The following is a 55709-nucleotide window of genomic DNA, read 5'->3' as shown; positions in this document are numbered from 1 at the left end:
TAACCATTTTTTTACACTTGAATAACGATTACTCAAGCGCCTTGTCGCATAATTGTGCGCCAAATCACTGAACGCCGAATCGTCAAAGGTCAAAAATGCCGATTACCCGACTGGAAAACCCAAGAATTTACAGACAGATAGCTGACCAGCTCAAACGTCTTATCGAAAATAACGAATTTCCGCCGGGCAGCCGCCTGCCCTCGGAGCGGGATCTCGCCCAGCAGTTGCAGGTCAGCCGCGCGTCGGTGCGCGAGGCGCTTATCGCGCTGGAAGTGATCGGCCTGGTGGACGTCAAGGTCGGTAACGGGGTGATCGTGCGCTCGCCAACGCCGCTGGCGCCGTCGCAGGAGCCGGTGATGACCCAGGCCGGCCGCAACCAGTGGGCGGAGATCGACGACGAACTGAACATCGAGCTGGATTTCAACGCCGAGCTGCCGCCGTTTTCTCTGCTGCAAACCCGTCTGCTGATCGAACCGGAGACCGCCGCGCTGGCCGCGCGCCACGCCACCGACGAAGAGCTGGCGGGCATCCGCGCCGCCTACGAGCAGAACTGCCGCGATAACCGCGCCGGTTCCGCCACCCACCCCGGCGATCGGCTGTTCCACATCCGCATCGCCCAGGCCAGCGGCAACCCGGCCTATGCGTTCATCATCGGCCACCTGCTCGGCCACCGTTACGGCAGCATGTTCCGCGTGCTGCAACGCCACTATACGCCGGACGACATGCCGCACCGTTCCGAACTGGAACACCGGGCGATCCTGGCGGCGATCGAAGCGCGCGACGTGCGCGGCGCCCGCAAGGCGATGAAGGCGCACCTCGATGAAGTGATCGCCATTTTCGCCCGCGCGCAGTAGCTCGCCGGCGGTGAAAAAATTTTATCGCCACCGCTCTTTTTTCTACATGCAGCCGGGGTCCGGGCGCATTACACTGGGCGACGGATAAGCCCTTTCCCCGCTGCATTGTTAAATGGATAACGACCGTTGAAGAACTCTGTCTCCGCTTTATTGCTGGCGCTGGGCCTGTGCGCCGCGCCGCTGGCCGTGCAGGCCGCGCCTCCGCAGCTGGCTTCGCAAATCGTCGACCAGTATGCCGAACATATTTTCTACAACAGCGGCGCCACCGGCATGGCGCTGGTGGTGATCGACGGCAATCAGGTGGTTAACCGCAGCTTTGGCGATACCAAACCCGGCAACAACCTGCGCCCGCGCCCGGATTCGCTGATCCGCATCGCTTCGATCACCAAGCTGATGACCAGCGAAGTGATGGTGAAAATGGCGGCGGCAGGCCAGGTCAAACTGACCGACCCGCTGCGCAAGTACGCCCCCAAAGGCGCCTATGTGCCGGCTTACAACGCCGGGCAGCCGATCACCCTGCTGAACCTGGCGACGCACACCAGCTCGCTGCCGCGCGAGCAGCCGGGCAAGAAGCCGCCGAAAACGCCGGTGTTCACCTGGCCGACCAAGGCTCAGCGCTGGCAGTGGCTGGCCCATGCCAACGTCACGGTACCGCCGGGCGTACGCGCCGCCTACTCCAACCTGGCGTATGACCTGCTGGCCGATGCGCTGTCGCGCGCCGCGGGCAAGCCTTACAACGCGCTGCTGAAAGAGAAAATCACCGCGCCGCTCGGCATGGTCGACACCACGCTGACGCCGAGCCCCGAGCAGTGCTCGCGCCTGATGGTGGCGGCGGCCGGCCCGAGCGCCTGCCGCGACACCACCGCCGCGGCCGGCAGCGGCGGCGTCTACTCCACCCCGCGCGACATGCAGCGCTGGATGCAACAATTCCTCTCCTCCAGCGCCAGCGGTCCGCGCAAAGCCACCGCCGCCAGCGAGCAAACCATGTACTTCCAGCGTCACGATCTGGTGTCGCTGAAGGGCATGGACGTGCCGGGGCAAGCGGATGCGCTGGGGTTGGGTTGGGTGTATATGGCGCCGAAGGACGGGCTGCCGGGCATCATTCAGAAGACCGGCGGCGGCGGCGGGTTCATTACCTACATGGCGATGATCCCGGCGAAAAACGTCGGGGTGTTCGTGGTGGTGACCCGCTCGGAGCTGAGCAAATTCACCAACATGAGCGATCCGGTCAACCGCCTGGTGAGCGATCTGGCGGCTAACAAGAGTTGAAACGCGGGGCGCAGCAGGCTGCGCCCCAACGCCTCAGGCCGGCACCGCCATCGGGTGGATCACCGAATGGAAATTGCGCTTGAAGTAGATCAGCCCGTTGCCGGCTTCACTCAGCGCGATCTGCTTGATCTGCACCAGGTACATCTGGTGGGTGCCGATGCTCTGGATCTGCTCGATCTCCCCTTCCAGGCTGGCCAGGGTATTGCGCAGCACCGGCTGCCCCAGCGCACCGAGCTGCCACTCTTCCAGCCGGAAACGATCTTCCATGCTGACGCCGGTCATGCCGGCGAAGTGGCGCGCCATCAGCTCCTGCTCGTGGTTGAGCACGTTGACGCACAGCCTGCGGTTTTCCTGAAACACCGGGTTCATCGCGCTGTTACGGTTGATGCACACCAGCAGCGTCGGCGGCGTATCGGTTACCGAGCACACCGCCGTGGCGGTGATGCCGCAGCGCCCCGCCGGGCCGTCGGTGGTGACGATATTCACCGCCGCCGACAGGCTGGCCATGGCGTCGCGAAAGCGCAGGCGCTGTTCATTTTCCTGAGACATACCACCTCCTCCTGAATTACTTCAGCAGATTATCCAACTGATTAATATCGTCATTGTTCCGCAGGTGCGGCACCTTCCAGCCGTGCTGATCGTAATCGGCCAGGCACTTGTCGACCATCTGCATCATGCGATCCATGTTGCCGGATCCCTGCGCGTGGCGCAGGCACTGCAGGCGGATCTCATCCTGGCTGCCGGCGTAGTTGATCTCATACAGCTCGTGGCGCCCGCCGAACTCGCTGCCGATCGCGTCCCACATCAGCTTGAGGATCTTGATGCGCTCGACGTGATCCATGCCGTCCGATCCGCGCACGTAGCGCGCCAGGTACTTGTCGATCTCCGGGTTGTTCATGTCGCGCACGCTGGACGGCAGGTAGATCAGGCCGCTGGTGACGTTCTTCTCGATAATGTGTTTCACCTTGGTGTAGGCCATCGGCGCCATCACGCGGTAGGTTTGCAGCGCGGCGGAATCCGGCAGGTAAGCGCCGTTTTCCCATTTTGTGGCTTCGGCGCACATCGCGTCGCTCAGCGACCAGAACAGGTTGCGCCAGGCCACCACTTCACCCAGATCGGCCTGCACACCGCGGAACTCCAGCACGCCGGTGCACGAGAGGCTCTTTTGCAGCAGCGCGGTGATAAAGTCCATCTTCACCGCAAGGCGCACGCAGGCCTGCAGCGGGAACAGCCGGGCGAAACCGCCCTGGGTGCTCCAGCGGCGGCAGCGGTCGAAATCGCGGTAGATCAGCACGTTTTCCCACGGGATCAGCACATGATCCATGATCAAGATCGCGTCGTTCTCGTCGAAGCGGCTCGTGAGCGGGTAGTCGAACGGCGATCCGGTGGCGCCGGCCACCAGCTCGTAGGAGGCGCGCGAAATCAGCTTCACCCCTTCCGCGTCCATCGGCGCCACGAACATCAGCGCGAAGTCCGGGTTATCGCCCATCACCTGCGCCGAACCGAAGCCGATGAAGTTGTAGTGGGTCAACGCCGAGTTGGTAGCCACCACTTTGGCGCCGCTGACGATGATGCCAGCGTCGGTCTCTTTCTCCACCTGAATGTAGACGTCCTTCACCTCGTTGACCGGCTTGTGGCGGTCGATCGGTGGGTTGACGATGGCGTGGTTGAAATAGAGCCCGGTTTCCTGAATGCGTTTGTACCAGTGGCGCGCGTTATCGGCGAATTGACCGTAGAACTCCGGATAAGCGCCCAGCGCGCAGCCGAAGGCCGCTTTATAATCCGGCGTGCGCCCCATCCAGCCGTAGCTTTGACGCGACCAGTCGGCGATGGCGTCACGCTGCTGACGCATCTCTTCCGGGCTGCGGGCGTAGCGGAAGAATTTGTGGGTATAGCCGCCGTTGCCGGTGTCGGTATTCCAGCACAGGCGATCCTGGCTGGCCGGATCGTGCAGCGCGTCGTACAGCTGGCCGACAGACGCCGCCGCGTTGCGGAACGCCGGGTGGGTGGTGACGTCTTTCACGCGCTCGCCGTAAATGTAGATTTCGCGGCTATCCTGCAAACTTTTCAGGTATTCGGCGCCGGTGAACGGGCGTTTGCTGTCGGCACGAAAGTCTTCTGGTTTCATCGGGTCTTCCTCGTCATCGGCATTTTTCAGGCCGTGGAGTCGGCCATTTGTTAAAATAATGTTTTCTTTTGGTTGCTTAATTGAAGCTGCCAAAGCCGGTTTCGAGAAGAGACTTTTGCGGCAATCGCCGGTACTTTTCAGGTCAGTTTGCCGCTTTCGCGGCAAACTGTGATCGCGGTTACGAAAGGGCGTGTTGCGCCGCGCGGTAGGTCGAGGGGGAACAGCCTTCCAGCCGATTGAAAAAACGGGCGAAATAGGCCGGATCCTTGAAGCCGAGGCTGTAGGCGGTTTCATGCACCGTACAGGCGCTGAACAGCAGCATGCGTTTGGCCTCGCGCAGCAGCCGATCGAAGATCAGCCGCTTGGGTGGCCGGTTGGCGAAGCGCCGGCACAGGTCGTTGAGCCGCGATTCGGTCACCCCCAGCGCCTGCGCATACTCCGGCACCGGCAGGTGCTCGCGAAAACGCTCGTCTACCATCTTGTTGAACCGCTGAAACAGCTGCAGTTCGCCACGCACGCCGCTGTTGGCGCTGTCTTCCAGCGCGGTGTTGCGCAGCAGCAGCGTGAACACCGCCTGCGCCAGCAGCGCCAGCGTCTGTTCGCGCCCGGCCAGGTTCTGCCCGAACTCGCGGCGGATCAGCGCCCAGTAGTGGCTGAGCGCCGTCAGCTCCTGCGGCGCGTCGGCCAGCGACAGGCAGATGCCCGGCATGTCCAGCGCCAGGTTGCTGCCGGGATACAGATGCTCCAACAGCGGCCAAATCAGCTCCTGGCGCACCGTCAGCACATGGCCGTCGCTGTCCGGTTCGGTGAAGAACGCATGCGGCACCGACGGCGGCGTGAGGATGAACAGCGGCGCCTGCACCGAATAGTGCTGATCGTCAAGCTGCAGCTCTATCTTGCCGGTCTCCAGGAAATGCACCTGGAAGAAGCAGTCATGCCAATGCACCTGCATGTCGCGGCCGAAGAATGCCGCCAGCCCGGCGAAGGTTTCGTAGTGCACCTCGTCGGCGGCGTAGCGCGCGTCATACTCTTTGCAAATATCGATGTTGGCGATAAAGCCGGTACTTTTCCGCACCTCATGACCTCCTGCAATCATGCCCACTTGTGCATCAAGGCGTCGCTCTCGGGCGCGAATCCTTCATCGGAATGCGCCACACCAGCACGGCGCCGACGATCAACAGCGCCGAGACGAAATACAGCCCGGAGTTAAAGCTGCCGGTCAGATCCTTGAACCAGCCGATCAACAGCGGGCTGAGCGCCGATCCGATGTTGCCGGTGGCGTTGATCACCGCGATCCCCACCGCGCGCGCTTCCAGACTGATCGACTGATCCGGCGTGGTCCAGAAGATCGCCATGGCGGTAAAGGAGCCGACCGAGGCCATCACGATCCCGAGCAACTGGATCAGGCTGTGATCGGTGGCAGACGCCAGCAGCCAGCCGGCGGCGGCGAACAGGTACGGCAGCGCGGTGTGGTGCTTGCGCTCCTGCAGCCTGTCGGATCGTTTACTCCACCACACCATGCCGGCGATGGTGCAGATCTGCGGGATCGCCGCCAAAATGCCGATCGTCACGTTGCTGCTGCCCTGGTTGAAGCTTTGCAGGATCTGCGGCGTCCAGATGTTGATCGCGCTCAGGGTGTTGGTCAGGCAGAAATAGGCCAGCGTATACATCAGCACGATCGGCGTGCAGATCTCGCGCCACAGGCTGCGCTGTTGCAGCGCGCGGTGGCTGCTCGGCCCGTTGGGCTGCACCAGCTGCAGCTTGTCGGCCTCCATCATCGCTTGCAGGCTGGCTTTCTCCTCGTCGGTCAGCCACTTGGCCTTGGCCGGCGTATCGTCGAGGTAGAACCACACCACCACGCCCAGCAGCACCGACGGAATGCCTTCCAGCAGGAACAGCCACTGCCAACCCTTCAGGTTCATCACCCCGTCCAGCGCCAGGATATAGCCGGAGACCAGCGAACCGATCGCCATGGTCACCGGCATGGCGATCATGAACAGCGCGTTGGCGCGGGCGCGGTAGAACGCCGGGAACCAGTAGGTGAGGTACACCAGAATGCCCGGCAGGAAACCGGCCTCGGTGATGCCGACGATCATGCGCAGCACGTACAGGCTGGTCGGCCCGGTGGCGAACATGGTGCAGGTGGAGGCGATGCCCCACAGCACCATGATGGTGGCGATCCAGCGCCGCGCACCGACCCGGCTCAGCATCATGTTGCTCGGAATGCCGAAGATCACGTAGGTGACATAGAACAACGTCGCCGCCAGCCCGAACATGGTCGAGCTGAGGCCGAGATCTTTGCCCATCGTCAGCCCGGCGAAGCCGATGTTGATACGATCGAGGAAAGAGAAAACAAACAACACGAACAGGAAAATGATCAGGCGCCGAAACAACTTTTTAATCACCGATTGCTCGGCGGCGGTTAACGCTTTATGTTGCTGCGCCGGGTTGGCCGGCTGCAGCGAATCGACGTGGTTCATGGTTCAGTAGACTCCCGATGAAGGTGCTTGCGCCCCGCCCCGTTTGAATTCGTCCGCCAGGGCTTCCGCCGCCCGCGCCAGCAGGGTGGTGTCCACCCCCACCGCAACGAACAGCGCGCCGGCCTCCAGATAGCGCTGCGCCAGTGCCTTGTTGGCCATCAAAATGCCCGGCGCCTTGCCGGCGGCGCGGATGCGCGCGATGGCGTCGTCGATGGTGCGCTGCACCTCCGGGTGCTGCGGATTACCGGCAAAGCCCATGTCGGCGCTGAGATCCGCCGGGCCGATAAACACGCCGTCCACCCCTTCCACCTGCAAAATGGCGTCGAGGTTTTTCACCGCTTCGCGGGTTTCAATCTGCACCAGCACGCACATCTGCTCATCGGCCTGCTGCAGGTAATCGGGCACCCGGTTCCAGCGCGAAGCGCGCGCCAGGGCGCTGCCGACGCCGCGCACGCCGTGCGGCGGATAGCGCGTGGCGCGCACCGCGTCGCGCGCCTGTTCGGCGTTTTGAATCATCGGGATAAGCAAGGTTTGCGCGCCGACGTCCAGCAGCTGCTTGATGATCACCGCGTCGTTCCACGGTGGCCGCACCACCGGCTGGCTCGGGTAAGGCGCGACCGCCTGCAACTGCCCCAGCACCGTTTGCACGTTGTTGGGCGCATGTTCGCCGTCGATCAGCAGCCAGTCGAAACCGGCGCCGGCCAGCAGCTCGGCGCTGTAGCTGCTGCACAGCCCGAGCCACAGCCCGATCTGCGGGCGTTTTTCCTGCAGCGCACGCTTGAAGTGGTTGGTTAACATCGCATTCTCCCTGACAAGCGGGCGTAGCGCATGGCCCCCGCCCGGTTTAGTCGGCCCGGTTCGCCGAGCCTGCTTTTTAGACGAAGCGGCAGCTGATGCAGCCCATCGGGCCGTAGTCGACGTGGAAGGTATCACCGCGCCGCGCCGGCACCGGCCGGGTGAAGGAGCCGCCGAGGATCACCTGCCCCGCTTCCAGCTCCACCTCATACGGCGCCAGCTTGTTGGCCAGCCAGGCCACGCCGTTGGCCGGGTGGTTGAGCACCGCCGCCGCCACGCCGGATTCTTCAATCACGCCGTTGCGGTACAGCAGCGCGGAAATCCAGCGCAGATCCAGCGCATCCGGCTTGATCGGCCGCCCACCCATCACCACCCCGGCGTTGGCGGCGTTGTCGGAGATGGTGTCGAACACCTTGCGCGGCCGCTGAGTCTCGGGATCGACGTTGTGGCTGCGCGCGTCGATGATCTCCAGCGCCGGAATGACGTAGTCGGTGGCGTTGTAGACGTCGAACAGCGTGCAGTTCGGCCCGCGCAGCGGCTTGGCCAGCACGAACGCCAGCTCCACCTCCACCCGCGGCACGATAAAGCGATCGATCGGAATGTCGCTGCCGTCGTTGAAGAACATGTCGTCCAGCAGCGCGCCGTAGTCCGGCTCGGTGATCTGCGAGCTCACCTGCATGGCGCGCGAGGTCAAGCCGATCTTGTGGCCTTTGAGCGTGCGCCCCTCGGCGATCTTCAGCTCCACCCACTGCCGCTGAATGGCATAGGCGTCTTCGATGGTGATCTCGGGATGATCGAGCGACAGCGCGCGGATCTGTTCACGACTCTTTTCCGCCTGATGCAGGCGCTGTACGGCGCGGTTAACCTGCTCTTTATCCAGCATTTACGACCCCTTATTCACGCCTTGTTGAACAGCGCGTGGACATTGTTCTGTTTGTAATTCAGCACCGGATCCAGCTCTTCCATGGTGAAAGAGAGCGCCAGGTAACGCTGCGCCATCAGCGCGGCGAAGTGTTCCTTGATCAGCGCAAACAGCATCTCGCCCACCTGCTGCCGGCTTTCCAGACTGCGGCCGTGGCCGATCTTCAGCGTCATGTGCACGAAGGCGTAGTCCTGCTTGCCGTCGGCCATCTGCCAGGTGTCGAGCCAGATGGCGCGGCTGCGCACGCCGGCCAGCGGGAAGATGCCGGTCGCCGCCAGCGCCTCGTTGACCTTGGCGAACAGGGTGGGCAAATCCGCCTCGCGGCGGATGTTGTCGGTACATTCAGCGTAAAAATGGGGCATAGCGTTCTCCAGACGGCAAATATGCGCGGGCTCGGCCCGCGCAGCGGCATTTACAGCGTATTGCCAAGCTTGAAACCTTTTTCCGTATCGCCCTCACGGGTATAGGAAAAACCGTCTGCGCCGATGGTGACGGCCATTTCGCTGGGCGCACTGCGCTCGATGACCGGCTGTGGCTGCCCATCGAGATCCAGCACCAGCGATCCTTCGGTATACCAGCTCGGCACCACCGGATTGCCCCACCAGTCGCGGCGCTGGTTGTCATGCACGTCCCAGGTCACGGTCGGGTTGTCCGGATCGCCGGTGTAGTAATCCTGCGTGTAGATTTCCACGCGGTGGCCATCGGGATCGCGCAGGTAGAGGTAGAACGCGTTAGAGACGCCGTGACGGCCGGGGCCGCGTTCGATCAAATCGGATTTGCGCAGCGCGCCGAGCTTGTCGCAGATGGCCAAAATATTGTGCTTTTCATGGGTGGCGAAGGCGATGTGGTGCATGCGCGGCCCGGCGCCGCCGGTCATCGCGGTATCGTGCACCGTCGCCTTGCGGCGCATCCAGGCAGCGTAAACCACGCCGTCTTCATCGCGGATGTCTTCCGTTACGCGGAAGCCCAGCCCCTGGATGTATTCCACGGCGCGCGGCACGTCAGGAGTGATTTGGTTAAAGTGGTCGAGGCGCACCAGCGCGCCCGGCGTATACAGATCGTAGCGCCAGGCCAGGCGCTCGACGTGCTGCACGTCGTAGAAAAACTCATACGGGAAACCGAGCGGATCCTCTACCCGCACCGCATCGCCGATGCCTTTGGCGAACCCGTTCACCCGCCGCTCGGTACGGCAGCCAAGCGCCTTGAAATACGCCTCGGCGCGATCGACGTCTTCCGGCGTGCGCACGCGGAAAGCAAACGCCGCCACGGCGGCGACCGGGCCTTCGCGCAGCACCAGGTTATGGTGAATGAACTCTTCCATCGAACGCAGGTAGAGGGTTTTATCCTCTTCGGCGGTCACGACCAGGCCGAGGATATCGACGTAAAATTCGCGTGCGGCTTTAAGGTTCGTGACCTGAATTTCCATGTAGGCACAGCGCACGACGTCGGGAGCAGGGACAGCATCAGTGGTCAGTTTTGTCGTCATTGTTCTCATCTCTTTCGTTATTATTGTGGCCTGAGGCTCAAACGCCCCATTTCGGGATCGGGTGGTCGCCCATGGAAATGCACACGTTCTTCATTTCGGCGAACACTTCGAAGCTGTATTCGCCGCCTTCGCGGCCGGTGCCGGAGGCTTTCACGCCGCCGAACGGTTGGCGCAGATCGCGTACGTTTTGGGTGTTGACGAAAACCATGCCCGCTTCAATGCCGCGGGCCAGGCGCAGAACCTTGCTCACATCCTGCGTCCAGATGTACGACGCCAGGCCGTACTCCACGTCGTTGGCCATGCGCAGGCCGTCTTCTTCTGATTTGAACGGCAACAGGCAGGCCACCGGCCCGAAGATCTCCTCCTGCGCCACGCGCATCCGGTTGTCGACATCCGCCAGCACCGTCGGGCGCAGGAAGTTGCCGTGGCTCAGGCCGGCCGGTTTGTCCGGGCCACCGGCCAGCAGGGTCGCCCCTTCTTCCACCCCGAGGCGGATATAGCCGGAGACTTTTTCCCAGTGCTGCGGGCTGATCAGCGCCCCCACCTGGGTGTTGGGATCTTGCGGATCGCCCACGCGCAGGCGGTTGGCGCGCTCGGCGAAACGTTTGACGAATTCCGGGTAGATGCTCTCCTGAATGAAGATGCGCGAACCGGCGGTGCAGCGTTCGCCGTTGATCGAGAAGATGGTGAACAGCGCGGCGTCGAGCGCCCGCTCGATGTCGGCGTCTTCAAAGATCAGCACCGGCGACTTGCCGCCCAGTTCCATGGAGAATTTTTTCAGCCCGGCGCTTTCGATGATGCGGCGGCCGGTGGCGGTGCCGCCGGTGAAGGAGACCGCGCGCACGTCTTTATGGCGCACCAGCGCGTCGCCGGCGGTGGCGCCGTAGCCCTGCACCACGTTCAGCACCCCGGCCGGAATGCCGGCCTCCAGCGCCAGCTCGCCCAGGCGATCGGCGGTCAGCGGCGACAGTTCGGACATCTTCAGCACCGCGGTGTTGCCCAGCGCCAGGCAAGGCGCGGTCTTCCAGGTGGCGGTCATGAACGGCACGTTCCACGGCGACACCAGCGCACACACCCCCACCGGCTGCACCAGCGTGTAGTTGAGCATCTTGTCGTCCACCGGGTAAGTCTTGCCGTTCATCTGCTGGCACACCTCGGCGAAGAACTCGAAGTTGTGCGAAGCGCGCGGGATCAGCACGTTTTTGGTCTGGTGGATCGGCAGGCCGGTGTCGGCGGTTTCCAGTTCGGCGATCTGCGGCACGTTCTGGTCGATCAGCTCGCCCAGGCGGCGCATCAGGCGCGCGCGCTCTTTCATCGGCGTGTTGGCCCACTTGGGGAACGCCTCTTTCGCCGCCGCCACCGCCTGGTCTATCTCCAACTGGCCGCCGGAGGCCACCTCCGCCAGCACCTCGCCGTTCGCCGGGTTGGTGGTGGTGAAGTACTCTTTGCTGGCGACGTTCTTGCCGTTGATCCAGTGGTTGATGGTCTTCATCGCAGGCTCTCCTCGTAATCTTTTTCACTGATAATGTGGTTAACCAGACGGCCGATGCCCTCGATTTCCACCACCACTTCGTCGCCCGGCTGCACGTCGGCCAGCCCTTTCGGCGTGCCGGTGGCGATCATGTCGCCCGGCTGCAGCGTCATGAATTCGCTCAGGTAGGCGACCAGGAACGGAATGTCGAAAATCATGTCGGCGGTGCTGCCGCGCTGGCGCAGCTCGCCGTTGACGTAAGTGCTGAGCGCCAGCCGGTGCGGATCGGCGACGTCGTCGCGATCGACGATGTAAGGCCCGATCGGCGTCAGGGTGTCGCGGCTCTTCACCCGCAGATTCGGCCGGTAGTAGTTTTCCAGGTAATCGCGAATGGCGTAGTCGTTGCACAGGGTGTAGCCCGCCACATACTCCATGGCGTGCTCGCGGCTGACGTTGCGCGCGGTCTTGCCGATCACCGCCACCAGCTCGGCTTCGTAATGCATGTACTCCACGCCGGCCGGGCGTACCGACACCTGGCGGTGACCGGTCAGGGTGTTCGGCGCTTTGAGGAACACCAGCGGCTCTTCCGGCGCCTTGAATTCCAGCTCGCTGGCGTGGTCGGCATAATTCAGCCCCAGGGCGAACACCGTGCCCTGCGCCGGCGGCAGCCATTCCACTTCGCGCTCCTGCAGCACCTCGCCGTTCGGCAGCGTGACGCGCAGCTGCTCGTCCACCTGCACGTTGAAGATCTGGCCATGATGGCGAATACGGGCATGTTTCATGATGCGGCTCCTGCCTGGGTGACGCGGTTGGTCAGCGTGGGCAGGCCGGCGGCGCGCACCGTCACCTCATCCCCCGGTTTGATCTCCACCCGCTGGAGCGGGGTGCCGATCAGCACCGCATCGCCCGGCTGCAGGGTGATAAAGTCGCTGATGGCGGCGATCAGCTCCGGCACCGAGCGCACCAGATCGGCGGTGGACCAACGATCCTGCTCCACACCGTTGATCTCGGTGACGATCTCCAGCCGATCGGCATTCGCCAGCTGGCCGATCTCCCCCAACGGGCAGAACCCGTCGCGGCATTTAGCCTTGATCGCCGGGCGGTAGAAGCTGCTCTCCGGCAGGCTGACGTCGTTGGCCAACGCGTAGCCGGCCAGATAACGGCCCACCTGCGCCACCGGCACCTTGCGCGCGGTATCGCCGATGATCACCGCCAGCGTGCCGCCGCTGTGCACGGTTTCACCGGCCGGAAACGGGATCGCCCCGCCGTTGGCGAGGTGGGTGTTGCGCGGTTTGATAAACCAGACCGGGGTTTTGGGCGGGGTCTGATACGGCGGCTGGTGAAACGCCTGATCCCAGGCGTCCAGTTGGCTGCGGTGATTCAGCGCAACGGAAAATACGGTGCCTTTCATGCGAACTCCTCCAATGGCAAAACATGACAACCGGCATTCATTAATATATTAATGATTACTTTTATACGCTGTGCAGCTTTTACGCAACGCGCTTGGAGTGATTTGTGATCGTGATAACAAAATATTCACAAATAACGAACATTAGCGTGATTATTCAATGCATTAATCATTTTTCGCGCCATTTTTCGCTGCGCCCTGCATTTTTGCTTTATCCCTACGGGTAACTTTGGCTACTATTAAGTTATTAACAAAATCGGGCTTTGCGGGGCAGGCGCCCCCATAACGAGCGCCGTAACAACGAACACCTTGATAGCTAAGGCCAAACTTATGCATGAATCGTTAACCATCGCCCTGCTGCAGGCGCGTGAAACCGCCATGGGGTTCTTCCGCCCGATCCTGAAAAGCCACAATCTGACCGAACAGCAGTGGCGCATCATCCGCGTGCTGGCCAACAGCCGCTCGATCGAATTCCACGAGCTGGCGGCGGAAACCTGCATTCTGCGCCCCAGCCTGACCGGCATTCTGTCGCGCATGGAGCGTGACAAGCTGATCTTCCGCCTGAAGCCGGTCAACGATCAGCGCAAGCTGTACGTGTCGCTGACCCAGCAGGGCCAGGATCTGTATGAAGTGGCGCGCCACCAGGTGGAACAGGGCTACGCCGAGATTGAAGCCGCTTTCTCGCGACAGAAAATGGACCAGTTGATGACGCTGCTGGACGAGCTGATCACCCTGGGCGACAGCCTGCCCGCCAACGTCACCGCGCATCCTGCCAAGCAGTGATTTAACCAACCGGAATTCTCAAATTAATTGACGTTGCAGCCAACAACGCTGCAGCGTCAGGTAAGCAGAGAATTCGTTTCCGGCAGCAGCGCGCCGCCGTCCACCACCAGCGTCTGGCCGGTGATGTAGGCCGCCGCCGGCGAGGCGAGAAACACCATCGCCGCGGCGATGTCTTCCGGTTCCCCCAGCCGCCCGAGCGGCACCGAGGCGGCGATCGCCTGATTCACCTGCGCGTCGCCCAGGTTGGCCATCGCCGGCGTGCGGATCATCCCCGGCTCCACGCCGTTGACGCGAATTTTCTCCGCCGCCAGCTCCAGCGCCGCCGCGCGAATAAACCCGTTCACCCCAGCCTTGGAGGCGGCGTAGTGCGCCAGCCCCGGGTAGGCCACCCGCGGGCCGGTCACCGACGAGGTCACCAGAAGGCAGCCGCCGCCCCGGCGGCGCATCCACGGCAGCGCCGCCTGCGCCAGAAAGAACGGCGCCATCAGATTGACGCTCAGCGTGCGTTGCAGCAGAGCCGCGTCGATGGCGGCGAACGGCGTCAGCGGAAAGTAAGCGGCATTGTGGATCACCACGTCCAGCCGTTGATGCCGCTCACCTACCGCCGTCACCAGCTCAGCGATCTGCCCCGGTTCGGCCAGATCGCAAGCCAGCGCCTGCACGCTCAGCCCTTCGTCCCGCAGCGCCTGTGCCGCCGCCTGCGCCTGCGGCAGCTGCACGTCCGCGATCGTCACCTCGGCGCCCAGGCGGGCAAAGGCGCTGACGATCGCCAGACCAATGCCCTGAGCGCCGCCGGTCACCAGCACCGCCTGCCCCGCGAAGGCGTCGGCCGCATAGGTTGCGCTCATCGCCCTATCCTCGTGGGTGACGCGTGGTGTTCAGCACCTGCGCATGGGCGCCGACCGCAAAGTTGCTCAGCGCGCTGAAATCGCTGCCCTGATAACCGAGGATCTTGCCGTCGGTGCGCATGCCCTGCAGATCGATCATCACCACGCCCAACGTCGGGATGATCTTCTCGCGCCAGACGAACAGATAAAGCTGCTCCGCCACCTTCACGTAGTGGCAGCGATCGACGTCCGCCAGCCCTTTTTCCACCCCGTCCAGACACTGCCAGGCGTAGAAGTTATCGTTCAGGTAGATGTGCTCGTACCGTTCGGTCGGGCTGTAGGTGTACATGTTGCGCATGCCGATCAGCTCATCGGTAAAGCCCGGTGGCGCCACGTCGGCGTCATCCAGCGTGCCGAAGCGGAATTCGGCCTCGACCGCGGTCAGCGGCAGCCCCTGCTCCACCCGGCTGAAGGCATCGAGCCGCGCCTGCGCTTCGTCCGGCAGCTGGCCGTATACCGCAGTGAAGTTGCCCTGATTGCGGTCGCATACCAGCGTAATGCTGGCGTTGGCGCGGGCAGGATCGAGAAAATCGATGAACAGCACGCCGGGGCGAATGCTGGTGGCGCGATAGGCGACGCCGCGCCGTTCGCCCCACTCCAGCGTCTGCCCGTCGGTAAACCGGCAGCGCTGCGTCGCGCCGTCGCTAAAGCGCAGCGTCAGCGTAGTGCCCGCCAGCCCGTGCTGCCGTTCCAGCGTATTGCTGTGCGGCGCAAAGCCTTCCGCCAGCGCGCCAACCTGAATGAATACCGCTTCTGAACTCATGGAAATGCTCCTTACAGGGAAGTGAAAGCCAGGGTCGGCACATCGACGATGGTGGAGCCACCGTCGGCCACCAGCGCCGCGCCGGTAATGATTGAAGCTTCGCTGGAACAGAGGAAACGGCAGACACGGGCGATCTCCTCAGCGCTGGCCGGCCGGCGCAGCGGTACGTCGCGACAGACCATCTGGTAAGCCTGCTCCAGCGAAATCTGATGGGCGTCCATCAGCAGTTGCATCTCTTCGTCCGCCATCGGCGTGGTCACCCAGCCCGGACACACCGCGTTGGCGCGCACGCCCAGCGGGCCATAATCGCGGGCGATGGAACGCATCAGCCCGATCAGCGCGTGCTTGGCGGTGACGTAGCCGCAGACCTCCGGCCCGGCGGCCAGCGAGGCGATCGAGGCCACGAACAGCAGGTTGCCGCCGCTTTTAATCAGCTCCGGCAGGCAGGCGCGCGCGCTGGCGAAAGCGCTGTTGAGGTTGCTGTCCATCGCCCCTTGCCATTGCGCGTCGGTCATCTCGGTGATGCGCTTGAAGCCCATGCCGCCGGCGCTGCCGATCAGGCAGTCGATGCGCCCGGCTTCGCGCAGAATGGCCGGCAGCAGCGTGTGGTTCCAGCTCTCGCCGCTGGCGGCATCGCCCACCAGCGCCTGCGCGCCGATCTCTTGCGCCAGCGCCGCCAGCGGTTCCGGGCGGCGGCCGATGATGAACACCCGATCGCCCTGCGCCGCCAGCAGACGGGCGCAGGCGGCGCCGACGCCGGTGCCGCCGCCGGTAATCACAACCACTCTATTCATGATTCAGCTTCTCCATCAGTTGGCCGATCATCAGCAGGCTGCTCAACAGCAGCCGCCGCTGTTCGGCATCCAGCCGCAGATAGCGGCGGCCGGCCGGCAAACGGCTGACCACCTCCGACGCGGCGAAATGCTCAATCTCCACCTGCCAACGCTCGTCGTTAACCGTCAGCCGCACGCGGCGAAAATCCAGCTGCGCCAGCGTCTCGCCGATCTGCGGGTAGCGCTGCAGGCCGTCCAGCACCCGCTGCGCGGCCGCATGGCGCTGGCGCAGCAGATAACGCACCCCGCGCCGCCGCAGCCAGCCGCCGGTCACCACGTCCAGCGTCAGCGGAGGTTGCATCGCGCACGCGCCCTGCAACCGAAAGCGGTGGCTGACGATATGCGCCATAAACAGCCCCTGCACCTGTTCGCCGATCTCGATCTGCGGCCCCTGCGGCAGCGTCAGCCGCAGCAGGCCCGGCGCCAGGCGTTCGCACGCGTAGGGTTCCAGGTTGCGCGCCAGACGATCCAGCGCGGCGCCCGGCCGATAGCCCGACGGCGCTCGCCGCCAGGCGCGATTAAGTGAGGGAAGTAAGCCGATCAAACTGCGCCTCCTCGTTTTCACCCTTGGCGAACGCGTTCTCCAGCACCTGCTCGACCGGCACCGGCTTGAACGGATTCACTTTTTGCACGCACAGCGTCCAGAACAGCGCATAGGCGGCGGTCAGACCGATCATCCAGCCGAAGGGAATGTAGATATCGCTCGGGTTCATTCCCGGCGGCGTGATGTAAACGATGGCCAGCACGATGCCAACGCTGGAAACGATCTGCGGCAGCGGGAACCACGGCGATTTATAGGCGCGCGGCAGATCGGGGCGGCGTACGCGCAGGATCACCACCGAGCAGGTCACCAGCAGGTAGGCCACGCCCCAGGCGCACACCGCCGCCAGCACCAGCGGAATGATCCTGTCGAGGTTGCCCTGAATGGCGAAGGCGTGTACGCAGGGGATTAACACCGCCACCAGAATGCCGACCACCGGCGTTTTAAAGCGCGGGTGCAGATAAGCGAACATGCGCGGCAGCGCGCCGTCCAGCGCCATACCGTACAGAATGCGCGGCACCGCCGCCATCAGCGTGTTGATGGTCGCGGCACCCGCCAGGAGCAGGCCGACGCCGAGCCAGTATTTGCCGAACTGGCCCATTACCTGGCCGGCGAACGCCGGGATGGCCATCGGCGTTTCCAGCAGGCGCGTGCCGCTGGCGGCGTCGATCACCACGTTTTCCACCTGGTGGCTGAGCGCCGCGCCATACAGCGCCATGCACACCGCCACGCCGCACAGCCCCAGCGCCATCGCGCGCGGGATCACCCGATCGCAGCGTTTGATCTCCGGCGCCATCGGCGTCACCAGCTCACAGCCGACGAACATGAACATCGCCATGCCGATCAGGCTGAACACCGCGAAGGGATCGTTCAGGCTCAGCGTGCTGCCGAACCAGCCCTCGAGCGGCACCGCATGCGGCGACAGCAGCCCGACGATGCCGAAAATCACCAGCGTGCTCCACATGGCGAAGGTCAGCACGATCTCCGCCTTGCCGAAGGCCTCGATGCCGAACGCGTTGAGCAGGCCGAACACGATTACCAGCCCGACGCCGACCATCCAGGAGGCGTTGTGGCTTTCCATCAGGGTGTTGAGGTGCTCGAAGTTCACCAGCGCCATGATGCCGGAGAGAATGGTCTCGGCGGTGCCGGCGAAGATGTGCACGATCAGGTAGGCCGACAGCGCGCCGGTGATGGCGAAAAAGCGCCCCATGCCGCAGGAGATGTAGTCGTAAACCGAACCGGAGGTTGGCAGCAGCGCCGCCGCTTCGGAGAAGGTGGTGAGCTGCGCCTGCATCATGATGAAGGCGATCAGCATCGCCAGCGCGAAGGTGTCGCCGCCGATGCCGAAGCCGCTGGTGACCGTCAGGATCACCGGGCTGGCCATGATCACCCCGACCGAACTGGCCAGGGTGGTGGGAAAGCCGACCTTGCCTCGAGCCAGGTGGGCGTGCAACCGCGACGACAGGTTCATGGTTATTTCCTCTTATAGTTTTGGCCTGATGCATGCAGGTGCTTGCAGGTTTTTCACCGCCAGCGGCGGTAATCTCACTATAGAGAGGAAAGGAAAATGCTGACTATCGTCCTTAAGGACGAGACGCTTTCAACCTGCGGCCGCGCTCACGGCGGCGCGCCACTGCATCGCCCCCTGCGGGCTGCGCGGGTAGGCGCGCAGCGGCGCCAGCAGCGCGGAAAAGAAGGCGTAATAGCCGGCGCACAGCCGGTTGTAGCGATCTTCGCCCACATGCGCCGGGCAGCCGCCCTGGCAGACGCTTTTCACGCTGCAGCGTTGGCACTCGCGGCGCAGGCTCTTGTTTTTACCGAACGGCATCTCCGCCGCCCTTGCCGCCAGGGTGGCGAGCGGCGTGTGGCGATCGGCATGGCCGAGCAGGTGCTGCGCGTTGATCAGATGATCGCAGGCGTAAAGCCGCCCGTCCGGCTCCATCACCAGATTGCCGCCGCAGCGTTCGGCATGTACGCAGCTGGGGCTAACGTGGGTGAAATACTGCGCGTAGACCTGCTCGATGTTCATCACGAAGACCTGGCCGACGTGCCCGCGGCTGCGCCAGCGGCGGTATACCGCCAGCATGAAGCGCCCCCAGTTGGCGGCGCTCAGCCCATAGCCGGCGGTGGGCGCGTCCCCTTCCAGCATCAGCGGCTGGAACTGCAGATAGCGCGCCCCGATCGCCACCGCATGATCGTAGATCGCCTCGGCGCGATCCGCGACGCCGTCGTGCACCACCATCAGCAGGTTGAAGTCGATCTGATGGCGCTGCAACAGCGCAATGCCGCGCAGCGCCGCGTCATAGCTGGCGCCGCCGCGCTTGTCCGGCCGGTGGGCGTCCTGCACCTCGCGGTCGCCGTCCAGGCTGACGCCGAGGATAAAGTGATGCTGCCGGAACAGCCGGCACCAGGCGTCGTTCAGCAGGGTACCGTTGGTCTGCAGGCTGTTGCTGATCCGCACGCCCGGCGGCGCATAGCGGCGCTGCAACGCCAGCGCCCGCTTGTAAAAACCGATCCCCGCCAGCAGCGGCTCACCGCCCTGCCAGACGAAGTTGATCTCGCGGCTGTAACGCGGCTGGGCGGCGATGTAGCCGCGGATAAATTCCGCCAGCAGGTCGTCGTCCATCTTGCGCGTCCGCTCCTGCTGGCGCTGCGGGTAGTAGCAGTAGCGGCAACCCAGGTTGCAGCCGGCGCCGATCGGCTTCACCAGCAAATGAAAAGGCGCCGCCGCGCGCGGTTCGCTCTCTACCGGGATCTGCTGCGCGCGCAGCTGGGCCAGGTTCATGGCGCCGCCTGCGGCAACGGTTTGTGGGTCAGCGGATCCAGGCCGATGTAGTCGCCGGTGCTGGCGTCTACACCGAGGTAGTCGATCGCTGCACCTTTGGCTTCAATAACCATGCTCTGCTGCGCAAAACGGCGATACGCCTCGCTCAGCCGTTTGACCCGCTCCGGGTCGGCGGCGGCCAGATCGCGCGTTTCCAGCGGATCGTCATGCAGATTGAACAGCCCCCACGGCGCCATCTGCGCCGTCGGCCCGGCCTTCACCAACCGCCGCAGCTTCCAGACGCCATCCACATAGGCGGCCTGGTTATGCAGCTCCACGCCGTAGGTCGCGCGCGGCACGCCGTCGGCCTCGCCGCTGAAATAGCGCTTGAAGCTGACGCCGACCATCGGCAGCGTCGGTTTGGCCTTCAGCGGTTTGTTGGCGTCGATGCCGGCATAGTCATACAGCGTCGGGGCGATGTCATACACCGCCATCGGCGTGCTGTCGATGCCGCCGCGCCCCTTCAGCCGCGGCGCGGAGATGATGAAATCGGTATTGATGCCGCCCTGCGCGCTGGTGGTTTTGTGGTAGTTGGCGTACGGCGCGTTGCTGACATTGGCCCAGTGCGGCCCGTAGGAAATGAACGATCCCTTGCGGCCGAGGTTGGCGTAGCTGTTGTCGAACTGCCGCCAATACTCCGGCTTCGAGCCGTAGTAGAAGCCGCTGGCGGGGTTGGCGCCGTTGTCGGTGGCGAACACGATCACCGTATTTTGGTCACGGCCGGTCTGCTTCAGGGTATTCAGCACCGCGCCGACCTGATCGTCCATGTAAGCAATCATCGCCGCGTACACCTGCATGGTCTTGGCTTCATATTTTTGCTGCTCGGGCGTCAGCGCGTTCCAGGCCTTATCCAGCGCCAGCGCCGGCATCGGCGTGCGATCGGAAATCAGCCCCAGCGCCTTCAGGCGCTGAATGCGCTGCTGATAGGCCTGCTGGTAACCGGCGTCGTATTTGCCGTCGAATTTGGCGATCCAGTCATCCGGCGCCTGCAGCGGATCGTGCGGCGCGGTAAACGCCAGATAGGCGAAGACGGGTTTGCTCTGCGGCGTATCGCGGATCCACTGTTCCAGCTGATCGGCATAGGCCTTGCTGGAATAGAAATCTTTGGGCAACGACACGCGTTTGCCGTTCAGGGTGTAGAAGGTATGGAACGCCTCCACGGTGCCCAGCGGTTTCGCATCGTCGAAATGGCTGGTGCCGCCCCCCATAAAGGCGAAGGCGCGCTCGAAGCCGCGATCGGTCGGTTTGGCGCCGTCGACATAGCCCAGGTGCCATTTGCCCGCCATCATGGTGGCGTAACCCGCGTCGCGAAAACGCTCCGGCAATGTGGTCACGCGGTCGGTCAGCCGCATTTCATAGCCCGGCTGCGCGGCGGTGCTCTCATACCACCACATGCCGCCCATGCCGGCCTGCTGGTTGGTGTTGCCGGTCATCAGCATCGACCGCGCCGGCGCCGACATCGGCGAGGTGTAGTACTGGCTCATGCGCACGCCCCGTTCGGCCAGCGCCTGCAGGTTGGGCGTCGGTATCTCGCCGCCGAACGGGCTGATGTCGGAGTAGCCCATGTCGTCCACCAGAATGATCAGCACATTGGGGCGATCGGCGTCCGCCCCCTGCGCCAGGCCCGATAAGGCGCCGCTCAACGCCACCGCCAACGTTTTTTTCTGCATCGTTCGTTCCCCGTATGGTCATGCGGACTGAACAACCCGACGCCTCAGCCCGAGAAAGGTCATCATTTTTTCGTCTTATACGTTTGGCGCCGCCTGGCGCTATCTTCAATTCGCAGTGTAGGAAGCGGCGGAAAAGCCTGACTATCGTTCTTAAGAACGAGGAACGGCTCCAGTCGTGCCGGTTGTAGCACGCGCAGGGCGGCGAGGGCTGCACCCGGGCAAACATTGAAAAGCGCTGTAAATTCAGCGGGAAAAGCGGTGAATTATTTCATTAACCTATTAATGAAAATCGCGATAAATCCGAACTGAAAAGCCCTGATTAACGCAGTGTCATCTTGTTATTTATGTGTTTTATTGCAATCGGCCTCACGTTGTTAATATGTTTTTATTGTGTTGCCAAATTGCTATAACTATGCTTGTATCGTTCATATATTGACCGCCAACCTTCTCCAGATTGAATGATAAAGGGAGGAACACGAATCATGCACAGCACCGCATCCGATGCCTTTATCAACAGTTGTTTGGCGACCATCACGCACCTGATCCCGGTGTCCGCCGGGGTGTTTTATCTGGTCGATCGCGACCTGCGGCCGGATCACTACATCCTGCACGGCATGCCCGATAAAACGCATCAGCAGTATCTGAACCACTTCCAGCAGATAGACCCGCTGCAGCCGGCCAATTTTCATCGCCAGGACATCACCATGGTCGGCATGAGCCCGGCGGCGATCGCCGGCAACCGCCGCTATTACCACGACTTTATGCTGCCGAACGACATGCGCGACATGACGGAGATCTTCATCCGCCAGCGCAAGCGCATCGTCGCCGGGGTATCGCTGATCCGCGATACGCCGTTCACTGAAGTGGAGCGCGGCCGCCTGCGCGCGGTGCTGCCGCTGATCGAGCTGGCGACGCGCGATCTGTTGCCCGACGGCGAGGCGCATCTGCTGACCGCCAAAGAGCAAGAGATCGTCAACATGGTGCGCGAAGGCGCCAGCAATAAGCGCATCGCCCTGAAGCTGGGCATTTCGCTGTCCACGGTGAAAACCCATATGCGCAATATTTTCGCCAAAACCGACGTGGTGAACCGCACCGAACTGGTCGCCGGCGGCTTTCTCGCCCACGGTTAACGCCCGATAACGGCCGCCGCTGCCGGCGGCCGGAAAATAACGCCAAAACGTATTCGCCATTTATGGCGCGGCCTCCCCCTGCCCGTAATCGGGCCGGGCGGGATATTTCATCGTCACTCAACGCTTGGGGAAAAGGTTTATGTCCAGTGATTCGGTTTCCGCGCCCGCCGTCGGCGCGGCGCTCCCCTGCCCGCCGCGGCTGCTGACCGCCATTATCGTCTTCGCCGCCATCGCGCCGGGCATTCTGATGACCGCCCCCGCCGTGGCCGCCCAGCTCGCCGCACAATGGCAGCTCGGCCCGGCGCAGATCGGCCACCTGTTCTCCACCGAACTCGGCGCCATGAGCCTGGCCACGCTGCCGGCGTGGTGGTGGATCGGGCGCATCAACTGGCGACGGGTCGCTACGCTGTCGGCGCTGGTGTTTATCGTCGGCAACCTGGCTTCGGCGCTGGTGCAGGACTTTACCCTGCTGCTGCCGCTGCGCTTTATCGCCTCGCTGGCGGGCGGCACCCTGATGATCCTGTGCATCACCTGCGCCGCCGGCACCGCCAATCCCAGCCGGGTCTATGCCTTCTGGGTGCTCGGCCAACTGGTGCTGGGCGCGGTCGGGCTGCTGGTGCTGCCGCCGCTGTTCGCGCACTTCGGCCTGATGGCGGTCTACCTGATTCTGGCGGCCATCATGCTGTGCTGCCTGCCGCTCATCCCGGCATTCCCCAACGGTTTCACCGCCGCCCGCGCCGCCCGCAGCGGCCCCGCCGCCTCGCTGGCGCGCAAGCTGTGTGCCGTGCTGGCGGTGCTGACCTTTTACATCAGCCTGAGCGCGGTCTGGACCTTTATCGGCGGCATCGCCGCCGGCGCCGGGCTGTCGCCGGCCCACAGCGGCCAGGTGCTGGCCGTCGCCACCTTGCTCGGCATCGTCGGCGCGGGGGCCGCAGCGCTGATCGGCGCGCGCTTCGGCGGCGGACGCCTGATCGTGCTGGGGTACGCCCTGCTGCTGGCCAGCGTGGCGCTGCTGACGGGCCAGCCCCTGCTGCTGCGCTTCGCCCTGGCGGCCCTGCTGTTCAAGTTCACCTGGACCTTCGTGCTGCCGTTCATTCTGGCGCGGGTCGCCGGGCTGGATAACGACGGCAAGCTGATGAACGGCATCAACCTGGTGATCGGCGGCGGTATGGCCATCGGCCCGACGCTGGCCGGCTTTCTGATCGAATCTTTCGGCGGTTTCAACGCTTTGCTGTTCGGCGCGCTGGGCTGCGCGCTGCTGTCACTGCTGTTGATTTCGCTGGCTTCACCGCGCGCACCGCGCCGTATAACAGGAGGAGAAAGGTGAAAAGAACAACCGGTTTCTTGTTTGATGAACGCTGTTTCTGGCACAGCACCGGCCTGCACGCCACTACCCTGCCGGTCGGCGGCTGGGTGCAACCGCCTTCGGGCGCCGGCCACGCCGAGTCGCCGGAAACCAAACGGCGCATGAAGAACCTGATGGACGTGTCCGGCCTGTCGCGCCAGCTCACCCTGCTGAGCGCCGAACCGGCGACGGAAGAAGATCTGCTGCGCATTCACCCCGCCCACTACCTGCAGCGTTTCAAACAGGTGAGCGACAGCGGCGGCGGCCTGCTGGGAGAGGAAGCGCCGCTGGGGCCGGGCAGCTATGAAATCGCCAAGCTCTCCGCCGGGCTGGCCTGCGCGGCGGTGGAGGCGGTGCTGCAGGGCGAGCTGGATAACGCCTATGCGCTGTCGCGCCCGCCGGGCCACCACTGCCTGCCGGATCAATCGATGGGCTTCTGCTTCCTGGCCAATATTCCCATCGCCATCGAGCGCGCCAAGGCCCGCCATGGCCTCGGCAAGGTGGCGGTACTCGACTGGGATGTGCACCACGGCAACGGCACCCAGCACATCTATTGGCAGCGCGGCGACGTGCTGACGCTGTCGCTGCATCAGGACGGCTGCTTCCCGGCGGGCTATTCCGGCGAACGGGATCGCGGCGAAGGCGACGGGGCGGGCTGCAATGTTAACGTGCCGATGCTGGCCGGCGCCGGCGACGACGGCTACCTGCACGCCATGCGGCGCATCATCATCCCGGCGCTGGAAAAATTCGAGCCGGAGCTGATCATCGTCGCCTGCGGCTACGATGCCAACGCCCTCGATCCGCTGGCGCGCATGCAGCTGCACAGCGACAGCTTCCGCGCCATGACCGCGCTGGTGCAGGACGCCGCCGACCGGCTGTGCGGCGGCAAGCTGGTGATGGTGCACGAAGGCGGCTACGCCGAATCCTACGTGCCGTTCTGCGGGCTGGCGGTGATGGAACAGCTGAGCGGCGTGCGCACTGAAGTGCAGGATCCGCTGCTGGCGTTTATCCAGCAACAGCAGCCGCGCGACGCCTTCAACCGCTTCCAGCGCGAAGCGCTCGACGAGCTGGCGCGCCAGTTCGGCCTGTAATCCCCTCTTTGCGGGCGCCGCACCCGGCGCCCCTGACAACCTCGCCGCCAGCCGCTACGCTGAAGGGCAACCCTACCCACCATGAGAACAATAACATGCCCGAACAAACCGTCAGCTTTATCAAAGGCCGTCACGGCGACATCGCCGTGCACGACTGGGGAAACGACCAGCCGCGCTATCTGGCGCTGCTGATACACGGCTACGGCGAGCATCTCGGCCGTTACCAATACGTGGCGCGCACGCTGCAGGCACAGGGCGCGCGGGTGTTCGGCCCCGACCATCTCGGCCACGGCCTGTCGCAGGGCGAACGCGTGCTGATCGAGGATTATGACGCCGTGGTCGACGACGTGCAGCGCGTGGTCAGCCATTTCCGGCAGCAATACCCCACCTTGCCGCTGGTGGTGATCGGCCACTCGATGGGCGGCATGATCGCCACCCGCTACGTGCAGCGCTACGGCGAGGAGGTGCGTGCGCTGGTGCTGTCCGGCCCGCTGCTTGGCGACAGAACGGCGATCTCCGATCTGGCCGAACTGCCGACGATCCCCGACGCGCCGCTGGATACCGCCACCCTGGCGCGCGATCCGGCGGTCGGCGCGGCCTATCAGGAAGATCCGCTGGTGTGGCACGGGCCGTTCAAGCGCCCCACCCTGCGCGCCATGCAGCGGATCCTCGCCGCCATCAACGCCGGGCCGGGCTTCGGCGCGCTGCCCACGCTGTGGATCCACGGCGACGACGATCGGCTGGTGCTGATGAGCGAAACGCAAACCGCGCTCGATCGTCTGCGCGGCGACGATTTCGAACGGATGATCAATGCGGGCGGGCGGCACGAGAGCTTTAACGAAACCAATAAGGATCAGATCCTCAAGCGGGTGACCGATTTTATTGCGCGGGTGTTAGGCTAAGGCGCTCCCCCTCAGCGGGCCGAGGGGGGCATGACGGCGTCAGCCTTCGACGATGGCGAGATAGTGTTTGACGAAGCGATCCGAGGTGATATCCCAGCGCACCGGGGTGCCCTTCTCGACGAACCAGGAATCGCCGGCCTGATACTGCACCGATTCGCCGGTGCGTTCGTTGGTCAGGGTCGCGCTGCCTTCCCACACCGTGGCGTGCTCGGCGAACGGATACTCCATCACGAAGCTGCCGCGAGTGCAGCTGAACACGCCGCAGTTCAGGTTGTCGGTCGGTTCGCCGAAAATGCTGGCCACGCCGACGGTCGGCGTGCCGGCGATCACCGTGGCGCCCAGGTTGCTGACGCTACCGATCTCCAGCAGTTCCGGCAGCGGTTGTTTAAGCAGTAACGGTTTCATGTGATTCTCCTCTGAGGGTTAACGGCGGCCTTTCCAGTAGCCGGATGTCTGGTGCCAAACCTTACCGGCGGTGGTCATCACCCGCCGCAGCTTGTCCTTGCCGAAGATGTTGACGTGCGGGATCGAGCTCATCAGATCGTAACGATCGGATCCTTCGCTCATGCCCTCCGCCAGCACCTTGCACACGATGTGGCTCGGCGTCACGCCGAAGCCGGAGTAGCCCTGCACGTAAAACACATTGTCGCGATCCGGCAGCGTGCCGATCTGCGGGAACAGGTTGGCGCTGCAGCACAGCGGGCCGCCCCAGGCCAGATCGATCTTCACGTCTTTCAGGTACGGGAACACCTTCAGCATCAGGTTGCGGTTCCAGGCCTTGAGATCCGACGGGAAATATTCGATCAGGCGGGTGGCGCTGCCGAACAGCAGCCGGTTCTCGTTGGTCACCCGGTAATAGTCGATCACCGGGCGGATGTCGCTGTAGGCGCCGCGGATCGGGCTGATCTGGCGGATCAGATCGTCAGACAGCGGCTCGGTGGCCAGCTGGAAGGCGTAGGTATTGATGGTCTTGCGGTAGATCTGCGGCTCCATGCCGTTGAGGAAGCCGTTGCAGGCCCACAGCATCTTGTTGGCACGCACCGAGCCCATGGCGGTGCGCACCGTGATGCGCGGCCCGTACTCCACGTTGAGCACGCTGCTGTTCTCGAAGATTTTCACCCCGTAGCCGCTCAGCGCCTTGGCCTCGCCCAGCAGCAGGTTGAGCGAATGCACGTGGCCGCCGCCCATGTGTTTCAGCGCGCAGGTGTAAGCGTCGGAGCCCACCACCTGCTTCACCTCCGCCCCGGTGTAGAGCTCAATCTCCTCCTGCGGCGCTACCGCCTTGAACTCCTTCAGCCAGCCGCGCAGGGTCTTCTCCTGGCGCGCGTTGCTGCCGAGATAGCCGTAGCCGAAGCAGAAGTCGGCGTCGATATCATATTTCTTGATGCGCTCGCGGATAATGCCGGCGCCGAGGTTGCTGATTTTGAAGATGGTTTCCAGCCCGGCCGGGCCAACGTGGCGCTTGATCTTCTCCAGATCGTGGCCGATGCCGGCCATCACCTGGCCGCCGTTGCGCCCGGTGCCGCCGTAGCCCAGATAGCGGCCTTCGAGAATGGCGATGTTGGTGATGCCCTTCTCCGCCAGCTCCAGCGCGGTGTTGATGCCGGAGAAGCCGCCGCCGATGATCACCACGTCGACGTCCAGATCCTCTTCCAGCGTCGGGAAGCGCAGATCGTATTTTTTGGTCGCCGCGTAGTAGGTTAAGGACTCGATTTCGTTGTTCACTGCCGCACTCCCGATTGCCTATGCCATGACATCGGATTATCGGGAGGCGGCAGCCGTGCCGCTATGTCCCCTTAGGGACATTCGCTACAAAAAATTAACATTCACGCGCTGCGGCGCTGCGGGGCGGTCAGCAACAGGCTGAACAGTTCGGCCTGCGAGCCGATGTTCAGCTTGCCGTAGATGTTCTTGCGGTGATTTTTTACCGTGCCGAGGCTGATGAACAGCCGGTCGGCAATCTGCTGCGAACCGCAGCCGGCGAGGATCAGATCGACGATCTCGCGCTCGCGCGGCGTCAGCAGATAACGCGCCTGCGCGCCATCGTCGTTCCCCGTGTCGGCCTCGGCCGGTGCCGCCACCACTTCGCCATGCAGCCGCGCCACGCTTTTCACCAGCGTCAGCGCGCTGCGCAGATCCGCCCGCTGCGGGTAGCGCACCGCCACCGTGCGGCGCGCCGAACCGAAGAACACCCCCAGCCCGCGCTCCGGCGTCAGCTGCAGCAGCACGCCGGCCTCATCGTGCCAGCCGGTCTTGCGATAAAAATTACGGTAATAGTCGCTGTGATAAAACCCGCAGGGCGCCAGCTGGCGCAGCGTGAGCACCTCGCCTTCGCCGCCGTCGTTCAGCGCGCGGTAAAACGGATCCTGCAGATAGGCGCCCTGTTGGTAGATCTGGTTAACCGCATCGCTGTTTTCCCGCTCGGTTTTGATCAGGCAGCGCGGCGGCCGGCCGCGTTCGAAGGCATAGACGATGGCGTTGTCGAAGGCGAAAAACCCTTCCAGCCAATTCAACAGGCTGGGATAAAAGCGCGGGCTGGCCACCGCATCGATCACCGCAGACAAGCGTTCAACCTGAATATCCATACCCGCCTCGCCATTATTAATACATTAACAATCTACCGATTTCGGATGGGGTTAGCCGCATGGCGGCCAGTACTGTTAAAAAAAGCATCCGGCGCGCCGAAATGCAAGAACACGATCGTTTACATGTTAAACAACTCACAAGTTGCCGCAGCGGGGAAAGCGGTGGCCGCTCCGCGCCCGCTGGCTTATGCTGTGGCATCGCGCCCTGCAACGCCGTCAAGGAGACCTCATGTCCGTCAGCCACATCATCGCCAACCGCCAGACCTGGTTCGGCCACGGCAGCATCCAGCAACTGCCGCCGCTGCTGCTTGCCGATCCGCAGCCGACGCTGCTGTTCAGCTGCCGATCTTTTCTCAACGGCCCGGTGTACGCCGGCCTGCGCGAATCGCTGGCGCCGCTGCTCATCGGCACCGAGATCGTCAGCCACGAGGCGTCGCCGCAGGAAATAGACGCCTGGGTGGCGCGCTGGCGCGGCCAGGCACGGCGCGTGGTGGCCATCGGCGGCGGCAGCGTGCTGGATGCCGCCAAGGCGTTCTCCGCGCTGGTGGAGCATCCGCTGCCAACGCTGCGCTATATGGAAAAAGTGGGCGACAGCAAAATCAGCGGCGCCACCCTGCCGCTGATCGCCATTCCCACCACCGCCGGCACCGGCAGCGAGGTGACGCAGAACGCGGTGATCACCGACACTCAGGTCAGCAAAGTGAAGGCCTCGCTGCGCCACAATAACTTCGTGCCGCACACCGCCATTCTCGATCCGCAGCTGCTGGCCGGCGCGCCGGACAAGGTGCTGGCCTACTGCGCCATCGACGCCTTCACCCACCTGTTCGAGGCCTATCTGTCGAAAACCGCCGGCGCCATGACGCGCGACATGTCGCTGAGCGGCATCCGCCACTTCCTTGCGGCCTGGCCGGCGCTCAACCGCAGCGACGCGGCGCGCGAAGCGATTATGCAAGCTTCGTACCTTGGGGGGCTGACGCTGAGCGCCGCCGGGCTGGGGGTGATCCACGGCATCGCCGGCGAGATCGGCGCGCTGCGCGACTACCACCACGGCCAGGTCTGCGGCCGCCTGCTGCTGCCGTTCCTTGCCCTGCTGGAAAGCAGCGAACAGCCGCAGCAACGCGCGCTGATGGCCGAGCTGGCCGCGCGCCTGTACCCGCACTGGCAGGGCAGCCCGGAGAGCTACCTGACCGATTTCATCACCCGCCACGCCATCGCGCCGTTCTGGCAGAACGATTTGCCGATTTCCGGCCAGGAACTGGCGGTGGCGCTGGAGAAATCCAACAGCAAGAATTCCTGGATCGACTATGCGCCGGCACAGCGGCAACGGATGATCGAAGAGGCGTTTCGCGTCGAATGATGATATCTACCCTAAATAGTTGGCGCGGCATCCCGGCGGCAAGAGGTGGCTCGCCAGGAACTTACTCAAGTCAGTGACTGGCGTACGCACTCGCAGCCAACACAGATGCAGTTTCAAGTATGACGGGTATAATCAGATCAACGCACTAGCAGGAGTTAAGGAAATGGGCATCATCGGCTGGATCTTCGCCGGCATCGCGGTCGGCATCCTGGTCGGCGCGCTGATCAGAATCTTCGGCAAGAAGAAAGAGCAGTAAGCGTCACGCTGTTCCGTGGGCCGCCAGCAGGCACTCATGGAACAGCTTCACCACCCGCTGCGGCACCGGCGAGCGGCGCAGCACGCTGGAGTATTCGCAGTGATAGCGGAACAGCGCCGGTTTGATCGCCCGCATCATATTCTGCGCCACGAAAAACGCCGCGTAGTGATCCGGCAAAAAGCCGACGTATTTGCCGGACAGGATCAGCGTGGCGATCGACTCCTGCGCGAACCCCGTCGCCTTGCGATGCAAATGTTGCTGCAGGCTCAGTTCCATATTCGGCGAATGGTAGCCTAATCCGGCGAAGGCATAATTGTGCAGCAGATCCCAATTTAATGTTTCATGGGGGGCGGAAAATAATTCATGCTGCGCGCCGCAATATAAGAACATCCTCTCACTGAATAACGAATGATAAGATAAACTTTCCGCGCTGCGGTGCATGGGAATAACGCCAACCTGAAATTGTCCGTCAATGACGCCGCGTTCAATGGTATTAATCGGCTCCACGTACATTTGCAAAGAAACCTCCGGCGCACGCTCGCTGAATAATGCGATGGCCCGGCCGATCTGCGCCTGCGGATTGCTGACCGTATGATCGAATATCGCCACGTGCAGCTGCCCGCCCATGCGCTGGTGCACCTCGTCTACCCCGCGCCGGAACGCCTCGGTGGCCGCCAGCAGGTTGACCGTTTCCTGGTAGATAAGCAGCCCCTCGTCGGTGACCGCAAAGCCCTCGCGCCCGCGCTGGCACAGCGTCAGGCCCAGCCGCTGCTCCAGATCCTTGATGTGCTTGCTGATGGTCGACAGGCTGATATTCAGCTCCAGTTCGGCGGCGCTCATGCCGCCGCAGTCGACCACGGCCTTGAATACCCGCAGCAAACGCAGATCCATATCCGACAATTGCCCTAACAGCGCGCGCTTTTTTACTTGCATAAAACCTTAAGTAAGTTTCGACATATGATTATTCACAGTAGAGAACAAGCGGTACATAGTCAATTTCGCACAACAATTCGTTAACAACTCGGTTTATTTCATTAATCGCTCTTATTTTCCTGTTCGGAGGAAAACATGGCCGCTGAAAATCACCCGCTAAATAGTCTCGATGCCGAAGGGTTAGAGGCCCATTGGATGCCTTTTACCGGTAACCGTAATTTTAAAGCGCAGCCGCGCATCATTACTCAAGCCGCGGGGGCGTATTACACCAGCCATGACGGCAGAAAGATTTTCGACGGCCTGTCCGGATTATGGTGTTGCGGATTGGGGCACGGCCGGCAGGAAATCACCGACGCCGCCCAGCGCCAGCTGGCGACGCTGGATTACTCGCCGGCGTTTCAGTTCGGCCACCCGCTGTCGTTCGAACTGGCCAACAAGATCAAGGCACTGACGCCGGCGGGGCTGGATTACGTGTTCTTCACCGGCTCCGGATCGGAAGCGGCGGACACCTCGCTGAAAATGGCGCGCGCTTACTGGCGCGCCAAAGGCCAGGCGGGCAAAACCTGCTTTATCGGCCGGGAAAAGGGCTATCACGGCGTTAACTTCGGCGGTATCTCGGTCGGCGGCATCGCCGGCAACCGCAAGACGTTCGGCGCCGGCGCCGAAGCGGACCACCTGCCGCACACTCTGCTGGCCGGCAACGCCTTTTCGCGCGGCATGCCGCAACAGGGGGCAGAGCTGGCGGAAGCGCTCAACCGCATCATCGCGCTGCGCGACGCCTCAACGATCGCCGCGGTGATCGTCGAACCCTTCTCCGGCTCCGCCGGGGTGATCGTGCCGCCGGTCGGCTACCTGCAGCGCCTGCGCGAAATCTGTACCCAGCATGACATCCTGTTGATCTTCGACGAAGTGATCACCGCCTTCGGCCGCTGCGGCGCGATGACCGGCGCCGAGGCGTTCGGCGTCACGCCGGACATCATGAACATCGCCAAACAGGTGACCAACGGCGCGCAGCCGATGGGCGCGGTGGTGGTGCGGCCGGAGATCTACCACACCTTCATGAACGGCGGCGAGCCGGACTACCAGCTCGAATTCCCGCACGGCTACACCTACTCCGCCCACCCGGTCAGCTGCGCGGTCGCGCTGGCGACGCTGGACATTCTGCAGCGCGAACAGATGGTGGAGCGCGTACAGGCGCTGGCGCCCTACTTCGAGCGCGCGGTGCACAGCCTGCAGGGAGCCAAACACGTCGCCGACATTCGCAACATCGGCCTGGCGGCCGGCATTACGCTGGCGGCACGGCCGGGCGAACCGGCGCGGCGCCCCTTCGAGGCGGCGATGCGCTGCTGGGAAAGCGGATTTTACGTGCGCTACGGCGGCGACACCCTGCAGCTGGCGCCGCCGTTCATCAGCAGCGAAGCGCAGATCGATGCGCTGATCAACGCCGTGGGCGACGCCCTCAACGCCACCGAATAAGGAGAGAACCATGACCATTACCCATTGGATCAACGGCGAACCCGCCGCCGGCGGCGAACGCAGCCAGCCGGTTTACGACCCGGCCACCGGCCAATCGGCGCAGGAGGTGCAGCTGGCCGACCGCGCCACGGTGGAGCGCGCCATCGCCGCCGCCGAACAGGCCTATCCCGCCTGGCGCGACACCCCGCCGCTGAAGCGCGCGCGCATCATGATGAAGCTCAAGGATCTGCTGGAGCAGCACGCCGATGCCATCTGCCAACTGATCACCGCCGAGCACGGCAAGGTGCTCAGCGACGCCCTGGGCGAACTGCAGCGCGGCATCGAGAATATCGAATATGCCGGCTATGTGCCGGAACTGCTGAAGGGCGAACACAGCAAAGAGGCCGGCCCGGGCATCGACAGCTGGAGCGAGTTTCAGCCGCTGGGGGTGGTGGCGGGCATCACGCCGTTCAACTTTCCGGCGATGGTGCCGCTGTGGATGTGGCCGATGGCGGTGGCGTGTGGCAACACTTTCGTGCTGAAGCCTTCCGAGCGCGTGCCTTCCGCCGCGCTGTATATCGCACGGCTGGCGGCGGAAGCCGGGCTGCCGCCGGGGGTGCTCAACGTGGTCAACGGCGATCGCGAAGCGGTGGAGACGCTGCTGCATGACGGGCGCGTCAAAGCGATCAGCTTCGTCGGTTCGACGCCGGTGGCGGAACACATCTATCACACCGGCTGCGGGCAGAACAAACGGGTGCAGGCGCTGGGCGGCGCCAAGAACCACGCGGTGGTGCTGCCGGACGCCGATATCCCCGGCGCGGTCGGCGCGCTGATGGGCGCCGCCTTCGGCTCGTGCGGCCAGCGCTGCATGGCCATTCCGCTGGTAGTGGCGGTGGGTGAAGGCACCGCCGAGGCGTTGATCGCCGGGCTGCGGCAACAGATGGCCGCCATGCGCGTCGGCCCCGGCAGCGATAATCGCAACGACATGGGGCCGCTGGTGACCCGGCAGCATTATCAGAAGGTGAAAGGCTATATCGATCAGGGCGTGGCCGAAGGCGCCGAGCTGCTGGTGGATGGCCGCGAGCTGAGCGTGACGGACGCCGACGGCCGCCCCAGCCAGGGGTACTTCCTCGGCCCAACGCTGTTCGACCATGTGACGCCCGGCATGCGCATCTATCAGGAGGAGATCTTCGGCCCGGTGCTCGGCGTGGTGCGCGCGGCGTCGCTGCAGGAGGCGATGGCCTTGATCGACGCCCACGAATACGGCAACGGCACCTGCCTGTTCACCCGCGACGGCGAAGCGGCGCGCTACTTCTCCAGCCGCATTCAGGTCGGCATGGTGGGGATCAACGTGGCGCTGCCGGTGCCGGTGGCCTACCACTCGTTCGGCGGCTGGAAGCGCTCGCTGTTCGGCGATCTGCACGCCTACGGCCCGGACGCGGTCAGGTTCTACACCAAACGCAAGACCGTGACCCAGCGCTGGCCGGCTTCCGGCGACGCCCGGCGCGCCAGCTTCAGCTTCCCGTCGGGGCAGGGGTAACACATAAGAACAATAAACTTCCGGGGAGCAACGCTCCCCGGCATTTCGCGCGCTCCATTTGATTCCTGCGTACAGCCTGTGCAGCAAAACAATAATTCACTCACACGTTAATGGAGTCGTTATCCCATGAAAGAGTCCGCCCCTGAACACACCTTCAAAGGCAATCTCAGCGTCCTCGACGTGGTGATGATCACCGCGTCCGGCGTGACGCCGGCCAGTTCGATCTTCGTCATCGCCCCGCTGGCGATCGCCAGCGCCGGCAGCGGCGCCTTTCTGTCGTTTCTGATCGCCGCCTGCGTCGCCGCCGCCATCGCGCTGTGCTATGCCGAGCTCGGCGCCGCACACCCCAGCGCCGGCGGTGAGTACAGCATCATCAAGCGCCTGTTCGGCACCCTGTGCGGGTTGCAGACCTACCTGTTTATCCTCAGCGCCTCACTGTTCGTGCCGGCGGTGCTGGCCACCGGCGCGGTGCCCTACCTGAACACCGCGCTGGGCACCCAGTTCGACGCCTCGACCGCCGGCATGCTCACCGTGCTGGTCGGCGGCATCTGCGCCATTTTCAACATCAAGGCCAACGCCCTGCTGACCGGCGCCTTTCTGGTGGTGGAAGTGGCGGTGCTGGCGCTGATCGCCTGGCTCGGCTTCAGCCACCCGCATCAGAGCGCGGAGATCCTCACCGCGCCGGTGATGCTGGACGCGCAGGGCAGCCTGGCGACGGTGTCGCTGCCGCTGATCGTCGCGATGGTCGGGGTCGCGCTGTTCTCCTACAACGGCTACGGCGCGGCGGTGTACATGGCGGAGGACATGCGCGAACAGGGCAGGCCGATGGCGATCGCGATCATGCTGACGCTGGTCATCGTGGTGCTGGTGGAGCTGGTGCCGTTCACCGCCCTGCTGATCGGCTCGCCGTCGCTGACCGAGATGGCCAAACAGGCCGATCCGGTCGGCTATGTGGTCACCCAGCTCGGCGGCCCGACGCTGGCGCGGGTAGTGAGCGGCGCGATTTATCTGTCGGTGTTCAACGCCATCATCGCCATCGTGGCGCAGTTCAGCCGCATGATGTTCGCCAGCGGGCGCGACGGCTTCTGGCTGCCGACGTTCAACCGGGCGCTGAAAATCATCCATCCGCGCTTCGGTACCCCCTGGATCGCCACCCTGCTGTTCGGCGTGCCGTCGGCGCTGCTGGCGTTTTGCTCCGATCTCGAATCGCTGACCTCCTTCACCGTGATCCTGCTGCTGCTGGTGTACATCATCATGGCGATCGCGGCGCTGATCAGCCGCCGCCGCCGCCACTTCCACCACCCGTACCTGATGCCGCTGTGGCCGCTGCCGGTACTGGCGGCGCTGCTGTGCTGCCTGTACGTGCTGTGGACGATTTTGATCGCCAGCAGCCTGAAAGACTTTATTATCATTGCCGGCATCGTCGGCTTCGGGCTGGCGCTGAACCATCTGCGCGGCCGCCAGACGGCGCCCCTCGCCGCCCCCTCAATAGAAGGAGAATAACCATGACGCAGCGCGCTCAGGATCTGGGCATCATCATCGGACAGGGCACGCCCGGCCCGCTGAACGCCATCACCGACGTGCCCGGCGTGCGCGTTGGCCATGCCAGCATTCATGCCGATTTGGCGGACGGGCGCAGCGTGCGCACCGGCGTGACGGTGATCGAACCGCGCCCCGGCTCTGCCCGCCACGCCCCCTGCTTCGCCGGCGTGCACGTGCTGAACGGCAACGGCGACGCCACCGGCCTGGAATGGGTGCGCGAAGCGGGCCTGCTGACCAGCCCGATCGCCTTCACCAACACCCACAGCGTGGGCGTGGTGCGCGATGCGCTGATCGCGCTGGAGCGTGAAACGCTGCCCGCGGGTGACAACGCGGTGTATTGGAATATGCCGGTGGTGATGGAAACCTTCGACGGCCTGCTCAACGACATCAACGGCTTTCACGTCAAGGCCGAGCACGTGCGCCAGGCGCAGCAGGCGGCCCGGGGCGGCTTGCCGCAGGAAGGCGCGGTCGGCGGCGGCAGCGGCATGATCTGCCATGAATTCAAAGGCGGCAGCGGCACCGCGTCGCGCCGCTTGCCCGCCGATCAGGGCGGCTGGACGGTGGGCGCCATCGTGCAGGCCAACCACGGCAAGCGCGAGTCGCTGCTGGTCGGCGGTTACCCGGTAGGCCGGCATCTGGGCCATCTCCCCTCGCCGTTCACGCCGCAGTTGCCGCATCCCGGCATGGGCTCCATCGTGGTAGCGCTGGCGACCGACGCGCCGCTGCTGCCGCACCAGTGTGCGCGGCTGGCGCAGCGCGCCAGCATCGGCATCGCCCGCACCGGCGGCGGCACCGAGGACTCGAGCGGCGATATCTTTATCGCCTTCGCCACCGGCAACGACGGCCTGCCGCCCGCCGACTACGCCAATAAAGGCGCTTTCACCACGCCGCTGCGCATGGTGAACAACGACTATATTTCGGCGCTGTTCGCCGCGGCGGCGGAAGCGGTAGAGGAAGCGATCGTCAATGCGCTGCTGGCGGCCAATAGCGTCAGCGGCAACGGCCATCGGGCGGAAGGGCTGAGCGCCGAACAGCTGGTGACGGCGCTGGAGAAGGCCGGCTGGCGGCGATAAAAAACGGGGCGCGGGGATTAACCGCGCCCTGCTTGTCAGGATTCGCCGCCCGGCTTGGGCGTCGGGTAATCGTAATCCAGCTTCAACGGCTCAGCGTAGACGCTGTTCCACAGCTGTTGATACAGCTGGTCCAACCGCCCGCTCATCGTCGCATTGTGCAACACCAGCTCCAGATTGCGCGAGTTGTCCAGATAGCCGCCGGTCCAGTTGCTGGTGCCCACCCAGGCAATCTCATCGTCGATGGTCATCAGCTTGCTGTGGATCACGCGGGCAAACGGAATGAAGCCGCTGCTGGCCGGTGGTATGGTCACCACTTTGATCTGCACGTTCGGCACCAGCGCCAGGCTCTTCAGCCAGGCGATATCCGGCTTTTTGGTGTTCCAGTTGGCCACCATCAGCTCGATCTGCACCCCGCGCGCCGCCGCGCTGCGCAGCGCGTTGTCGATCACCGCGTAGAAGGGGCGGCTGCGTTCGGGGCCGAACGACAGCGGCGCGTAGTCCATCACCTGCACCCGCACCCGCCGCTTGGCGCCGGCCAGCAAGCGCGGCAGCTCGGCCTGCGAGTCAATCACCCCCGCCGGGTTGTAGGCGCGCGGGCTGGCCACCAGATAGTTGCCCTGCGTCGGCGCCGTCATCGGCCAATCGGGCAGCGGCGGCACCGGTTTATCCTGCGCCAGCAGCGCCTGCGCCTGCCAATCTTGCTCGAAGATCGCCTGGATCTGCCCCACCACCTTGGCGTCGCTGATGCGCAGCCCGGTTTCGTGAATATGCTCCAGCGCGCGCCAGTCGAAGTTCTGGCTGCCGACGAACGCCTGTTCGCCGTCCACCAGCAGGTATTTGGCGTGCAGAATGCCGCCGCTCAGCTTCTGGTAAGGAATGATGCGCAGCTCCAGATTGGGGATCGCCTTCAGCTGTTCCAGCGTTTCGGCGGTAGAAATGCGAATGCCCTTCTCTTCCACCAAAAAGCGAATTTTTACCCCACGCTCGCCGGCCGCCTTCAGGTGCTGCAGCACACCGTCCAGCAGCGAACCGTCCTGATTCGCCACGTAAAACTGCCCCAGGTCGATGCGGGTTTTCGCCGCGTCGAACATCTCGCGCCACACCTCGGCGGTGTTGCGCAGGTCATCGGCCTGCAGCGCGGTTTCCACCGGCGCGGTGTACACCAGCTCATAGCCGGGAATCGCAAAACGCGCCGCAGCGCTCTGGCTCAACATCAACAAACAACCGCCCCACAATGCCGTATAAAGGCGGCCGAGCGGCCGCCGTACTGGATGGCCATTAGGCATAGCGCGGCGCTCCGCTGTCAACCCATTGTTCGCCGCTGCCGCTCTCCGGGCGGCTGGCCGGTTGGCCGGCGCGGATCAGCAGCACCTTCAGCAGTTCGTTGATGCGCTCCATGCGGCTCTGCAGGAAGTTGTTGGCCACCAGGCACAGCAGCGCGATGGCGATGCCGAGGCCAGTGGCGTACAGCGCGGTGCCCATCCCGGCCGACACCAGGCTCGGCTCGGACACCCCCGAGGCGGCCAGCGCCTTGAAGGTTTCGATGATCCCCATCACGGTGCCCAGCAGCCCCAGCAGCGGCGCAGCGGTGACCACGGTTTCCAGCAGCCACAGGCCGCGCGCCATCGGCGGCTTGCTCAGCAGGTACTGGGCGTCGATCAGATCGCCGATCGCCTCGCGGTCGCCGGCGCGGTGCTTCTGCGCCAATACCGGCGCGATCACCGCCATCGGCAGGCTGTTACGCTGGGCCAGCTCGTCCGGCAGATCGGCGGCGCGGCGCACGTCCGGCGTCAGCGCCTGCTCCAACCGGCGCGCCTGGCGCTGGGTATAGGCGAAGTACAGCGTGCGCTCGATGATGATCACCAGCGCGATCGCCAGCGCGGCGTACATCACGTAGAAAATAATGTCGTGCAACAGATTGGCGTCCATACAGGGCTCCTCTTTCCCGCCGCCCGGCAGGCGGCGGGATATTCAGTTAAAAGGTGGCTTCCAGCGAAACGCTGAAGGTGCGTTCTTCGCCGACGTTGTAATACGGCGTGCTGGCCTTCACGCCGCCGTAAGGCGCCGCGTTGAAGGTGGTGGTGCGCACCGAGGTCAGGTATTCCTTGTCAAACAGGTTGCTGATGCCAAAGCGCAGCGCGGCGCTCTTGACGATTTTCTTGTCCACCGGCAGATGCACACCCGCCGCCAGATCGAACACCGTGCGGCCGCCGATCTTCTCGTCGTTGGTCAGATCGCCGTAGAACGCGCTGACGTACTTGCCGCTGACGCTGCCGTAGTACAGGCCGTCGTCATAACCCAGCGTCATGTTCAGCAGGTTTTTCGGCACGTTCGGCACCTCCTTGCCGGAGGTCGGCAGCGGCAGCCCGCCGTTGCTGACGATATCGCTCTTCTGCTTCGACTCAGTGTAGGTATAAGAGGTGTAGTAGTTGAAGTTATGCGGCAGTTGGCCGCTCCACTCCAGCTCCAGCCCTTTGTTCTCCACATTGCCGATGTTCATCATCTCGTAGTCGCCGGCCGAGTTGGTGGTGGAGATTTGGCGATCGCTGTAGCGCATGTAAAACAGCGTGGCGCTCAGCAGCATGTCTTCCTGCTGGAAACGCCAGCCCAGTTCGTGGTTCCAGCTGAGCTCCGGCTTGGTGCTGAGCGAGTCGCCGACGTTGTACAACACGTAGTTTGGCGGCGTGCGCATGTTGCGCGTCAGGTTGTAGAACACCTGGTTTTCCTGATTCACCTTATAGCTGGCGCTGAAGTTCGGCAGGAATTCATGATAGGTGGCTTTGCGCTTCTCCGGCACGTTGTACAGGCTGCCGCGGTTGTCCCCTTTGCGCTCCACGTACTGATAGGCCAGGCCGCCGACGAAGGTCCAGTCCGGCGTGGCGAACCAGGTGTCCTGCAGCCACACCTTCTGCGCCGGGGTGATGGTGTACTGGTTGCGCCCCTGCACGGTATTGCCGTTGGCGTCTTTCACCTGATCGGAACCGCCCGGCTGCCCCCAAATCTGCGACGGGTTGCCGTCGCCCTTGATGCTGATGAACGGCTGGGTCTGCAGCTGACGCGCGCGCTCATACCAGTAGCCGATATCCAGGCTGTGCTGATCGTTAATGTCCCACTTCAGCTTGGTGGTGATGCCCGGTCGCCAGGTTTGGGTCCACGACGGGCGGTAGTAGGTGTTGGATTTCAGGTTGCTGAGATCGTACTGCCCGGCCTTGCTGGAGGTGTTGGACAACACCGACGCCGTCTGGCCGTTGAAGCTGCCGCCGTTGCCCCAGTAGTAATACGGCTGCAGGGTCAGCGACAGGTTATCGCGCAGCTGCAGCTTCTGGGTGAACGACAGCGTGAAGTTTTCGAACGGGTTGCGTTCAATCTTGTAATACTTGTTCAACTGCCCTTTGTTGTTGTACTCCGGCGTGGTGACGTAGTCGGTGTCACGGCCGTCGTTTTGGAACTGCGCCTTGCTCAGAGTGTTGTAGTTGGTGTTGTTCTGGCGGTTGTACTTCATCACCAGATTGCTGCTGTTGCCGTTGCCGTCTTCATACAGCGAGTTCATCTCGAACTTGTCGGAGTACAGTCGCCCTTCGCCGCGCCACTTCTTCGCTTCGGTGTGCGAATAGGAGAGCCAGTTACTGAAGCCGTTGTACTCGCCGGTGTCCAGGCGGGCGAAGGTTTTGCTCAGGCTGTTGCTGCCCAGCGTCTGCTTGACGAAACCGCCGAAGTCTTTCGCCGGGCGGCGCGTCACCAGGCCGATGTTGCCGCCGCTGGAGCCGATGTGCGGGCCGTCCGCTTCGGAAGACCCCTGGGTGACGAACACCTCCTCCAGGTTTTCCGCATCGCCCAGCAGGTTCGGGTACACCGCGTAGTTGCCGGAGTCGTTGATCGGAATGCCGTCCATCGACAGGCCGATCTGATCCGAGTTCATGCCGCGCATGGTGTAGTCCACGCCGCTCAGGCCGCTGGCGTCGTTGCTGTTGACGTTCAGGCCCGGCGTGTATTTCAGCTTGTCGATGGCGTTGGCCGCCGACGGCATTTTGTCCATCGCCTCTTTGGTGACGGTAGAACGCGCCTTGGCGCTGTCATCCTGCACCATCATGCCGCCGCCGAGCGACTGCCCCTTGACGCTGATGGTGCCGACATCGGTGGCGTCGGCCGCCAGCGCGGCGCCCGGCAGCATCGCCGACATCACCGCCAGATAGATCCCAGAACGATTAAACGATTTCATTGTGTGCATCCCATAAAAATCAAACGATTAACCCTTGCGCTAAGGCGCCTGATAATTGAACGTTGCGGTAAATCTTTTGGTTGTTTGCCCGGCGAACGCCTCGCTCGGGAACGGCTTCACTGAACTGATGCTTTGCAGGCTGCTCATCGCCGCGCGGTTCAGCAGCATGCTGGCGGCTTTGTTGGCGATGCCGGAAGAGAGCACCCGCCCGCTGCGATCGACCTCCAGCCACACTTCGACGTTGCCCTGCGGGCGCTCGAGCGAGGCCTGGCGCCCGCTCGGGTAGCGCTTGCGCTGTTCCAGCTCGCGGCGCAAGGCCAGCAGATAGCCGTTTTCAATCGCCTGCGCGTTCACCTTCGGCGCCGCCGGGGCGGCCGGTGCGGGCTGCGCCGCCGGTTTGCTCACCAGCGCGCGCGGGGCGGCAGGCGCCGGCGTCGCTTTAGGCTTCTCTACCGGTTTGGCTTTCTCCTTCACCGGTTTGGGTTTGGGCTTCGGCTGCGGTTTCGGCACCGGCTTGGCTTCCACGATCGGTTCCGGCGCCGGCACGACCGGTTCGGGGATCGGCTCCGGCTCGGGCAGCGGCGGTTCGGGCTGGGGTTCCGGCGGCGTTTCCGGTTGGGGTTCCGGCGCCGGTTCAGGCTCCACCAGCGCCAGTTCGATGGCGGTTTCGTCGTAGCGCGGCTGGATCTTCAGCGCCGCCTGCTGGCTGGCGAACAGCAGGCAACCGGCGACAATCAGCGCCGGCAGCCAGCTGAAAAGATGACGTGAGCGATAGAGCAGATACATGTCACAGCTTCCGTGTCGCGATGGAGACGGAGAGGAAACCGCCCTGGCGCAGGTTGTCCATGACCGCCACCAGCCGCTCGACCGCCACGCCCTTGTCGCTGTTGACGATGATGGTGGTGGTCTGGTTGGCCTGCTGCTGTTGCTTCAGCGTGTTGACCAACGCGTCGAGCGCAATCGGCTGGCCATCCAGCTGCAGCTGCTCGTCGGCCCCCAGCGTGACGATCGCTTTTTTCTGCGGTTTCAGCTGCTGCGCGCTGCCGGCAGACGGCAGCTGCGTTTTCAGCCCGAGCGCCGGAATGACGTTCAGGCTGATCAAGACGAAAAACACCAATAAAAACATCATCACGTCGATCATCGGGATCAGCTCGATGTGCGCTTTATTCTTTTTCGGTTCGTTCCAGTTACGCATGACACTCCCTCCCAAAAGCGAAGCAGCCAATATAGGAGGGGTTTGTTTACCTTTTGTTACGCTTGTGTGATCTTATTTTCACAGTGTGGATTTTTTGCGAGAATTCTTTCAATGACGGGAGGCGAGCACGGAGATATAACCCATTAATTAGCTATAGTTTTTAATGGAATAATCACAGGGCGAACGCACTCGCCTAACGGGTAGCAGAGCCTGAAATGTGAAAATAGTGACAGCCACAGCGGGCCCACGGCAACGACAAGAAGAAATCGCCTCAGCCCGTCCGCAATAAGGGCATGATGGGGTTTCCAGTGATATCGCCTTTTTTAACCAAGAATATTCTCAACCCCTGTCATAAAAATATCGACAGAAAATAAATAGTCGCATATATAACCAAACAATATTCCTCATTGGATATATTATTGCCAACAGATTATCAGCTGTTATATTTTTAAAGTGGAATAGCGCCACAGCGTTATTCTCGGTATTAATTAACCCCACTAAGTCACCCTTTTATTTATAAGGATTGTATATGAAAGTACTTAGTCAATATGAAGAGCAGTACGTTAGCGGTGGCGATCTGAACGCGGCCTGGGATGGGTTGCTGGACGGCGCCATGACCGGCGCGCTGATTGCAGGCAAATCCGCAGGGGCCGGCGGCTTTATTGCCGGTGCCGTCGGCCAACTGGTCGGTACCATCATCGGCGGCGTCGCAGGCGGTGTGGGGCTGGGGCTGTATGGCCTGACCCATACGCAGCAGGAAGTGGCGGACTACGCAAAACATTTCCGCGAAACTATCGGCTCCACCTCGACCTCGGTCGGCGGCAGTCTGTAAGCACGAATAGATAGTCACCCCCGCGGTGGCTATTTATTTTATTGCCGCCCTCCCCCTACGCCGCCCGCTGAACGCTTGACCATTATCGCATCCCGGTATTCTTTCAAACCTGCGGCTATCGCGTCGGTATTTAATTGCGAAACCATCCACGGGCTGAAACCAAAAGGCGTTAATTTTACCGCCGCCATTAAATGATTGAGCTCGACCCAGGCATAATCCGCGACCTCATCCGGATTGCGATGGAGCGCGCCTTTTATTTGCGCGGCAAATACCGGGCAAACTTCATTTTCCATTACGCCGGACGCATCGGTAGCCTGATAGCTGAAAGCTTCGCTCAGCAGCGTTATCTGCTCCACCTCCGTGCCCAGTTCAACCTGGGCACGGCGCATCACCGCCTGTGCCAGCGCCTCTTGCGGCAAGGGATGGCCGCAAAAGGAATTGGTCCAAACTCCCGGCCAGGCGGTTTTACTCAACGCACGTCTTGTGGCCAGCACGTTGCCCTCTGGGGTAAAGAGGTAGCATGAAAAGGCCAAATGCAGCGGCGTATGGTGCGTGTGCACCTGATTTTTCGGCATCGTTCCGCAAGGCTGCCAGGCGGCATCAAGCAAAACGACGTCTTCGTTATTCATCATCGCGATTTCCATCTAAAGACGGGCTCTTGCCCGTCTTTGGGTTCATTTCGTCAAAAGAGTAGGAATGGCCGGCACTTCCGGCGCATTATCGATATCCTGCTGAGTCATGCGAAACTCAGGCGGATAATGCTCCCGTTCCGTTCTGCGGGCGGGTTCGGTATTCCGCCAGGTATAAAGACAGTGCTGGCACTGGTATACCGTCCATACGCCCTTGACCGGTGAATGCGCCATGACGTCTATCTGTTTATCGGCACAACGAGGACAAATCATAGGAGCTCCTTAAGGACGGTTAGCCAACATGGCGGTTAATTTATCCACCCACAGGGCGGTCTCAGGTAAATCCTTGACCGGCTGACTGTAGTGGCCACGCGCATCCGGAGCCACCGGCGTTGTCGCGTCGATGATCAATTTGTCGGTAATCCCCGCAGGGCTGGAGCCGGGATCCAGTTCCAGCACGGACATGTTCGGCAATTGCACCAGATCGCCGGCCGGGTTGACCTTGGCGGACAGCGCCCACATGACCTGCGGCAGATTGAAGGGATCGACATCCTCATCGACCATGATCACCATTTTCACATAGCCCAATCCGTGCGGCGTGGTCATTGCCCGCATCCCCACCGCGCGCGCGAAGCCGCCGTAACGCTTTTTGGTGGAAATGATGACGAGCAGCCCGTGGGTATACATCGCATTGACCGCCTGCACTTCCGGAAACTCGGCTTTCAGCTGCTGATACAACGGCACGCAGGTGGCCGGCCCCATCAGATAGTCGATTTCTGTCCAGGGCATGCCCAGATACAGGGATTCAAAAATCGGCCGTGTTCGGTAAGAAACCTTATCGATACGCACCACCGTCATGTTGCGGCCGCCGGAATAATGGCCCGTAAATTCGCCGAACGGGCCTTCAATCTCGCGCTTGCGGCCTTCAATCACCCCTTCGATGATCACTTCAGACCCCCACGGCACATCGAAGCCGGTCAAAGGGGCCGTTGCTATCGGATAGGGGCTTTCGCGCAGCGCGCCGGCCATCTCATACTCCGACTGATCGTATTTCAACGGCGTCGCTCCCATCAGCGTAATGATGGGATCGTTGCCCAGCGTAATGGCAATCGGCAGATCCTCTCCGCGCTCTTCGGCTTTACGCAGATGCAGCGCGATGTCGTGCATCGGCACCGGTTGCAAACCCAGCTTGCGTTTGCCCTTCACCTCCATACGGTAAATGCCGACGTTTTGCTTGCCGAAATGAGCGGGATCTTCAGGATCACGGGAAACGACGCAGGCCTTATCCAGGTAAAAACCGCCGTCGCCGTCGTTTAGGCGAAACAACGGCAGGATTTCAAACAGATTAATCTCCTCGCCGTTGACCTCATTCTGCGCCCAGGGCGGATTATCGCGGCGCTCTGCAGAGACAGGGAAATGATCCCAGCGGCGAATATACTCATCGATTTGCTGTTTCACCGGCGTGGTCGGCGGCAGGCCCAGCGCGATGGCGTGATTCTGCCATGAGCCGAGGGTGTTCATCACCACATGCGCATGTTCAAAGCCTTTAATGTTCCTGAATGCAATGGCGGGGGCGCCCTCACCGATTCTTCCGGTGGCGTTGGCCGCCGCGGCGATATCCGGTTCCGCCTGCACCTCCTCGGCAATGTCAAGTAATTGCCCGGCCTTATCCAATGCCGCCAAATAACTTCGAAGATCGTCATAAGCCATATTTAACCCTCCTGACTGTAAACCTCTTTTTTTAATCCAGCCCAGCGTTTTGCCCGGCTGTAATCAAGGCCAAACTGGTCCAGAACCCGTGCGACAATATGATCGGTGACGTCATCAATATGAGTGGGATGGTTATAATAAGCGGGCATCGGGGGGACCAATGAAACGCCCAGCTTCGAGAGCGCCAGCATATTTTCCAGATGGATGGCGCTCAGCGGCGTTTCCCTTGGAACCAACACCAGCTTCCGCCCTTCTTTAATCATGACATCCGCCGCTCGGCCAATAAGCCCCTCGGCATAACCCGCGCGAATTCCCGCCAACGTTTTCATGCTGCAGGGAATAATGATCATGCCATCCATGCGAAATGAACCCGAGGAGATCGTGGCGGCCTGGTCGGCCGCACTGTGTGTGACATCAGCCATCGCCATCACGTCACGTAGGCTGTGGTTTGTTTCAAGCTCAATGGTCTTTTTGGCCCACCGGCTCAAGATCAAATGCGTCTCTATACCTTCGATATCTTTCAGGGCCTGGAGAAGCGCCGTACCGAGCGGTGCCCCGGTAGCACCCGTCATCGCGATCGTTAATCTCATGCCTACCTCGACAAAGTTCGTATACGAACAATATGCCAAATCTAGTCCTGGGATCGAGATAAAACAAGCGGGCAAGATGTAACCGTTCGTAAACGAACGACCTGCCAGGGCAAGTATCTCTCAGCGGTCAGTTTTGTTATATTGATATTATTGCTCGCTTTTTTCCTCTTAAGGAATAAACGTATGAACAGAACGCTGGCCAATACTTTTTTCCATCTCATCCGCGAGTTGCTTCAGGATCATAGTTCGCAATGGCAGAAATCGCTCCCTGAACTCAGTAAACAGCAATATTCCATTCTGGCCACCGTTTCAGAAACTCCGGGTATTGAGCAAATCGAGTTAATGGAGGCGGCAATCAGCAGTAAAGCCGCGCTGGCTGAATTACTCAGCCGAATGGAAGGGAAAGGTCTGTTAAAGCGTGAAGCGGGCGAGCAGGACAAGCGCCGCCGATTTATTTACCTGACGCCTGCGGGACAGGCGCTGTTCGAAGCCAGCCGCCCAATCGCCGACGCGATTGATAACAGGTACCTTGAACGGGTCAATAAAGAGCAATATGAGTCGGCGCTTTTCGCTTTACAGACGATGGTGGGAAAAAAATAAATTAACCCTCTCGGCAGAGATAAAGATTCAACAGCCATAAAAAAAGACGCCCGCAGGCGTCTTTTTATCGCGTTCACTGAAGCCCGAGGCGATCAGTTCACTTTCACCGGCATACCGGAACGGGCCTTGATCGCCGCGTCCACTTCGCTCTGGTTGACGCCGGCGTCCATCAGTACTTTGCCGACCGGCGCGGAAATGGTCAGCGGCACCGGATCTTTGGATTGCAGCTGCTCTTCGTTGGCCGACAGCGGGTTGTGCACTTCCACGTAGCGCGAGCCGTCCGGTTCGACGGTGGCTTTCATCGGTTCGTTGATGAACTGCACGCGGGTGCCGACCGGCACTTTCTCGAACAGGTACTTGATGTCGTCGGCGCGCAGACGCACGCAGCCGTGGCTCACGCGCAGGCCGATGCCGAAGTTGGCGTTGGTGCCGTGAATGGCATACAGGCGGCCAACATACAGCGCATACAGCCCCATCGGGTTATCCGGGCCGGCCGGGAACACCGCAGGCAGGATTTCACCGTCGGCCGCATATTCGGCGCGCATCTTGGCAGTCGGCGTCCAGGTCGGGCCGTCTTTCTTGCGCTGTACGGTGGTGGTCCAGTTCAGCGGGGTGTCTTTACCCAGCTGGCCGATACCGATCGGCAGCACCACCACGGTGTTGGACCCTTTCGGGTAGTAGTACAGACGCATCTCGGCGCTGTTGATGATGATGCCTTCACGCGGCGCGTCCGGCAGGATCAGCTGCTGCGGGATGGTCAGGGTGCTGCCGGCCTTCGGCAGGAACGGATCCACGCCCGGGTTGGCCTCCAGCATGTTGCTCAGCCCCATCTGATACTGGGCGGCGAAGCTTTCCAGCGGCAGTTTGCTGTCTTCCGGTACGGTGATTTGGATATTCTCGCCCACCAAACGGCTGTCTTTTGGCGGCAGCGGGTAGACGACGGCGAAGGCAGCCTGGCTGAATGCAACCAGTGCCGTAAACAGGGTTAATAACGCGCGAATGCTCATTTTCATCTTCGTGTTGGTCAAGGCCACTGGCGATTATGGGTATCGGTTTCTACGGCCACTTTACCCCGTTGCATTTCAGCCGGCAGCCAACGGCGCTGCGGCCTGAAAAACCAGGGGGGATTTGACCGGATGCGCATTATATGTGCACATCAATCAAAGTGTGAACCATTACCGATGTAATATCGCAATTTTTTGTAACCTGACGCGCCACGAAGGCGACTTTTTGCGAGAACCGCCGCCTAACCGGCGGCGGCCAACGCTTCCACCCGCCGAATAGGGATCAGATATTCGCAGCGGATCGCCGCGCCGCCGAGCGGGCAGCTGCCCTCCTGCGCCGGGTAGAAACGCTCAATATCCTGCCCCGGCCGGCGGACGGCGTTCATCTGCGGCATCGCGGTGTCGTACAGCCGCACGATAAAGTTTTGTAACCCTTCCGCCTGCCCTTGATAGGTGAAACGGGCATACTCCCCCTGTTCGATAGTCACCCGCTCCCCCATCGCCCCTTCGTCCGGCAGAGCGGCGGTATAGGCCATGCGCGGATTACCCCGGCGTTGCCTGTCGACCTCCAGACTGGTGAGGCCGTATACCACCTCCGGCAGCGCCTGCGGCTGCAGCAGCTGCCGCCAGGCGTGGCGGCGCAGCTCGCACTTGGAGGCCGCCAGCTGCCCCAGCGTAAAGCTGCGGCGCTGGGTGTTGCCCACCAGCTGCATGGCGGGCAGCGTCACGATGTCGGCCTGCGGCAACGGCGTTTCGGTCAGCCGCAGCGGCGGCTGCAGGCCGTAGCTCGACCAATCCTGGCTGCGGCGATAGCTGGCCGGCGGCAGACCGAACTGTTTGCGGAAGCAACGGGTGAAGGTCTGCTGCGAATCGAACTGGTAAGTATCGGCGATGCAGGCCACGCTGGTGCCAGTCAGGCGCAGTTCGCGCGCGGCGGCGGTCAGCCTTCTGCGGCGGGCGTAAGTGCCGAGAATATGGCCGGTATGTTGCTTGAACATCCGCTGCAAATGCCACTTGGAGTAGCCGGACTTGGCGGCAATGTCGTCCAGCGTCAGCGGCTGATCCAGGCTCTGCTCGATCCAGGCCAGCAGCTGTTCAATCACCTGTTGCTGGTGCATGGTATTCCCCTTATTTTAACAATAACGTCTGCGCCAATACCCGCCCTGCGGCTTCATCGGCGGCCACCAGCACCGGATAGCCCCAGAACTTGGCGCCGTATTCGGCGAATTCTTCCGCCGCCGCGCGTTTGGCGTCGTCCGGTTCCAGCATGATCATGCCTTTCACCCACAGCTTCAGCGCCTCACGGTTATCGCGCTTCCACAGCGCGACCTGGGTGCGGGCATCGCGGTCATGTTCTGGTTCTTCATCGCCGACGCTGCGGTCGGTCATCAGGACAAAGGGTTCGGCGCGCGCCAGCAGCGCGCTGAATTCGGCCAGTTCGGCCTGGGTATCGCGCCCGTTTTGGCGCATCCATACCAGCGGAAAATCGGCGGTATCCAATGACATAATCAGTTTCCTCAGGAAATGGTTTAGGACTGGCGCTTACTTTATCGGCACCGGCGCTAGACCACATTGCGCAATCAGGACATAATACTTTTCAATTCCGCCAAATTGAGAATTATTCTCATGAAAGTACAGATCCCCCGCCACTGCCTGGATATCGATCAGGTGCCGCGCCCGCTGTTTGCCCTGCAAGGTTCAACCCTCGAGCAGGACTGGGAAGTCGAGCCGCACCGCCATCAGAAGGCGCAGCTGATCTACACGGTACGCGGCATGATCCGCTGCGAAGTGGAAAACGGGCTGTGGCTGGTGCCGCCGCAGTGCGCGCTGTGGATGCCGGGCAACGTGTTGCACAACGCCCAGGGCGCCGGCTCCACCGAGGCCTACTGCCTGTTCGTCGATCAACATGCCGCCGCCGGTCTGCCGCAAAACTGCTGCACGCTGTCGGTCTCGCCGCTGCTGCGCGAGCTGCTGCTGCAGGCCAGCACCTTCGAGCCGCTCTACGACGAACAGGGCGCCGAAGGGCGCCTGACGGCGGTATTGCTGGACCAGCTGGCGGCCGCGCCGATCGAGAACCTGCATCTGCCGGTGTCCGACGACGCGCGCATTCGGCAGTTGACCGAAGGCATGCTGAGCAGCCCGGCGGACAAATCCACCCTCGGGCAGTGGGCGCAGCGCATCGGCATGAGCGAGCGCTCCCTCAGCCGCACCTTGCAACAGCAGATGGGCATGAGCTTCGGCCACTGGCGGCGCCAGCTGCACGTGATGCTGGCGCTGCAGCGCCTGACGCAGGGCGAGAGCGTACAGACGGTGGCGCTGGATCTGGGCTACGAGAGCGCCAGCGGCTTCGTCACCATGTTCAGAAAGGCGGTAGGCAAACCGCCGGCGCGCTACCTGGCGGAGCGAAACGCCTCTGGAGAGACCCTGGGCGGCGCAATTACCATGTGAAAAAGCCGGCGCAGGCGCCGGCTTGAAGCAGGTGAGAATCAGAAATCGTAGAACACCGTAATCCAGGTGGAGTCCGGCTCGTTGTCGCTGCTGTTGGCCAGCGTGCGCTCCACATACACCGACAGTCCGTAACCGATGGTGGTGCCCGCGCCGAGGTAAACGTGGTTGGCGTGATACGCCTCGTCACCTTTCAGCCGCAGCGAGTCCGCCGCCACGTAAGGCTGGATCGATTTGAGGAATGGCTTGTCGATATTGAAGGTGTAACCGACGAAGCCTTCCAGCCCGTAGCCGTCACCGGCGAAGAAGTGCGACAGCGTGCGCTGGCGGGTGCTTGGCACATAGTCTTTGTAGTAGCTGGCGGTGCCGACGATGTACCAGTTGTTCGGCTGCCAGGTCAACGCGGTGCCGGACAGCTGCTGGTGATAATCCTTTTCGCTGTACAGATTGTCTTTGATCTTCGCGTCGGTATAACTGTAGGCCGCGCTGAAGGTGAAATCTTTCGTCACCTTGTAATCGAAGCCCAACCCGCCCCCGCCCTTGCGGCGATAAATCAGGTTATCCGCGGTGTGCAGATCGTCTTCCGGCAATAAATAGTTGGCATACAACGTTACCGGCCCAAAATCATTGGTGTACTTGATGCTGTTTTTCGGTTTATTGCCGCCGTCATAATCGCCGGAAATACCGATGCCGGTGCCGCCCGCATGGCCATCGTTATCCCAGACGTCGCTTTTGATGCCGACCACCGAATAATAGATGCCGTATTGATGGCCGTAGGTCAGGGTGCCGTAACGATCGTCTTTGAAACCGGCGTACAGCTGGCGCTGATAGTCGCGCTTGCCGTCTTCGTTATAGTGCCCGTCCCAGCTGAGCGCGTGCGCCAGATCGACGCCCCACTCGTAATAGCCGATGATCGAAGTGTCCTGCGTCAGCGCATAGTCGCCGCTGAAGCGAAAACGCGTGCCGCCGTCGTGGCCGTTTTTGTCATAGCCCGGCTCAGGGCCGTTATTGAAGATCCACTCGGGGCGAATGCTGCCGCCCACTTTTATACTGAGCGGCGCCAGCAACACATTGCTCTGCGGGTTTTTATCCAGAATGGTGATCTCGGCCTGTGCGCCGGCGGATAACGCCGACAGCAAGACGCCGCCAATGAATATTGGCGTTGTATTTTTTCTCATTATTACCCCTGCCCGAAAAAATTATTGTTATAAACACGGTGATCTTAAGCCACGCAGAAATAATTAACCGATGTGAACAGCGCACGCAAGATATAAAATTTCACGCCATAACCTGTCATTATTTCAGGTTGGATTTAATTTCAGCAAAAACGTGTTAATCTGTAACGCAGAGAAAAATAATGTAATAACCGCAGCACGAAATAAACCAATCCGCACTTTTCACCCAAAATAAACCGGCGTGATTATCCGGGAATAAAGATAGCAAATAACAAATAAATATTATTGCCGCAGGTAAACCGTCACGCAGGGGAATTAACTGATGGCGGGAAATAACGACGGAGCGCATTGCACGCTCCGAGAGAGAATTCACTACTGCGCCAGCCAACCGCCGTCCATGTTCCAGGCGGCGCCGCGCACCTGCGCCGCCGCATCGCTGCACAGGAACAGCGCCAGCTCGCCGAGCTGCTCTGGCGTAACGAACGCTTGCGAAGGCTGCTTCTCCGCCAACAGCTCATCGCGCGCCCGCTGCGGGTCGGTTCCGGCGGCAATGCGTTTGTCGATCTGCTGCTGCACCAGCGGCGTCAGCACCCAGCCGGGGCAAATGGCGTTGCAGGTGACGGGCGTGCGCGCGGTCTCCAGCGCCAGCGTCTTGGTCAGCCCCACCACGCCGTGCTTGGCTGCCACATAGGCCGACTTGTCTTTCGACGCCACCAGCCCGTGCACCGACGCCACGTTGATGATACGCCCCCAGTTGCGTTCGCGCATCCCCGGCAGCGCCAATCGGCAGGTGTGGAACACCGCCGACAGGTTGATGGCGAGGATGGCGTTCCATTTCTCCACCGGGAACTGATCCAGCGGCGCCACGTGCTGAATGCCGGCGTTGTTCACCAGAATGTCCACGCCGCCGAACTCGCGTTCGGCATACTGCATCATGTCCGCTATCTGGCCCGCATCGCCGAGATCGGCGCCGTGATACCCCGGCGCGGCGCCCAGCCGCGCGACCTGCGCTTGCGCCTGCTCCACGTCGCCGAAGCCGTTGAGGATCACGCGCGCGCCGGCGGCGGCCAACACGGACGCTATCCCGAGGCCGATGCCGCTGGTCGAGCCGGTCACCAGCGCGGTTTTGCCTTGTACACTCATGGTATCGCTCCTTTAAACAATGCCGGTCAGGTAGAACACGCCGATCACGAACAGCACCGCGGCGCTCTTGATCAGGGTGATGGCGAAGATGCCGCCGTAGGCCTGCCGGTGGCTGAGGCCGGTGATCGCCAGCAGGGTGATCACCGCGCCGTTGTGCGGCAAGGTGTCCATGCCGCCGCTGGCCATCGAGGCCACCCGGTGCAGTACCTCCAGCGGAATCTGTGCCGCATGGGCGGCGGCGATAAAGCTGTCGGACATCGCCGCCAGCGCGATGCTCATGCCGCCGGAGGCCGATCCGGTGATGCCGGCCAGCAGGGTAACGCTGATCGCTTCGTTCAGCAGCGGATTGGGGATCGCCGACAGCGCCTGCGACAGCACCAAAAAGCCCGGCAGCGCGGCGATCACCGCACCGAAGCCGTATTCGGAGGCGGTGTTCATCGCCGCCAGGATCGCGCCGCCGACCGCCGTCTTGCTGCCTTCCGCCAGCCGGCCGCGAATATTGCGAAAGCCGAACACCACCACCAGCAGAATACCCGACACCAGCGCCGCTTCCACCGCCCAGATGGCAGTGATCTTCGCCACGTCGGTGGTGATCGGCTTGGCCAGCCCCGGCAACGTCAGCTCGTGGCTGGCGCCGTACCACTGCGGGATCCAATGGGTGAAGCCAAGGTTGAATACCCCGACCAAAATCAGCGGCAGGATGGCGATCAGCGGGTTCGGCAGGTTGATGTCGTCCGGGGTTTCCGGCTCGTTCAGCAGATCGGAGCCGTACCCTTCTCCCTTCAGCTGCGCCTTGCGCCGCTGGCGTTCAAGATACAGCAGACCGACCGCGATGATGAACAGCGAGCCGATCAGCCCCAGCCACGGCGCGGCCCAGGCATTGGTGCCGAAGAAGCTGGTCGGGATGATGTTTTGGATCTGCGGCGTGCCCGGCAAGGCGTCCATGGTGAAGGAGAAGGCGCCGAGCGCCACGGTGGCCGGGATCAGCCGCTTGGGGATACCGCTCTGGCGGAACAGCTCGGCGGCGAACGGATAGACCGCGAACGCCACCACGAACAGCGACACCCCGCCGTAGGTCAGCAGCGCTGCACACCAGCACGATCACCGGAATGGCGTGACGCCGGCCGAGAATGCGGATCGCCGCCGCGACGATCGAACGGGAAAAGCCGGACAGCTCGATCAGCTTGCCGAACACCGCCCCCAGCAGGAACACCGGGAAGTAGAGCTTCACGAAGCCGACCATCTTCTCCATAAACAGCCCGGTGAAAGTCGGCGCCACCGCGCCGGGATCGGTCAACAGCACCGCGCCCAGCGCGGCGATCGGGGCGAACAAAATCACGCTGTAGCCGCGATAGGCGGCCAGCATCAGTAATCCCAGTGCTGCCAGGGCAATCAAAACGCTCATCGGTCACCTCAGTATCGTTGTTATTGTCAGGTACGGAGTGCGAAATTACGGTTTCAGCGCAAAGCGCAGCTGATGCGCCCGTCGCCGTTGAATGCGTTCCCTGCGTGCGTCATCCCAAAGATAAAATCCCCGGCCGCTGCGCTGGCCGGTATCGCCGCGCTGCAGCCGCTGTTCCACCAACGCCATCATCTCGTCGCCGGTCGCCAGTTCCGGGAACAGGTGGCGAGCGATGTCCGCCACCGTCGGCAGCCCGGTCATGTCAGCGGCCTCCAGCGGGCCGACCATGGCGTAGCGCCGCCCCAGCGAGGCGCGCATCACCTGATCCACCACCTCGGCGCTGGCGATGCCGCTGTGGACGATGTGCAGCGCCTCGCGCAGCACCGCAAACTGCAGCCGGTTGCCGACAAACCCCGGCGCGGCGCGCTCCAGCAGCACCGCCTCCAGCGCCATCCCGCCGAGCAGCGCCTGCACCGCCGCCAGATGGCGCGGATCGGTGGCGCGGCCGGGCACGATCTCCACCAGCGGGATCAGGTGCGGCGGGTGCCAGAAGTGGGCGATCAGCAGGCGCTGCGGGTGGGTCATGCGCGCCGCCAGCTCGTCCGGCGGCAGGCCGCTGGTGTTGCTGGCAATCACCGCGTCGTCGGCGATCAGCCCTTCCAACTGCTCATACAGCGCGTGCTTCAGCTCGAGCCGTTCCGGGATCGCCTCAATAAGCAGCCGGGCGCGCGCCACGTCGTTCAGCTCGCCGGTCACGCGCAGGCGCGCCAGCGCCGCGTCGCGCTCAGCGTTATCAAACTGCCCGACGTCGCTCAGCTCGGCCAGAATGCCGCTCGCCACCGCCGGCGCCTCCACCCGCCGCTGCGGATCCGGGTCATACAGCAGCACCTCATGGCCGTGGCGAATAAAGTGGGTGGCGATGCCCACCCCCATCAATCCGGCGCCCAGTACCGCATAGTCAGATGACTGCATCGTGCCCTCCTCGGTTGTTTACGGGCGCTCTACCGCCAGCGCCACGCCCTGCCCGCCGCCGATGCACAGCATCGCCAGCCCCTTGTTCACCCCGCGGCGCTGCATTTCGTACAACAGCGACACCAAAATGCGGCAGCCGGACGCGCCGATCGGATGCCCCAGCGCGATCGCTCCGCCGTTGACGTTGACCCGCTCCGCCTCCCAGCCCAGTTCTTTGCCCACCGCCAGCGCCTGCGCGGCAAAGGCTTCGTTAGCTTCGATCAGATCGACCTCCTCCAGCCGCCAGCCGGCTTTCTTCAGGCAGCGGCGCGCGGCCGGCGCCGGGCCGATGCCCATGATCGCCGGATCCACGCCCGACGAAGCGTAACCGGCGATGCGCGCCAGCACCGGCAAGCGCAGTGCGGCGGCTTTTTCCGCGCTCATCAGCAGCACCACGGCGGCACCGTCGTTGAGCGACGAGGCGTTGCCGGCGGTCACCGTGCCTTCCTTGCGAAACGCCGGGCGCAGCCGCGCCAGCGCCTCCAGGCTGGTGTCGCGCGGCTGTTCGTCGTGCTTAACAAGCAACGCCTCACCCTTCGGCTTCGGCACCGTCACCGGCGTGATCTCCTGCGCGAAACGCCCGGCCTGCTGCGCCGCCTGCGCCTTCTGCTGCGAGCGCAGCGCAAAGCTGTCCTGCTCGGCGCGGCTGATGGCGTATTTCTCCGCCAGGTTCTCGGCGGTGATACCCATGTGGTAGTCGTTGAAGGCGTCCCACAGGCCATCGTGGATCACGCTGTCCACCATCTGCGCGTGACCGAGGCGCAGGCCGGCGCGCGCACCGGCCATCAGGTAAGGCGACTGGCTCATGCTCTCCTGGCCGCCGGCGATCACCGCCTCGGCGTCGCCGCTGCGGATCGCCTGCACCGCCAGATGCACCGCCTTCAAACCGGAGCCGCACACCTTGTTGATGGTCAGCCCCGGCGTCGTCACGGGCAGCCCGGCATTCAGCGCGGTCTGGCGCGCCGGATTCTGCCCGCAGCCGGCGCTCAGCACCTGGCCGAGGATCACTTCATCGATCTGCTGCGGTGCCACGCCGCTTTGTGCCAGCAGCCCCTGCACCACCGCCGTGCCCAGTTCCACCGCCGTCAGCGGCGCCAGCGCGCCGTGAAAACTGCCGACCGGCGTGCGCGTTGCCGCCACGATCACCACTTCACGTTGTTGCACATTCACCTCCCGATTCAGAAACGCATTTCCGGCACTTGCTCCGGCACGATCAGCCGGCCGGCGGTTTTGGCGACAATCTCCGCCACGCTGACGCCCGGCGCGCGTTCGCGCAGCACGAAGGCGCCGTCTTCAATTTCCAGATAGGCCAGATCGGTCAATACCTTGCGGATGCAGTTGGCGCCGGTCAGCGGCAGCGTGCAGCGCGGCAGCAGCTTGGACTCGCCGCCTTTCGCGGCGTGGGTCATCACCACGATGATGTTCTCCGCC

At 62.8% G+C, this 55709-nt stretch carries 54 protein-coding genes and 1 pseudogene (1 of these 55 running past the window's edge); 15 read left to right on the top strand and 40 right to left on the bottom strand.

Annotated elements, in window-relative coordinates:
- Window positions 1-95 precede the first annotated feature (95 nt).
- Together ACJ8QI_RS15885 and ampH are read left to right on the top strand one after the other, a co-directional pair.
- Complete coding sequence (locus ACJ8QI_RS15885; protein WP_060422250.1) at window positions 96-854, top strand: FadR/GntR family transcriptional regulator; 759 nt, start codon at window positions 96-98, stop codon at window positions 852-854.
- A gap of 126 nt (window positions 855-980) precedes the next feature.
- Window positions 981-2123, top strand: a complete 1143-nt coding sequence (gene ampH / locus ACJ8QI_RS15880; protein WP_060422247.1) for a D-alanyl-D-alanine-carboxypeptidase/endopeptidase AmpH — start codon at window positions 981-983, stop codon at window positions 2121-2123.
- Window positions 2124-2156: 33 nt separating this feature from the next.
- Here the strand turns inward: ampH and hpaC are convergent, their stop codons facing one another.
- From hpaC to ACJ8QI_RS15825, 11 genes are all read right to left on the bottom strand, one after another.
- The gene (gene hpaC / locus ACJ8QI_RS15875; RefSeq protein WP_033636989.1) at window positions 2157-2672 is read right to left on the bottom strand and encodes a 4-hydroxyphenylacetate 3-monooxygenase, reductase component; all 516 of its coding nucleotides are present in this window, start codon (window positions 2670-2672) and stop codon (window positions 2157-2159) included.
- Window positions 2673-2688: 16 nt separating this feature from the next.
- Window positions 2689-4251, bottom strand: a complete 1563-nt coding sequence (gene hpaB, locus ACJ8QI_RS15870; RefSeq protein ID WP_019454961.1) for a 4-hydroxyphenylacetate 3-monooxygenase, oxygenase component — start codon at window positions 4249-4251, stop codon at window positions 2689-2691.
- A 178-nt stretch (window positions 4252-4429) separates the two neighbouring features.
- Window positions 4430-5326 (bottom strand): 4-hydroxyphenylacetate catabolism regulatory protein HpaA, encoded by an 897-nt coding sequence (hpaA, locus tag ACJ8QI_RS15865; RefSeq protein WP_060422240.1) that lies wholly within the window; start codon window positions 5324-5326, stop codon window positions 4430-4432.
- A 34-nt stretch (window positions 5327-5360) separates the two neighbouring features.
- The gene (gene hpaX / locus ACJ8QI_RS15860; RefSeq protein ID WP_038878424.1) at window positions 5361-6731 is read right to left on the bottom strand and encodes a 4-hydroxyphenylacetate permease; all 1371 of its coding nucleotides are present in this window, start codon (window positions 6729-6731) and stop codon (window positions 5361-5363) included.
- 3 nt (window positions 6732-6734) lie between these two features.
- Entirely contained in the window at window positions 6735-7529 is a 795-nt protein-coding gene (gene hpaI, locus ACJ8QI_RS15855; protein ID WP_060440813.1) for a 4-hydroxy-2-oxoheptanedioate aldolase, read from the bottom strand.
- A gap of 76 nt (window positions 7530-7605) precedes the next feature.
- Window positions 7606-8409, bottom strand: a complete 804-nt coding sequence (gene hpaH / locus ACJ8QI_RS15850) for a 2-oxo-hept-4-ene-1,7-dioate hydratase (protein WP_004933170.1) — start codon at window positions 8407-8409, stop codon at window positions 7606-7608.
- Between the two features lie 14 nt (window positions 8410-8423).
- A complete protein-coding gene (locus ACJ8QI_RS15845) occupies window positions 8424-8810 on the bottom strand; it encodes a 5-carboxymethyl-2-hydroxymuconate Delta-isomerase (RefSeq protein ID WP_004933172.1) in 387 nt (128 codons plus the stop codon).
- A 50-nt stretch (window positions 8811-8860) separates the two neighbouring features.
- The gene (gene hpaD / locus ACJ8QI_RS15840; protein ID WP_089180517.1) at window positions 8861-9934 is read right to left on the bottom strand and encodes a 3,4-dihydroxyphenylacetate 2,3-dioxygenase; all 1074 of its coding nucleotides are present in this window, start codon (window positions 9932-9934) and stop codon (window positions 8861-8863) included.
- A 37-nt stretch (window positions 9935-9971) separates the two neighbouring features.
- On the bottom strand, window positions 9972-11426 hold the full coding sequence (gene hpaE / locus ACJ8QI_RS15835; protein WP_033636981.1) for a 5-carboxymethyl-2-hydroxymuconate semialdehyde dehydrogenase: 1455 nt from the start codon (window positions 11424-11426) through the stop codon (window positions 9972-9974).
- Window positions 11423-12187, bottom strand: coding sequence for a fumarylacetoacetate hydrolase family protein (locus tag ACJ8QI_RS15830; RefSeq protein WP_049202355.1), 765 nt, complete (start codon window positions 12185-12187; stop codon window positions 11423-11425). The genes hpaE and ACJ8QI_RS15830 overlap by 4 nt, the downstream gene beginning before the upstream one ends.
- Window positions 12184-12816 (bottom strand): fumarylacetoacetate hydrolase family protein, encoded by a 633-nt coding sequence (locus ACJ8QI_RS15825; protein WP_336843691.1) that lies wholly within the window; start codon window positions 12814-12816, stop codon window positions 12184-12186. The genes ACJ8QI_RS15830 and ACJ8QI_RS15825 overlap by 4 nt, the downstream gene beginning before the upstream one ends.
- Before the next feature lie 327 nt (window positions 12817-13143).
- Between ACJ8QI_RS15825 and hpaR the strand changes: the two genes are divergently transcribed.
- Window positions 13144-13596 carry a homoprotocatechuate degradation operon regulator HpaR gene (hpaR, locus tag ACJ8QI_RS15820; protein ID WP_004933183.1) on the top strand — a complete coding sequence of 151 codons (453 nt, stop codon included), beginning with the start codon at window positions 13144-13146 and terminating at the stop codon, window positions 13594-13596.
- A 56-nt stretch (window positions 13597-13652) separates the two neighbouring features.
- Here hpaR and ACJ8QI_RS15815 read toward each other — a convergent pair whose 3' ends face one another.
- From ACJ8QI_RS15815 to ACJ8QI_RS15785, 7 genes are all read right to left on the bottom strand, one after another.
- Window positions 13653-14444 (bottom strand): SDR family oxidoreductase, encoded by a 792-nt coding sequence (locus ACJ8QI_RS15815; protein WP_084826886.1) that lies wholly within the window; start codon window positions 14442-14444, stop codon window positions 13653-13655.
- Window positions 14445-14448: 4 nt separating this feature from the next.
- Window positions 14449-15246 carry a molybdenum cofactor biosynthesis F family protein gene (locus tag ACJ8QI_RS15810; RefSeq protein WP_442532799.1) on the bottom strand — a complete coding sequence of 266 codons (798 nt, stop codon included), beginning with the start codon at window positions 15244-15246 and terminating at the stop codon, window positions 14449-14451.
- Between the two features lie 11 nt (window positions 15247-15257).
- Window positions 15258-16040 (bottom strand): SDR family NAD(P)-dependent oxidoreductase, encoded by a 783-nt coding sequence (locus ACJ8QI_RS15805; RefSeq protein ID WP_442532798.1) that lies wholly within the window; start codon window positions 16038-16040, stop codon window positions 15258-15260.
- Window positions 16033-16623 carry a DUF3156 family protein gene (locus ACJ8QI_RS15800; RefSeq protein ID WP_442532797.1) on the bottom strand — a complete coding sequence of 197 codons (591 nt, stop codon included), beginning with the start codon at window positions 16621-16623 and terminating at the stop codon, window positions 16033-16035. Before ACJ8QI_RS15800 ends, ACJ8QI_RS15805 begins: the two co-directional genes overlap by 8 nt.
- The gene (locus tag ACJ8QI_RS15795) at window positions 16598-18091 is read right to left on the bottom strand and encodes an APC family permease (protein WP_033648536.1); all 1494 of its coding nucleotides are present in this window, start codon (window positions 18089-18091) and stop codon (window positions 16598-16600) included. Before ACJ8QI_RS15795 ends, ACJ8QI_RS15800 begins: the two co-directional genes overlap by 26 nt.
- 129 nt (window positions 18092-18220) lie before the next feature.
- Window positions 18221-19405: an anaerobic sulfatase maturase gene (locus ACJ8QI_RS15790; protein ID WP_049194547.1), complete on the bottom strand. Its 1185-nt coding sequence runs from the start codon at window positions 19403-19405 to the stop codon at window positions 18221-18223.
- Window positions 19402-21114 carry an arylsulfatase gene (locus tag ACJ8QI_RS15785; protein WP_442532796.1) on the bottom strand — a complete coding sequence of 571 codons (1713 nt, stop codon included), beginning with the start codon at window positions 21112-21114 and terminating at the stop codon, window positions 19402-19404. Before ACJ8QI_RS15785 ends, ACJ8QI_RS15790 begins: the two co-directional genes overlap by 4 nt.
- Window positions 21115-21596: 482 nt before the next feature.
- Here ACJ8QI_RS15785 and ACJ8QI_RS15780 point away from each other — a divergent pair, with 482 nt between their 5' ends.
- The 4 genes from ACJ8QI_RS15780 (at window position 21597) to ACJ8QI_RS15765 (ending at window position 25582) form a co-directional block, all read left to right on the top strand.
- Window positions 21597-22244 (top strand): helix-turn-helix transcriptional regulator, encoded by a 648-nt coding sequence (locus ACJ8QI_RS15780; RefSeq protein ID WP_442532795.1) that lies wholly within the window; start codon window positions 21597-21599, stop codon window positions 22242-22244.
- 139 nt (window positions 22245-22383) lie between these two features.
- On the top strand, window positions 22384-23571 hold the full coding sequence (locus tag ACJ8QI_RS15775; RefSeq protein WP_442532794.1) for an MFS transporter: 1188 nt from the start codon (window positions 22384-22386) through the stop codon (window positions 23569-23571).
- Entirely contained in the window at window positions 23568-24680 is a 1113-nt protein-coding gene (locus ACJ8QI_RS15770) for a class II histone deacetylase (RefSeq protein ID WP_060428708.1), read from the top strand. The genes ACJ8QI_RS15775 and ACJ8QI_RS15770 overlap by 4 nt, the downstream gene beginning before the upstream one ends.
- A 95-nt stretch (window positions 24681-24775) precedes the next feature.
- Window positions 24776-25582, top strand: coding sequence for an alpha/beta hydrolase (locus tag ACJ8QI_RS15765; RefSeq protein WP_201965304.1), 807 nt, complete (start codon window positions 24776-24778; stop codon window positions 25580-25582).
- 39 nt (window positions 25583-25621) lie between these two features.
- Here ACJ8QI_RS15765 and ACJ8QI_RS15760 read toward each other — a convergent pair whose 3' ends face one another.
- The 3 genes from ACJ8QI_RS15760 to ACJ8QI_RS15750 form a co-directional block, all read right to left on the bottom strand.
- Window positions 25622-25987, bottom strand: coding sequence for a cupin domain-containing protein (locus tag ACJ8QI_RS15760; protein WP_019454941.1), 366 nt, complete (start codon window positions 25985-25987; stop codon window positions 25622-25624).
- A gap of 18 nt (window positions 25988-26005) precedes the next feature.
- Window positions 26006-27307, bottom strand: a complete 1302-nt coding sequence (locus tag ACJ8QI_RS15755) for an NAD(P)/FAD-dependent oxidoreductase (protein ID WP_033636959.1) — start codon at window positions 27305-27307, stop codon at window positions 26006-26008.
- Window positions 27308-27408: 101 nt separating this feature from the next.
- A complete protein-coding gene (locus ACJ8QI_RS15750; protein ID WP_047729076.1) occupies window positions 27409-28167 on the bottom strand; it encodes a helix-turn-helix transcriptional regulator in 759 nt (252 codons plus the stop codon).
- 229 nt (window positions 28168-28396) lie between these two features.
- Here ACJ8QI_RS15750 and ACJ8QI_RS15745 point away from each other — a divergent pair, with 229 nt between their 5' ends.
- The gene (locus tag ACJ8QI_RS15745; protein ID WP_197861966.1) at window positions 28397-29524 is read left to right on the top strand and encodes an iron-containing alcohol dehydrogenase; all 1128 of its coding nucleotides are present in this window, start codon (window positions 28397-28399) and stop codon (window positions 29522-29524) included.
- A gap of 259 nt (window positions 29525-29783) precedes the next feature.
- Here the strand turns inward: ACJ8QI_RS15745 and ACJ8QI_RS15740 are convergent, their stop codons facing one another.
- Window positions 29784-30713 (bottom strand): LysR family transcriptional regulator, encoded by a 930-nt coding sequence (locus ACJ8QI_RS15740; protein ID WP_038878382.1) that lies wholly within the window; start codon window positions 30711-30713, stop codon window positions 29784-29786.
- Between the two features lie 135 nt (window positions 30714-30848).
- Here ACJ8QI_RS15740 and ACJ8QI_RS15735 point away from each other — a divergent pair, with 135 nt between their 5' ends.
- The 4 genes from ACJ8QI_RS15735 (at window position 30849) to ACJ8QI_RS15720 (ending at window position 36323) form a co-directional block, all read left to right on the top strand.
- Window positions 30849-32189: an aspartate aminotransferase family protein gene (locus ACJ8QI_RS15735; protein ID WP_087762966.1), complete on the top strand. Its 1341-nt coding sequence runs from the start codon at window positions 30849-30851 to the stop codon at window positions 32187-32189.
- Window positions 32190-32199: 10 nt separating this feature from the next.
- Window positions 32200-33708 carry a CoA-acylating methylmalonate-semialdehyde dehydrogenase gene (locus ACJ8QI_RS15730; protein WP_442532793.1) on the top strand — a complete coding sequence of 503 codons (1509 nt, stop codon included), beginning with the start codon at window positions 32200-32202 and terminating at the stop codon, window positions 33706-33708.
- A gap of 126 nt (window positions 33709-33834) precedes the next feature.
- Window positions 33835-35211, top strand: a complete 1377-nt coding sequence (locus tag ACJ8QI_RS15725) for an APC family permease (RefSeq protein WP_442532792.1) — start codon at window positions 33835-33837, stop codon at window positions 35209-35211.
- A gap of 2 nt (window positions 35212-35213) precedes the next feature.
- A complete protein-coding gene (locus tag ACJ8QI_RS15720; RefSeq protein ID WP_306686160.1) occupies window positions 35214-36323 on the top strand; it encodes a DmpA family aminopeptidase in 1110 nt (369 codons plus the stop codon).
- A 35-nt stretch (window positions 36324-36358) separates the two neighbouring features.
- Here ACJ8QI_RS15720 and ACJ8QI_RS15715 read toward each other — a convergent pair whose 3' ends face one another.
- Genes ACJ8QI_RS15715 through ACJ8QI_RS15695 form a run of 5 tightly spaced genes read right to left on the bottom strand, consistent with a single transcriptional unit; the run spans window position 36359 to window position 41737 of the window.
- Window positions 36359-37609: a phospholipase D-like domain-containing protein gene (locus tag ACJ8QI_RS15715; RefSeq protein WP_442532791.1), complete on the bottom strand. Its 1251-nt coding sequence runs from the start codon at window positions 37607-37609 to the stop codon at window positions 36359-36361.
- Window positions 37602-38252 carry a MotA/TolQ/ExbB proton channel family protein gene (locus ACJ8QI_RS15710; protein WP_442532790.1) on the bottom strand — a complete coding sequence of 217 codons (651 nt, stop codon included), beginning with the start codon at window positions 38250-38252 and terminating at the stop codon, window positions 37602-37604. The genes ACJ8QI_RS15715 and ACJ8QI_RS15710 overlap by 8 nt, the downstream gene beginning before the upstream one ends.
- A 46-nt stretch (window positions 38253-38298) precedes the next feature.
- Window positions 38299-40542 (bottom strand): TonB-dependent receptor family protein, encoded by a 2244-nt coding sequence (locus ACJ8QI_RS15705; RefSeq protein WP_442532789.1) that lies wholly within the window; start codon window positions 40540-40542, stop codon window positions 38299-38301.
- A gap of 39 nt (window positions 40543-40581) precedes the next feature.
- On the bottom strand, window positions 40582-41328 hold the full coding sequence (locus ACJ8QI_RS15700; RefSeq protein ID WP_060422172.1) for an energy transducer TonB family protein: 747 nt from the start codon (window positions 41326-41328) through the stop codon (window positions 40582-40584).
- 1 nt (window position 41329) lies between these two features.
- Window positions 41330-41737, bottom strand: a complete 408-nt coding sequence (locus ACJ8QI_RS15695) for an ExbD/TolR family protein (protein ID WP_038878355.1) — start codon at window positions 41735-41737, stop codon at window positions 41330-41332.
- Between the two features lie 529 nt (window positions 41738-42266).
- On the opposite strand from ACJ8QI_RS15695, the gene ACJ8QI_RS15690 reads away from it, so the two are divergent.
- The gene (locus tag ACJ8QI_RS15690) at window positions 42267-42569 is read left to right on the top strand and encodes a DUF5862 family protein (protein WP_004933246.1); all 303 of its coding nucleotides are present in this window, start codon (window positions 42267-42269) and stop codon (window positions 42567-42569) included.
- A gap of 38 nt (window positions 42570-42607) precedes the next feature.
- Here ACJ8QI_RS15690 and idi read toward each other — a convergent pair whose 3' ends face one another.
- Genes idi through ACJ8QI_RS15670 form a run of 4 tightly spaced genes read right to left on the bottom strand, consistent with a single transcriptional unit; the run spans window position 42608 to window position 45498 of the window.
- On the bottom strand, window positions 42608-43201 hold the full coding sequence (gene idi, locus ACJ8QI_RS15685) for an isopentenyl-diphosphate Delta-isomerase (RefSeq protein WP_084827889.1): 594 nt from the start codon (window positions 43199-43201) through the stop codon (window positions 42608-42610).
- A 42-nt stretch (window positions 43202-43243) separates the two neighbouring features.
- Window positions 43244-43471, bottom strand: coding sequence for a non-oxidative hydroxyarylic acid decarboxylases subunit D (locus ACJ8QI_RS15680; protein ID WP_442532788.1), 228 nt, complete (start codon window positions 43469-43471; stop codon window positions 43244-43246).
- Window positions 43472-43480: 9 nt separating this feature from the next.
- Window positions 43481-44908, bottom strand: coding sequence for a non-oxidative hydroxyarylic acid decarboxylases subunit C (locus ACJ8QI_RS15675; RefSeq protein ID WP_180548083.1), 1428 nt, complete (start codon window positions 44906-44908; stop codon window positions 43481-43483).
- A gap of 2 nt (window positions 44909-44910) precedes the next feature.
- A complete protein-coding gene (locus ACJ8QI_RS15670; protein ID WP_442532787.1) occupies window positions 44911-45498 on the bottom strand; it encodes a non-oxidative hydroxyarylic acid decarboxylases subunit B in 588 nt (195 codons plus the stop codon).
- Between the two features lie 183 nt (window positions 45499-45681).
- On the opposite strand from ACJ8QI_RS15670, the gene ACJ8QI_RS15665 reads away from it, so the two are divergent.
- Window positions 45682-46098, top strand: a complete 417-nt coding sequence (locus ACJ8QI_RS15665) for a MarR family winged helix-turn-helix transcriptional regulator (RefSeq protein WP_442532786.1) — start codon at window positions 45682-45684, stop codon at window positions 46096-46098.
- A 92-nt stretch (window positions 46099-46190) separates the two neighbouring features.
- Here ACJ8QI_RS15665 and ACJ8QI_RS15660 read toward each other — a convergent pair whose 3' ends face one another.
- The 3 genes from ACJ8QI_RS15660 to ACJ8QI_RS15650 all read right to left on the bottom strand — a co-directional run bounded on the left by ACJ8QI_RS15660 (window position 46191) and on the right by ACJ8QI_RS15650 (window position 48608).
- Window positions 46191-47111, bottom strand: coding sequence for a L,D-transpeptidase family protein (locus ACJ8QI_RS15660; protein WP_038878352.1), 921 nt, complete (start codon window positions 47109-47111; stop codon window positions 46191-46193).
- A gap of 233 nt (window positions 47112-47344) precedes the next feature.
- Window positions 47345-48220 (bottom strand): helix-turn-helix domain-containing protein, encoded by an 876-nt coding sequence (locus ACJ8QI_RS15655; protein WP_033652832.1) that lies wholly within the window; start codon window positions 48218-48220, stop codon window positions 47345-47347.
- Window positions 48221-48230: 10 nt separating this feature from the next.
- Window positions 48231-48608 carry a hypothetical protein gene (locus ACJ8QI_RS15650; protein ID WP_084826896.1) on the bottom strand — a complete coding sequence of 126 codons (378 nt, stop codon included), beginning with the start codon at window positions 48606-48608 and terminating at the stop codon, window positions 48231-48233.
- 120 nt (window positions 48609-48728) lie between these two features.
- On the opposite strand from ACJ8QI_RS15650, the gene ACJ8QI_RS15645 reads away from it, so the two are divergent.
- Window positions 48729-49550 carry an AraC family transcriptional regulator gene (locus ACJ8QI_RS15645; protein WP_019453262.1) on the top strand — a complete coding sequence of 274 codons (822 nt, stop codon included), beginning with the start codon at window positions 48729-48731 and terminating at the stop codon, window positions 49548-49550.
- 38 nt (window positions 49551-49588) lie between these two features.
- Here the strand turns inward: ACJ8QI_RS15645 and ACJ8QI_RS15640 are convergent, their stop codons facing one another.
- The 6 genes and pseudogenes from ACJ8QI_RS15640 to ACJ8QI_RS15615 all read right to left on the bottom strand — a co-directional run.
- Window positions 49589-50725, bottom strand: a complete 1137-nt coding sequence (locus ACJ8QI_RS15640; protein WP_038878347.1) for a porin — start codon at window positions 50723-50725, stop codon at window positions 49589-49591.
- 369 nt (window positions 50726-51094) lie between these two features.
- On the bottom strand, window positions 51095-51865 hold the full coding sequence (locus ACJ8QI_RS15635; protein ID WP_049202335.1) for a 3-hydroxybutyrate dehydrogenase: 771 nt from the start codon (window positions 51863-51865) through the stop codon (window positions 51095-51097).
- Window positions 51866-51877: 12 nt separating this feature from the next.
- Window positions 51878-53270: pseudogene (locus tag ACJ8QI_RS15630) on the bottom strand (GntP family permease).
- A 45-nt stretch (window positions 53271-53315) separates the two neighbouring features.
- A complete protein-coding gene (locus tag ACJ8QI_RS15625; protein WP_060422138.1) occupies window positions 53316-54239 on the bottom strand; it encodes a 3-hydroxyacyl-CoA dehydrogenase family protein in 924 nt (307 codons plus the stop codon).
- Window positions 54240-54257: 18 nt separating this feature from the next.
- On the bottom strand, window positions 54258-55442 hold the full coding sequence (locus ACJ8QI_RS15620) for an acetyl-CoA C-acetyltransferase (protein ID WP_442532785.1): 1185 nt from the start codon (window positions 55440-55442) through the stop codon (window positions 54258-54260).
- A 14-nt stretch (window positions 55443-55456) separates the two neighbouring features.
- Window positions 55457-55709 carry the 3' end of a CoA transferase subunit B gene (locus ACJ8QI_RS15615; RefSeq protein ID WP_025305151.1) on the bottom strand. Its footprint extends 401 nt past the window's final position, so the window shows 253 of its 654 coding nt (coding positions 402-654); its start codon lies off the right edge, out of view — the gene reads right to left on this strand; the stop codon is at window positions 55457-55459.

Origin of the sequence: Serratia sp. CY84636 (assembly GCF_052166245.1) — a bacterium.
Classification (GTDB): domain Bacteria; phylum Pseudomonadota; class Gammaproteobacteria; order Enterobacterales; family Enterobacteriaceae; genus Serratia; species Serratia nevei.
The sequence above is the reverse complement of the archived record's forward strand: the minus strand, read 5'-3'. Positions and strand labels throughout refer to the sequence as shown.

Coding starts and splice junctions, on each gene's coding strand:
- ACJ8QI_RS15885 (WP_060422250.1), top strand. CDS start 96: ATGCCGATTACCCGACTGGAAAACCCAAGAATTTACAGACAGATAGCT.
- hpaC (WP_033636989.1), bottom strand. CDS start 2,672: ATGTCTCAGGAAAATGAACAGCGCCTGCGCTTTCGCGACGCCATGGCC.
- hpaB (WP_019454961.1), bottom strand. CDS start 4,251: ATGAAACCAGAAGACTTTCGTGCCGACAGCAAACGCCCGTTCACCGGC.
- hpaX (WP_038878424.1), bottom strand. CDS start 6,731: ATGAACCACGTCGATTCGCTGCAGCCGGCCAACCCGGCGCAGCAACAT.
- hpaI (WP_060440813.1), bottom strand. CDS start 7,529: ATGTTAACCAACCACTTCAAGCGTGCGCTGCAGGAAAAACGCCCGCAG.
- hpaH (WP_004933170.1), bottom strand. CDS start 8,409: ATGCTGGATAAAGAGCAGGTTAACCGCGCCGTACAGCGCCTGCATCAG.
- ACJ8QI_RS15845 (WP_004933172.1), bottom strand. CDS start 8,810: ATGCCCCATTTTTACGCTGAATGTACCGACAACATCCGCCGCGAGGCG.
- hpaD (WP_089180517.1), bottom strand. CDS start 9,934: ATGACGACAAAACTGACCACTGATGCTGTCCCTGCTCCCGACGTCGTG.
- hpaE (WP_033636981.1), bottom strand. CDS start 11,426: ATGAAGACCATCAACCACTGGATCAACGGCAAGAACGTCGCCAGCAAA.
- ACJ8QI_RS15830 (WP_049202355.1), bottom strand. CDS start 12,187: ATGAAACATGCCCGTATTCGCCATCATGGCCAGATCTTCAACGTGCAG.
- ACJ8QI_RS15825 (WP_336843691.1), bottom strand. CDS start 12,816: ATGAAAGGCACCGTATTTTCCGTTGCGCTGAATCACCGCAGCCAACTG.
- hpaR (WP_004933183.1), top strand. CDS start 13,144: ATGCATGAATCGTTAACCATCGCCCTGCTGCAGGCGCGTGAAACCGCC.
- ACJ8QI_RS15815 (WP_084826886.1), bottom strand. CDS start 14,444: ATGAGCGCAACCTATGCGGCCGACGCCTTCGCGGGGCAGGCGGTGCTG.
- ACJ8QI_RS15810 (WP_442532799.1), bottom strand. CDS start 15,246: ATGAGTTCAGAAGCGGTATTCATTCAGGTTGGCGCGCTGGCGGAAGGC.
- ACJ8QI_RS15805 (WP_442532798.1), bottom strand. CDS start 16,040: ATGAATAGAGTGGTTGTGATTACCGGCGGCGGCACCGGCGTCGGCGCC.
- ACJ8QI_RS15795 (WP_033648536.1), bottom strand. CDS start 18,091: ATGAACCTGTCGTCGCGGTTGCACGCCCACCTGGCTCGAGGCAAGGTC.
- ACJ8QI_RS15790 (WP_049194547.1), bottom strand. CDS start 19,405: ATGAACCTGGCCCAGCTGCGCGCGCAGCAGATCCCGGTAGAGAGCGAA.
- ACJ8QI_RS15785 (WP_442532796.1), bottom strand. CDS start 21,114: ATGCAGAAAAAAACGTTGGCGGTGGCGTTGAGCGGCGCCTTATCGGGC.
- ACJ8QI_RS15780 (WP_442532795.1), top strand. CDS start 21,597: ATGCACAGCACCGCATCCGATGCCTTTATCAACAGTTGTTTGGCGACC.
- ACJ8QI_RS15775 (WP_442532794.1), top strand. CDS start 22,384: ATGTCCAGTGATTCGGTTTCCGCGCCCGCCGTCGGCGCGGCGCTCCCC.
- ACJ8QI_RS15765 (WP_201965304.1), top strand. CDS start 24,776: ATGCCCGAACAAACCGTCAGCTTTATCAAAGGCCGTCACGGCGACATC.
- ACJ8QI_RS15760 (WP_019454941.1), bottom strand. CDS start 25,987: ATGAAACCGTTACTGCTTAAACAACCGCTGCCGGAACTGCTGGAGATC.
- ACJ8QI_RS15750 (WP_047729076.1), bottom strand. CDS start 28,167: ATGGATATTCAGGTTGAACGCTTGTCTGCGGTGATCGATGCGGTGGCC.
- ACJ8QI_RS15745 (WP_197861966.1), top strand. CDS start 28,397: ATGTCCGTCAGCCACATCATCGCCAACCGCCAGACCTGGTTCGGCCAC.
- ACJ8QI_RS15740 (WP_038878382.1), bottom strand. CDS start 30,713: ATGCAAGTAAAAAAGCGCGCGCTGTTAGGGCAATTGTCGGATATGGAT.
- ACJ8QI_RS15735 (WP_087762966.1), top strand. CDS start 30,849: ATGGCCGCTGAAAATCACCCGCTAAATAGTCTCGATGCCGAAGGGTTA.
- ACJ8QI_RS15730 (WP_442532793.1), top strand. CDS start 32,200: ATGACCATTACCCATTGGATCAACGGCGAACCCGCCGCCGGCGGCGAA.
- ACJ8QI_RS15725 (WP_442532792.1), top strand. CDS start 33,835: ATGAAAGAGTCCGCCCCTGAACACACCTTCAAAGGCAATCTCAGCGTC.
- ACJ8QI_RS15720 (WP_306686160.1), top strand. CDS start 35,214: ATGACGCAGCGCGCTCAGGATCTGGGCATCATCATCGGACAGGGCACG.
- ACJ8QI_RS15715 (WP_442532791.1), bottom strand. CDS start 37,609: ATGCCTAATGGCCATCCAGTACGGCGGCCGCTCGGCCGCCTTTATACG.
- ACJ8QI_RS15710 (WP_442532790.1), bottom strand. CDS start 38,252: ATGGACGCCAATCTGTTGCACGACATTATTTTCTACGTGATGTACGCC.
- ACJ8QI_RS15705 (WP_442532789.1), bottom strand. CDS start 40,542: ATGAAATCGTTTAATCGTTCTGGGATCTATCTGGCGGTGATGTCGGCG.
- ACJ8QI_RS15700 (WP_060422172.1), bottom strand. CDS start 41,328: ATGTATCTGCTCTATCGCTCACGTCATCTTTTCAGCTGGCTGCCGGCG.
- ACJ8QI_RS15695 (WP_038878355.1), bottom strand. CDS start 41,737: ATGCGTAACTGGAACGAACCGAAAAAGAATAAAGCGCACATCGAGCTG.
- ACJ8QI_RS15690 (WP_004933246.1), top strand. CDS start 42,267: ATGAAAGTACTTAGTCAATATGAAGAGCAGTACGTTAGCGGTGGCGAT.
- idi (WP_084827889.1), bottom strand. CDS start 43,201: ATGATGAATAACGAAGACGTCGTTTTGCTTGATGCCGCCTGGCAGCCT.
- ACJ8QI_RS15680 (WP_442532788.1), bottom strand. CDS start 43,471: ATGATTTGTCCTCGTTGTGCCGATAAACAGATAGACGTCATGGCGCAT.
- ACJ8QI_RS15675 (WP_180548083.1), bottom strand. CDS start 44,908: ATGGCTTATGACGATCTTCGAAGTTATTTGGCGGCATTGGATAAGGCC.
- ACJ8QI_RS15670 (WP_442532787.1), bottom strand. CDS start 45,498: ATGAGATTAACGATCGCGATGACGGGTGCTACCGGGGCACCGCTCGGT.
- ACJ8QI_RS15665 (WP_442532786.1), top strand. CDS start 45,682: ATGAACAGAACGCTGGCCAATACTTTTTTCCATCTCATCCGCGAGTTG.
- ACJ8QI_RS15660 (WP_038878352.1), bottom strand. CDS start 47,111: ATGAAAATGAGCATTCGCGCGTTATTAACCCTGTTTACGGCACTGGTT.
- ACJ8QI_RS15655 (WP_033652832.1), bottom strand. CDS start 48,220: ATGCACCAGCAACAGGTGATTGAACAGCTGCTGGCCTGGATCGAGCAG.
- ACJ8QI_RS15650 (WP_084826896.1), bottom strand. CDS start 48,608: ATGTCATTGGATACCGCCGATTTTCCGCTGGTATGGATGCGCCAAAAC.
- ACJ8QI_RS15645 (WP_019453262.1), top strand. CDS start 48,729: ATGAAAGTACAGATCCCCCGCCACTGCCTGGATATCGATCAGGTGCCG.
- ACJ8QI_RS15640 (WP_038878347.1), bottom strand. CDS start 50,725: ATGAGAAAAAATACAACGCCAATATTCATTGGCGGCGTCTTGCTGTCG.
- ACJ8QI_RS15635 (WP_049202335.1), bottom strand. CDS start 51,865: ATGAGTGTACAAGGCAAAACCGCGCTGGTGACCGGCTCGACCAGCGGC.
- ACJ8QI_RS15625 (WP_060422138.1), bottom strand. CDS start 54,239: ATGCAGTCATCTGACTATGCGGTACTGGGCGCCGGATTGATGGGGGTG.